Source organism: Streptococcus sp. 2106 (genome assembly GCF_013277315.1).
GTDB classification, from domain to species: domain Bacteria; phylum Bacillota; class Bacilli; order Lactobacillales; family Streptococcaceae; genus Streptococcus; species Streptococcus pseudopneumoniae.
The window spans coordinates 1-41,843 of record NZ_VMMS01000003.1; the positions used below are offsets into that span (position 1 = coordinate 1).

Consider the following 41,843-nt stretch of genomic DNA (forward strand, 5'->3'; position numbering starts at 1 on the left):
CAAAAAGAGATTAGTCGCACTTCTACACGTGATGGTTGCTATTATCTCCTGAAATGCCATGGTTGGCGAACGGTCACTCCTCGACCTGAACATCCCAAGAAGGCAGACGCTCAGACAATTGAGTATGAACAAGAATCACCTCATTTGTCTTAGAGTGCTATATTTTAGAAAAATTGAAATGGCAAAGTTCTTTTGAGATAATTTTGTTAGTTGAAATTGTTTAGCTAGGCTCAGTGATTGAAACTTTTTAAATCGCATTTATTTAAAAAAATTAAAATTACCCTCAAAAATGCTTTTTTTTTTTAGGAAATATAATATAATAGTTGAAAAAGATTAAAGGAGATTTCTTATGGCTAAGAAAATCAAAGATGAAAATGGGAATGTATATGTGAAAAAAACACCTTTTTATAAAAAATGGTGGTTCATATTGATTGTTATTATTGTTGTATTTGGTGTAGTTAAAGGTGGAAGTGGAAGTAACTCCACTAAGCAGGAAGTTGCATCTAGTTCAAGTACGCAAACAGCAGCATCAGAAGAAACTGCTCAAACAAAGGCAACAGAAAAAAATAAAAATAAGGAAGAGGAGACAAAAGCTAAGGCAGAGAATAAAATCGGAGAAGTTGTTAAAGTTGGAGATGTTGAATATATCGTGAATTCAAAATCTCTGTCTCAAAATGTTGGAGGAGAATTTGGCAAAAACGCAAATGGTATTTATTTAATTCTGAATGTGACGGTAAAAAATAATGGTAAAAAATCTATAACTGTTACGGATGATTTCTTTAAGCTTTTAAAAGATGATACAGAGTACTCAACTGATAGTACAGCTGGTATCTATGCAAATCAGGAAGCAAAATTCTTTTTGTCAGAATTAAACCCTGAAAATAGTATCACAGGAAATGTGGTATTTGATGTGAATACGGAGACTGCAGATGCTTCAGGCTTACAGTTACAAGTACAAACAGGTGTTTTTGGAACTCAAAGAGGAAAAATTAGTCTAGATTAGTCTGAATTAAAAATGCAAAATGTCTATTTTTTAGTAGATGTTATGCATTTTTTCTTATTCTTTACATTTGTTTTTATGTTATGGTTTTAAAAAATTAGTAATCTAGGAATTATGTTGAAGTGGAGAAAATGGTGCAAATTGGATTTTGAAGCCTTATCCACCTATAATTGTATAGGGATGACTTGGATCAACAGAGAAAAATAATAAAACTTGTTTTTGCTTAAGCAAAATTTAAGGCTAGTCTAGTATTATATAGTCATTAAATAAAGACCTCCTAACTTTATTTAATAAAATCCTAAACTTTTCTTTTTCATCATAATCTCCCTTAACTCCACCGGAACTGGTGGAGTTTTTTTGCTCTATTTCAGGCTTTTCGGAAGTTTTCTAAATATCATTTTTCAATAGCTTTCTCTAAATCTTATAAACTTTATTGGACAGATTCTAAAGTTGGAGAAGCTGAATGGATGAGGATATAAACCTTTGACAAAATTCGTGAACTATGGGATAATAAAAAGGAATTGAGTACTAGCTCTATATCATAGGCTAGAAAAGACCCCAAGCTCACGACCAAATAAGCTTGAGGTCTTTTTTGACACTATTTGTCCTTGTTTAGCCATTTATCGACTATACGAAGAACGACACTGACCACAATTGGTCCGATGATAGTTTTGAGTACTAATTCCATCATGGGCTATCTCACCTCCTTTCGTAGGCGGTGTAGAAGTTCCGAACAATATTATACCACATAAGTGCTAGACTCGGGAGTCACAATCCAGTGGCTTTTTTGTTTGTGGCTTGGTTTTTTGATATAATAGAGCCATGAGTAGAATTTTAGATAATGAGATAATGGGGGATGAGGAGTTAGTAGAACGCACGCTCCGTCCTCAGTATTTACGTGAATATATCGGACAGGATAAGGTCAAGAACCAGCTCCAAATCTTTATCGAAGCTGCCAAAATGCGGGATGAAGCGCTGGATCATGTGCTCTTATTTGGCCCTCCAGGCTTGGGAAAAACGACCATGGCTTTTGTTATTGCCAACGAACTAGGTGTCAATCTCAAGCAAACGTCTGGGCCTGTCATTGAAAAAGCCGGTGATCTGGTAGCGATTTTGAATGACTTGGAGCCTGGGGATGTCCTTTTTATTGATGAGATTCATCGCTTGCCCATGTCTGTGGAAGAGGTGCTTTATAGTGCCATGGAGGACTTCTACATTGATATCATGATTGGTGCTGGTGAAGGCAGTCGCAGCGTTCATTTGGAGTTGCCACCTTTTACCTTGATTGGGGCGACGACTCGGGCTGGTATGCTCTCAAATCCGCTACGGGCACGTTTTGGGATTACAGGTCATATGGAGTATTATGCTCATGTTGATTTGACGGAAATTGTTGAGCGGACGGCAGATATTTTTGAGATGGAAATCACTCATGAGGCAGCATCTGAGTTGGCCCTACGTAGTCGTGGGACCCCTCGTATTGCCAATCGTCTCCTCAAGCGCGTGCGCGATTTTGCCCAGATAATGGGGGATGGGGTTATCGATGATCTTATTACGGATAAGGCTTTGACCATGCTGGATGTTGACCATGAAGGTCTGGACTATGTGGACCAGAAAATCCTTCGGACCATGATTGAGATGTACGGTGGTGGCCCTGTTGGATTAGGAACTCTTTCTGTTAACATTGCAGAGGAGCGAGAGACGGTGGAAGACATGTATGAGCCTTACTTGATTCAAAAAGGTTTTATCATGCGGACACGTTCTGGACGAGTGGCGACTGCTAAGGCATATGAGCACTTAGGTTATGAATACAGTGAAAAATAAGCAAGAAATTCTGGAAGTTTTCAGAGAAAATCGGGATATGATGGCTATTCTGACTATTATCCGAAACCTTGGTTTGAAAGATTCTTGGTTGGCAGCAGGTTCTGTCAGAAATTTTATCTGGAATCTCTTGTCAGACAAGTCCCCTTTTGACTGTGAAACAGATGTAGATGTAATTTTCTTTGATCCAGATATTTCTTATGAGGAAACCTTGTCTCTAGAGAAAAAGTTGAGAGAGGATTTTCCTCAGTACTAGTGGGAATTGAAAAATCAGGTCTGTATGCATCAGCACAGTCCTCATACTGCTCCCTATAGCAGCTCTTGTGATGCCATGAGTAAGTATCCAGAACGATGTACGGCTGTTGGACTGCGCTTGAATGAAGATTCTACTTTAGAACTCTTTACTCCTTACGGACTCGAGGATATTTTGAATTTTCAAGTTCGTCCAACTCCTCATTTCTTAGAAAATGAAGACCGAATGGAGCTTTATCAAACACGTTTATCCAAGAAAAATTGTCAGGAGAAATGGAAAAATTTGATTTTTAAAACTTCTTAAGGAAACTTTAAGCTAGGGAGTGTATACTGAGTTCATAAGTTAAGAAGACCTTAACTTAAACTCCTAAAACTTTTTCATAATAATCTCCCTATAAAAAATAAAGTCGCCCAATCAGGCGGCTTATTTTTTTGAAAAATGGGCTTGGTGCCTGAGAATAATACTCAATGAAAATCAAAGTGTAAACTAGGAAGCTAACCGCAGGTTGCTCAAAACANNTTTCGAAGAGTATAAATAGCTTAGTGATAGAAGAAAATAGGGAAATATGGTATAATGAAACGATAGATTTTTGAATAGGAATAAGATCATGTTTGGATTTTTTAAGAAAGATAAGGCTGTGGAAGTAGAGGTTCCGACACAGGTCCCTGCTCATATTGGCATCATCATGGATGGCAATGGCCGTTGGGCTAAAAAACGTATGCAACCGCGAGTTTTTGGACATAAGGCGGGCATGGAAGCATTGCAAACTGTGACCAAGGCAGCTAACAAACTAGGCGTTAAGGTTATTACGGTCTATGCTTTTTCTACAGAAAACTGGACCCGTCCAGATCAGGAAGTCAAGTTTATCATGAACTTGCCAGTAGAGTTTTATGATAATTATGTTCCAGAACTACATGCGAATAATGTTAAGATTCAAATGATTGGGGAGACAGACCGCCTGCCTAAGCAGACTTTTGAAGCTTTAACCAAGGCTGAGGAATTGACTAAGAACAACACAGGTTTGATTCTTAATTTTGCCCTCAACTATGGTGGACGTGCTGAGATTACACAGGCGCTTAAGTTGATTTCCCAGGATGTTTTAGATGCCAAAATCAACCCAGGTGACATCACAGAGGAATTGATTGGTAATTATCTTTTTACCCAGCATTTACCTAAGGAGTTACGAGACCCAGACTTGATTATCCGTACTAGTGGAGAATTGCGTTTGAGCAATTTCCTTCCATGGCAGGGAGCCTATAGTGAGCTCTATTTTACGGACACCTTGTGGCCTGATTTTGACGAGGCGGCCTTGCAGGAAGCCATTCTTGCCTATAATCGTCGTCATCGCCGATTTGGAGGAGTTTAGGAGGAAATATGACCCAGGATTTACAGAAAAGAACCTTGTTTGCAGGGATTGCCCTGGCTATTTTCCTACCAATTTTAATGATTGGGGGCCTCTTGCTTCAGATAGCAATCGGAATCATAGCCATGCTAGCCATGCATGAACTTTTGAAGATGAGAGGTCTAGAGACCATGACGATGGAGGGCCTCTTGACCCTCTTTGCAACCTTTGCATTGACCATTCCCTTGGAGAATTACCTGACTTTTTTGCCAGTTGATGGGAATGTGGTTGCCTATAGTGTTTTGATTTCAATCATGTTAGGAACGACCGTTTTTAGCAAGTCTTATACGATTGAGGATGCGGTTTTCCCTCTTGCTATGAGCTTCTACGTGGGCTTTGGATTTAATGCTTTACTAGATGCTCGTGTTGCAGGTTTGGACAAGGCTCTCTTAGCCTTGTGTATCGTCTGGGCGACAGACAGTGGTGCCTATCTTGTTGGGATGAACTATGGGAAACGAAAGTTAGCACCAAGGGTATCGCCTAATAAAACCCTTGAGGGTGCCTTGGGTGGTATTTTAGGAGCAATTTTAGTAACCATTATCTTTATGATAGTTGACAGTACAGTTGCTCTTCCATATGGAATTTACAAGATGTCAGTCTTTGCTATTTTCTTTAGCATTGCTGGACAATTTGGTGATTTACTAGAAAGTTCGATCAAACGTCATTTTGGTGTTAAGGATTCTGGGAAATTTATCCCTGGACATGGTGGTGTTTTGGATCGTTTCGATAGTATGTTGCTTGTATTTCCAATCATGCACTTATTTGGACTCTTTTAATCAAAAGACGGAGGAAACGCTATGCTCGGAATTTTAACCTTTATTCTGGTTTTCGGGATTATTGTAGTGGTGCACGAGTTCGGGCACTTCTACTTTGCCAAGAAATCAGGGATTTTAGTACGTGAATTTGCCATCGGTATGGGACCTAAAATTTTTGCTCACATTGGCAAGGATGGAACGGCCTATACCATTCGAATCTTGCCTCTGGGTGGCTATGTCCGCATGGCCGGTTGGGGTGATGATACAACTGAAATCAAGGCAGGAACGCCTGTTAGTTTGACACTTGCTGATGATGGTAAGGTTAAACGCATCAATCTCTCAGGTAAAAAATTGGATCAAACAGCCCTCCCTATGCAGGTGACCCAGTTTGATTTTGAAGACAAGCTCTTTATCAAAGGATTGGTTCTGGAAGAAGAAAAAACATTTGCAGTGGATCACGATGCAACGGTTGTGGAAGCAGATGGTACTGAGGTTCGGATTGCACCTTTAGATGTTCAATATCAAAATGCGACTATCTGGGGCAAACTGATTACCAATTTTGCAGGTCCTATGAATAACTTTATCTTAGGGGTTGTTGTTTTCTGGATTTTAATCTTCATGCAGGGTGGTGTCAGAGATGTTGATACCAACCAGTTCCATGTCATGCCCCAAGGGGCCTTGGCTAAGGTGGGAGTATCAGAAACGGCACAGATTACCAAGATTGGCTCACATGAGATTAGCAACTGGGAAAGTTTGATTCAGGCTGTGGAAACGGAAACCAAAGGTAAGACGGCCTCGACTTTGGATGTGACTATTTTTGAAAATGGGAGTGACAAACAAGTCACTGTTACTCCGGAAGAAAGTCAAGGCCGTTACCTTCTAGGTGTTCAACCGGGAATTAAGTCGGACTTTCTATCCATGTTTGTAGGTGGTTTTACAACTGCTGCTGACTCGGCCCTACGAATTTTATCAGCACTGAAAAATCTGATTTTCCAACCGGATTTGAACAAGTTGGGTGGACCTGTTGCCATCTTTAAGGCAAGTAGTGATGCTGCTAAAAATGGAATTGAGAATGTCTTGTACTTCTTGGCAATGATTTCCATCAATATCGGGATTTTTAATCTTATTCCGATTCCAGCTCTGGATGGTGGTAAGATTGTGCTCAATATCCTAGAAGCTATCCGCCGCAAACCATTGAAACAAGAAATTGAAACCTATGTCACCTTGGCCGGAGTGGTCATCATGGTTGTCTTGATGATTGCTGTGACCTGGAATGACATTATGCGACTCTTTTTTAGATAATCGAGGAATATTATGAAACAAAGTAAAATGCCTATCCCAACGCTTCGCGAAATGCCAAGCGATGCTCAAGTTATCAGCCATGCTCTTATGTTGCGTGCTGGTTATGTTCGCCAAGTATCTGCAGGTGTTTATTCTTACCTACCACTTGCTAATCGTGTGATTGAAAAAGCTAAAAATATCATGCGCCAAGAATTCGACAAGATTGGTGCCGTTGAGATGTTGGCTCCTGCCCTTCTCAGTGCAGAATTGTGGCGCGAATCAGGTCGTTACGAAACTTACGGTGAAGACCTTTACAAACTAAAAAACCGTGAAAAATCAGACTTTATCCTAGGTCCAACACACGAAGAAACCTTTACAGCTATTGTCCGTGATTCTGTTAAGTCTTACAAGCAATTGCCACTCAACCTTTACCAAATCCAGCCTAAGTATCGTGATGAAAAACGCCCACGTAATGGACTTCTTCGTACACGTGAGTTTATCATGAAGGATGCTTATAGTTTCCACGCTAACTATGATAGTTTGGATAGTGTTTATGATGAGTACAAAGCAGCCTATGAGCGTATTTTCACTCGTAGTGGTTTAGACTTCAAGGCTATTATTGGTGACGGTGGAGCCATGGGTGGTAAGGATAGCCAAGAATTTATGGCCATTACATCTGCTCGTACAGACCTTGACCGCTGGGTTGTCTTGGACAAGTCAGTTGCCTCATTTGACGAAATTCCTGCAGAAGCGCAAGAAGAAATCAAGGCAGAATTGCTCAAATGGATAGTCTCTGGTGAAGATACCATTGCTTACTCAAGTGAGTCTAGCTATGCAGCTAACTTAGAAATGGCAACAAACGAGTACAAACCAAGCAACCGTGTTGTCGCTGAAGAAGAAGTGACTCGTGTTGCAACGCCGGATGTTAAGTCAATCGATGAAGTTGCAGCCTTCCTCAACGTTCCAGAAGAACAAACGATTAAAACCCTCTTCTACATGGCAGATGGTGAGCTTGTTGCAGCCCTTCTAGTTGGAAATGACCAACTCAACGAAGTCAAGTTGAAAAATCACTTGGGAGCAGATTTCTTTGACGTTGCTAGCGAAGAAGAAGTGGCGAATCTTGTTCAAGCAGGATTTGGTTCACTTGGCCCGGTTGGTTTGCCAGAGAATGTTAAAATCATCGCAGACCGTAAGGTGCAAGATGTTCGCAATGCAGTTGTCGGTGCTAACGAAGATGGCTACCACTTGACTGGTGTGAATCCAGGCCGTGATTTTACTGCAGAATATGTGGATATCCGTGAAGTTCGTGAGGGTGAAATTTCCCCAGACGGGCAAGGAGTCCTTAACTTTGCGCGTGGTATCGAAATTGGTCACATCTTTAAACTTGGCACTCGCTATTCAGCAAGCATGGGAGCAGATGTTTTGGATGAAAATGGCCGGGCTGTGCCAATTATCATGGGATGTTACGGTATCGGTGTCAGCCGTCTCCTTTCAGCAGTGATGGAGCAACACGCTCGCCTCTTTGTTAACAAAACGCCAAAAGGTGAATACCGTTACGCTTGGGGAATCAATTTCCCTAAAGAATTGGCACCATTTGATGTGCACTTGATCACTGTCAATGTCAAGGATGAAGAAGCGCAAGTCTTGACAGAAAAGCTTGAAGCAAGCTTGATGGGAGCTGGTTACGAAGTCTTGACAGACGACCGTAATGAACGTGTCGGAGTTAAATTTAGCGACAGTGACTTGATTGGATTGCCAATCCGTATCACTGTTGGGAAGAAAGCGGCCGATGGCATCGTAGAAGTGAAGATTAAAGCGACTGGTGACACTATCGAAGTTCATGCAGATAACGTGCTCGAAACGCTTGAAATCCTCAGCAAGAAATAAAAACTATAATCAGAAGAAAAACAAGGAAAAAATGTAACTAGTTTTTACCTTGTTTTTTCTGTATAATGGGAAAAATGAGTAGATAAAGAGGTAAATGTATGCTAAGATTTCCAAAGGATTTTGTCTGGGGATCCTCTACTTCTGGGCCGCAGACAGAAGGACGTATAGCTGGTGACGGTAAGGGAGATAATCTCTGGGATTACTGGTTCCAAGTGGAGCCAAATCGCTACTATAATGGAATTGGTCCAGATAAAACATCAAGCTTTTATGAAAACTGGGAACAGGATATTGAGCTACTGTTAGAAACTGGTCACACGGCCTTTCGGATTTCTATTCAGTGGTCACGGATTTTTCCACAAGGATGTGGAAAAGTCAATCCTCAAGGTGTGGATTTCTATCGTAAGGTTTTTGAGGCTATTAAGGCTAAGGGGATTCGTCTTTTAGTCAATCTCTACCACTTTGATTTGCCTTTTGCTCTTCAAGAAGCTGGTGATGGTTGGGAAAATAAGGCGACTGTCTCAGCCTATGAAAACTATGCTCGTTTTTGTTTTGAGACTTATGGAGATCTAGTGGATCAATGGATTACCTTTAACGAGCCCATCGTTCCAGTAGAATTTGGCTATTTTTACGATGCCCATTATCCACATAAGGTGGATGCAGAGGCAGCCGTTAAAGTAGCATATCATACACAATTGGCCAGCAGTCGGGCGGTTAAGGCTTGTCATGAACTTTTGCCAGATTCCAAGATTGGGATTGTCCTCAACTTGACACCGGCTTATCCACGTAGCCAGCATCCTGCTGATGTCAAGGCAGCTCGTATTGCGGACCTTTTTCAGGCCCAATCTTTCTTAGATCCATCTGTCTTGGGGACTTATCCACAGGAGTTGGTAGAAATCTTACATGAATACGGTCTCTTGCCTGATGCTACAGAGGAGGAGTTGGAAGTCATTCGTGACAATACGGTAGACTTCCTTGGTGTCAACTACTATCAACCTTTGCGTGTTATGGCACCTCGATTTGCTAAGAATCCAGAGAGTCCTCTTTTGCCAGAACATTTTTATGAGCCTTATGTAATGCCTGGACGTAAAATCAATCCTCATCGTGGCTGGGAGATTTATGAGCAAGGGATTTATGACATCGCCCAAAATATCAAGGAAAATTATGGCAATATTGAGTGGATGTTGACAGAGAATGGTATGGGTGTTGAAGGAGAGGAAAAATTCCGTGAGAATGGAATGATTCAAGATGATTACCGTATTGACTTTGTAAAAGCTCATCTTCGTGAACTTCACCGTGCCATTGAAGACGGAGCCAATTGTAAGGGCTACTTAATTTGGACCTTTATCGATTGTTGGTCATGGCTTAACAGCTATAAAAATCGCTATGGTTTGGTCGAATTAGACTTGGAAACGCAAGAACGTCGTCTGAAAAAATCAGGGTACTGGTTCAAGGAATTAAGCGATAATAATGGATTTTAAAAAGGACTCTGACTGATTATCCAAATTGGTCAGAGTTTTTTACTTATAGGAGTTTAATTTGAACTATACCAATTTTTACTCTTGACAAGTGAAAGAAACAAGTATATACTGTTTTTGCTGATTCTATAAAAGAGGAATTAGACTATACCAATTTTAAGGAGGAAGCACAGCTTGCCTGTGTCGTATATACTATGTGTGGAATTGTTGGTGTTGTTGGAAACACAAATGCAACTGATATTTTGATTCAAGGGCTTGAAAAGCTCGAATACCGTGGCTATGATTCTGCGGGAATTTTTGTCCTAGGTGGTGCTGAAAACCATCTAGTCAAAGCTGTAGGTCGTATTGCAGAATTATCTGCTAAGACAGTTGGTGTTGAGGGAACAACTGGTATCGGACATACTCGTTGGGCAACTCATGGGAAACCAACGGAAGACAATGCTCACCCACACCGCTCTGAGACAGAACGTTTTGTCTTGGTTCACAATGGGGTGATTGAAAACTACCTTGAAATTAAAGAAGAATACCTTGCTGGGCACCACTTCAAAGGGCAAACAGATACGGAAATCGCCGTACATTTGATTGGAAAATTTGCGGAAGAAGACGGTCTCTCAGTTCTTGAAGCCTTTAAAAAAGCTCTTCATATTATCCGTGGTTCATATGCCTTTGCCTTGATTGACTCTGAAAATCCAGATGTCATCTATGTAGCGAAAAACAAATCTCCACTTTTGATTGGTCTTGGGGAAGGCTACAATATGGTCTGCTCAGATGCTATGGCTATGATTCGTGAAACCAACCAATACATGGAAATTCATGACCAAGAGTTGGTAATCGTCAAGGCTGATAGCGTGGAAGTTCAAGACTATGATAGTAACAGTCGTGAACGTGCTAGCTATACTGCGGAACTTGACTTGTCAGATATCGGTAAGGGAACTTACCCTTACTACATGCTCAAGGAAATTGACGAGCAACCAACAGTGATGCGTAAGTTGATCCAAGCCTACACAGATGAGGTTGGTCAAGTAGTCGTAGACCAAGCTATCATCCAGGCTGTTCAAGACGCAGACCGCATCTACATCCTTGCAGCTGGGACATCTTACCACGCAGGATTTGCTTCTAAGAAGATGCTGGAAGAATTGACAGATACACCAGTTGAACTTGGAATTTCATCTGAGTGGGGTTACGGTATGCCACTTCTCAGCAAGAAACCACTCTTCATCTTTATCAGCCAGTCTGGTGAAACAGCAGATAGCCGTCAGGCTTTGGTCAAGGCTAATGAAATGGGAATCCCAAGCTTGACAGTGACAAACGTCCCAGGTTCAACTCTGTCTCGTGAAGCCAACCATACCATGCTCCTTCATGCAGGTCCTGAAATTGCCGTGGCATCAACCAAGGCCTATACAGCGCAAATTGCAGCCCTTGCCTTCCTTGCAAAAGCAGTCGGAGAAGCAAATGGCAATGCCAAAGCGCAAGCCTTTGATTTAGTTCATGAGTTGTCAATCGTAGCTCAGTCTATCGAATCAACTCTTTCAGAGAAAGAAACCATTGAAGTCAAGGTTCGTGAGCTACTTGAAACAACTCGTAACGCCTTTTACATCGGACGTGGTCAAGATTACTACGTAGCCATGGAAGCAAGTCTCAAACTTAAAGAGATTTCTTACATCCAGTGTGAAGGCTTTGCGGCAGGAGAACTTAAGCACGGAACTATTGCCTTGATTGAAGAAGGAACACCTGTTTTGACTCTCTTGTCAGATCCAGTCCTTGCCAACCACACTCGTGGAAATATCCAAGAGGTGGCAGCCCGTGGTGCAAAAGTCCTCACTATCGCAGAAGAAAATGTTGCTAAAGAGACAGACGCTATCGTCCTTACGACTGTACACCCTTACCTCTCACCAATTTCAATGGTCGTACCAACACAATTGGTCGCTTACTTTGCAACCCTCCACCGTGGCCTCGATGTGGACAAACCACGTAACCTTGCCAAGTCAGTAACGGTAGAATAGAATCTATGAATATACGGGCGTAAAGCCATAGGTTTATCCTATAAGGTTTTACAGCCTATTTTTTATGTTACAAATGATGATAAGGGTTTACTTTTCAATAATTATAGCAGATTGAATTTAGAACAGTACACAGGAATACTAAAATATTTCTAGAAATTAATTTGAATTTTCCAATTGATTTGTTCGTATCTTATTTCAAACTACTATAAAAAGAGGAAGCTGGGCAAAAACTCAATTTGAAGAGAAAATTCAGTAAATCTTTCCATGATAAAACGCATCATATTAAGGTTTTGTACACCTGATATGATGCGTTTTATCATTTTTAAGCCTTTTTGCCCAGCCTCGTCAAAAGTAAAGTTTTGGCACAAAATCTGTGACAAAACTTTAGTTTTAAAGGTTTTTAACTTTGTATATACTAGTTTTAAGAAAAGGAGGATGATCCTAATGGAAGAAAAAGTATCATTGAAAGTCAGAGTTCAAAAACTAGGGACATCGCTTTCAAATATGGTTATGCCCAATATTGGAGCATTTATTGCTTGGGGAGTGTTGACTGCCCTCTTTATCGCTGATGGCTATCTGCCAAATGAACAGTTAGCTACTGTTGTTGGTCCTATGTTAACGTATTTATTGCCAATCCTGATTGGTTACACAGGTGGATATATGATCCATGGTCAACGTGGTGCCGTTGTAGGAGCTATTGCTACTGTTGGTGCAATCACAGGTTCTAGTGTTCCTATGTTTATCGGAGCTATGGTAATGGGCTCACTGGGAGGATGGACTATCAAGAAATTTGATGAAAAGTTCCAGGAAAAAATTCGTCCCGGATTTGAAATGTTAGTTAATAATTTCTCAGCTGGTCTCGTTGGTTTTGCATTATTGCTTTTGGCTTTCTACGCAATCGGTCCAGTCGTATCGACTCTTACTGGAGCTGTTGGGAATGGTGTTGAGGCTATTGTTAATGCTCGCCTCCTTCCTATAGCTAATTTTATTATCGAACCGGCTAAAGTCCTTTTCCTCAATAATGCCCTCAATCATGGCATTTTTACTCCTCTGGGAGTAGAACAGGTAGCTCAAGCTGGTAAGTCAATTCTCTTCCTATTGGAAGCTAATCCTGGACCAGGCCTGGGAATTCTATTAGCTTATGCTGTATTCGGTAAAGGTTCTGCTAAATCTTCTTCTTGGGGGGCAATGCTTATTCATTTCTTCGGAGGGATTCATGAAATTTACTTTCCTTATGTTATGATGAAGCCTACTCTATTTTTAGCTGCTATGGCAGGAGGTATCTCTGGAACTTTTACTTTTCAACTCTTAGACGCTGGTCTTAAATCTCCAGCTTCACCAGGTTCTATTATTGCGATTATGGCTACGGCGCCAAAAGGCGTTTGGCCCCATCTAAATGTTCTTCTAGGTGTTTTAGTGGCAGCAGTTGTTTCTTTCCTTGTAGCAGCCCTTATTCTTCATGCAGACAAGTCAACTGAGGATTCGCTCGAAGCTGCTCAGGCGGCTACCCAAGCAGCTAAGGCTCAGTCTAAAGGTCAGTTGGTATCAACTTCTGTTGATGCAGTTGTTTCGACAGACTCAGTGGAAAAAATCATTTTCGCCTGCGATGCTGGTATGGGAAGCTCTGCTATGGGAGCTAGTATTCTTCGAGATAAGGTTAAAAAAGCAGGTCTAGAGATTCCAGTATCTAATCAGGCAATCTCAAATTTGCTTGATACACCAAAAACATTAATTGTTACTCAGGAAGAACTGACACCAAGAGCTAAAGACAAGAGTCCAAGTGCTATTCATGTTTCTGTTGATAATTTCTTAGCGTCCCCTCGTTATGATGAAATTGTAGCTTCATTAACAGGAGCTTCTCCAATAGCAGAAATTGAAGGAGATATATCAACTTCAGCATCAGTAGATAGTCAGGAAATTGACCTTAACCATATTGATGCTGTAGTAGTTGCTTATGGTAAAGCACAGGGATCTGCAACTATGGGCTGTGAAACGATTCGGGCTATCTTTAGAAACAAAAATATTCGTATTCCAGTTTCTACTGCCAAAATTTCAGAATTAGGTGAATTTAATTCTAAAAACATAATGATTGTAACAACTATTTCTTTACAGGCAGAAGTGCAGCAAACAGCACCGAATTCTCAATTTCTTATTGTGGATAGTTTAGTAACAACACCAGAATATGACAAAATGGCTGTTAGAATGTACAAATAGAACTAGAGGTTTCTAAATTACGAATGCTATTAACCAAACGAGAAGAACAATTATTGAAGGCTTTCCTACATGTAGGGAAGCTTTCAATGCAAGACATGACTGAAATCTTACAGGTTTCATCTAGAACAATTTATCGAACTTTATCAGATTTGACAGATAGCATGGAGCAATATGGAATCGAAATAACGAAGCATGGGAAATACTATATTTTGACTGGAGAGTTGGATGATTTGCCGACAGAACTTGAAGTGTTAGTTGAGTATAGTCCCCAAGAAAGACAAGAGTTGATTACCTATCGCCTTCTGACTGAGAGTGGTTTTGTCACCAATGAAGCATTGCAAGAATGCATGAAAGTCAGTAATGTAACTATTATTCAGGATATTTCAGATATTGATAAGCGTCTTTTAGACTTTGATCTGAAAATTGAACGACAAAAAGGTTATCGTATTTCTGGTGATTCAGTTGGTAAGAGAAGATTTTTGGCTATTTTACTGACAAACTGTATCTCAGTAGCAGATTTTTCAATCGGTAATTTTGGGAGCTTTGATATTTTAGAAGCAGATAGAACTAGGCTGGCCAGTCAGATTGTTAATAAGCAACTGTCAGGTTTTCCAGATATGGATGCTAGGATGAAGATGTTTTTTGCGATCTTGTTATCTCTTATAGGTCAGGAGCAAAACATTGAAAATTCACCTAATACTAGTAAGCAGGCTTTGGAAATTTCTCAAAAAATTTTTCAAGCTTACTCTAAGCAGACTGCACAATTTTATAGTATTCAGGAAATTATCTATTTTGCGAGCATCTTGGATGAATTAATCATTAAACGTCAGGACAATCCGCTCTTTACGGAGAAATTTGATGGTGAATTTTTCTACAATATTTCAAATCTGATTGATACGGTTTCCATGTATACCAAGATTGACTTTTTTAAGGACAAGGTTTTATTCAATTTTCTTTTCCATCATATTCGGCTCAGTTTAGGCATCCCTATCCTTTTTCAGGGTGAAAATTTGCCAGAATCTGTCCAGATTTTAGTTGAAAGGAATAAATTTCTTTATACAGTCATCAGTCTTTTAGTGAATGATATTTTTCCGAAATATCTTCATACAGAGTATGAGTATGGCATGATTGCCCTACATTTTATCTCTAGCTTAGGCCGTAGTCCAGAGATTTATCCAGTCCGTGTTTTGCTTTTAACGGATGAACGTCGGGTCACTAGAGATTTATTAGTCAGTAAAATTAAGAGTGTTGCTCCTTTTGTAGAGTTGATAGATATTCAGTCTCTAGTAGATTACCATAGTATTGATCTCAGTCAGTATGATTATATTTTATCTACCAAGCCGCTGACTAATCAGGAAATCGATGTAATTTCTAGTTTTCCAACCGTCAAAGAATTGCTTGAATTACAGGAACGACTTCAGTATGTACAGGCACATCGTACAATTGTCGCGCGTGATGCTATCGCTCCAGAGAAAAGTTATGACTTGCAAGATTATTTAATATCTAGTAGTCAGCTTTTGAGTCAATTCGAGTTGGTTCAATTGGAGAATAATCAATCATTTGAGCACACGGTAGAACAAATCATCCAATATCAGAAGAATGTGAGTGACAGAGATTACCTAACAAGAAAATTGTTATCTCACTTCCAGAATAGTCCTATGGCTATTCCTAATACTGGTCTGGTGCTTTTACATAGTCAGTCTAGCAAAGTAACAACAAATAGTTTTACTATGTTTGAACTCAAACTACCTATCTCCGCATTGTCAATGAAACGAGAGGAAGAAGAGGTCAAAAGGTGTCTGCTAATGCTAATGTCTAAAGAAGCTAGCGAGGAAGCGAGAGATTTAATGACAGCTATCAGTCAGTCGATTATTGAAAATCATCTTTATACAGAGATTTACAAGACGGGAAATCAATCCATTATTTATCAGATGCTAAATACTATTTTTAACGAAAAAATTAAGAAATTGGAGAACTAATATGAAACTTGAAAAACATTTGATTAAGCTTAATAAACAATTTTCTAACAAGGAGGAAGCTATTTGTTATTGTGGGCAAGTTCTTTATGAGGGTGGATATGTTAATGAAGACTATATTGAAGCCATGATTGAGCGAGATAAAGAGCTATCTGTTTACATGGGTAACTTTATCGCCATACCGCATGGAACAGATGCAGCAAAAAATGATGTCCTCAAGTCTGGTATTACAGTCGTTCAAGTCCCTAGAGGGGTTGATTTTGGGAATGTATCTAACCCTCAAGTGGCAACGGTTCTTTTTGGTATTGCTGGTATTGGTAATGAACACTTAGAAATTATTCAGAAAATTTCTATCTTCTGTGCAGATGTAGATAATGTTCTTAAACTAGCAGATGCTCAGTCAAAAGAGGAAGTGTTGCGCTTATTTGATGCTGTTGAATAATTGAATTTCGTCATTTGTCATCTAGTATATATGTCCCTCAAATAGGAAAAGGAGAAATTGAATGAAACATTCTGTTCATTTTGGTGCCGGTAATATCGGTCGTGGTTTTATAGGTGAAATTCTATTTAAAAATGGTTTCCATATTGATTTTGTGGATGTCAATAATCAGATAATTCATGCTCTAAATGAAAAGGGCAAGTATGAAATTGAAATTGCACAGAAAGGACAGTCTCGTATAGAAGTAACTAATGTGGCTGGCATTAATAGCAAAGAAGACCCTGAGCAAGTCATTGAAGCGATTCAAAAGACGGATATTATTACTACTGCAATCGGACCTAATATACTCCCTTTTATCGCTGAACTTCTAGCCAAAGGAATCGAAGCTCGCCGAGTTGCAGGAAATACACAGGCATTGGATGTTATGGCCTGTGAAAATATGATTGGCGGGTCTCAATTTCTTTATCAAGAAGTCAAGAAATATTTAAGTCCGGAAGGTTTGACATTTGCTGATAACTACATAGGTTTTCCAAATGCTGCAGTAGACAGGATTGTTCCAGCACAAAGTCACGAGGATTCCCTTTTTGTTGTGGTCGAGCCCTTTAATGAATGGGTCGTGGAAACCAAGCGTCTTAAAAATCCAGATTTACGTCTAAAAGATGTGCATTATGAAGAAGATTTAGAACCCTTTATTGAGCGAAAACTTTTTTCAGTCAATTCTGGACATGCAACTTCAGCTTACATTGGTGCGCATTATGGTGCCAAGACAATTTTGGAAGCTCTTCAAAATCCTAATATCAAATCTCGGATTGAATCTGTATTAACTGAAATTCGGAGTCTCTTGATTGCCAAATGGAACTTTGATAAAAAAGAATTGGAGAATTATCACAAAGTCATTATAGAACGGTTTGAAAATCCTTTCATAGTGGACGAGGTTAGTCGCGTAGCTCGTACTCCAATCCGAAAATTAGGCTATAATGAACGATTCATCCGGCCGATACGTGAATTGAAAGAACTTGGTTTGTCATATGAAAACCTACTTAAAACAGTTGGCTATGCCTTTGACTATCGCGATGTAAATGATGAAGAAAGTATTCGATTAGGTGAATTGTTGGCTAAACAATCAGTCAAAGATGTTGTTATACAAGTTACAGGTTTAGACGACCCAGAATTGATTGAGCAAATTGTAGAGTATATTTAATATTTTTCGAAAATCTCTTCAAATCAGGTTAGCATCCATCTGCAACCTCAAAACAGTATTTTGAGCTGACTTCATCAGTTCTATCTACCACCTCAAAGCAGTGCTTTGNNTTTTCATTGAGTATTAGAATAATTTTTCAAATTGAAGGACAGAGTAGATAGGGAGAATCACAATGGTAGAATTGGGAATTTCAACATTTGGGGAAACAACGGAGCTTGAAGGGATTGGGCAAACTTACAGTCATGACGAACGCATTCGCCAGTTGCTAGCAGAGGTTGAACTGGCTGACAAGGTTGGTTTGGATGTGTATGGGATTGGTGAGCACCATCGAGAGGATTTTGCAGTATCAGCCCCAGAGATTGTCCTGGCAGCTGGGGCAGTCAATACCAAGAAAATCCGTTTGACCAGTGCAGTCAGCATTCTCTCGAGTATGGATCCGATTCGCTTATTCCAACAATATGCCACTATCGATGCTTTGTCAAATGGACGTGCGGAGATTATGGCTGGAAGGGGTTCTTTCACGGAATCATTTCCTCTGTTTGGCTATGATTTGAAAGACTACGAAGCCCTTTTTGATGAGAAATTAGACTTGCTCCAGTTAGTCAATGAAAAGACAAAGCTAGACTGGAAAGGTCGATTGACCCAAACGATTGCTGGTAAAGAAGTTTATCCTCGTCCAGTTCAGGACAAATTACCCTTGTGGATAGCGACAGGTGGTCATGTCGAATCAACAGTAAAGATTGCTCAGGCAGGCATACCGATTGTCTATGCCATTATTGGTGGTAACCCTCGTTATTTTAAAAAGTTGATTCAGGCTTATCGTGAGATTGGGAGCGAAGCAGACCATGCCAGTCATGAACTAAAGGTTGGGGTCCATTCTTGGGGTTGGATTGCTGAAGATGGCGAGCAGGCTGTGAAAGATTATTTCCATCCTACCAAGCAAGTAGTGGATGCTATCTCTAAAGACCGTCCGCACTGGCAGGAATTGCGTTATGAGCAATATTTGGAGCAAGTTGGGCCAAATGGTGCTATGTTTGTGGGCAATCCAGATCAGGTAGCCGAAAAATTGATTCGCATGATTGAAGATCTAGGTTTGGACCGCTTTATGCTCCATCTACCTCTTGGTTCTATGCCTCATGATCAGGTTCTGAGAGCTATTGAACTATTCGGAACACAAGTAGCACCCAAAGTCCGGGCTTACTTTGCCATGAAAGAGGCTTAATAAAAAATACTAATCAGGCTGATAAAAAATCTATATAACAACTATTTTAAAAAAGCAATAAACAGAAAAAAATCTCTGAAAANNTTTTCAGAGATTTTTTTCTCTATTGATATAAACAATCCCAATCAAGTCGATAGTCAATATATATTGGGAAAAGGTCAAAAGGAGTGGTAAGATGGTTTCAATCCAAATGGAAGGAGAGAAGTATGACAAGTAAAAGAGAGCTAGTTTTTAGAGCTATTCGAGGAGAAGAGGTGGAACGGGTTCCTGTTGGCTTTTGGTTTCATTTTGTAATACTGGAGGAAAAAGGACAAGGTTTAAATAATCCACGTATCTTTCAAAAAAGTGTAGAGGGACATCGGAAGTACGTTGAAAGAATCCATCCTGATTTTGTCAAAATGATGAGTGACGGATTTTTCATTTATCCAAGTAATGTCTACAGTCCTAAGGTTACAAGTCTTCAGGAGTTAGCTTCTATTGAGTCGATTGGTGAAAACCATCCTTGGATTCAGCAACAAGTAGAAGTGGTAGAGGCTATTCGAGCAACCTTCACTGAGGACATTGCATCATTTTACAATATTTTTTCTCCGATCTCCTATTTGAAAAGGTGGTTTCGTACAGAGACTTCTAGAGGTGATAAGGAGGTTTCAGATCTTTTTCTTGAAAATCCAGAGCTATTCAGGGATGTTTTAGACGTGATAGCTGAGGATATCGCTATCCTAACTAAAAAAATCATTCAGGATGGTGGAGCAGATGGAATCTATCTCAGTACACAAGAAATTCAGGATGAGCGCATCACAGCAGAATTGTATCAGACCTATATTGAGCCAAGTAACATAAAGGTTTTAGAAGCTGCCAATCAGGTAGGTGGGGTAAATATCCTGCATATCTGCGGTTTCCAAGGTGCCAGTAACAATGTGACTATTTTCAAAGATTATCCAGCCCAGGTTTTCAATTGGGCAACCCACCATGAAGCAGTCAGTTTACCTCAAGGTCAGGAGCTATTTCATGGCAAAGCGGTCTTGGGTGGTTTTGAAAATGGGAAGCAGAGCCTGCTTTATGGAGGTAGAAAGGCTGCACTACAAGAGGAAACCAAACGATTGTTGGCTGAAGCTGGGACTAGAGGAGTCCTTCTTGGAGCGGATTGCACGGTTCCAGATGACTTTGAATTAGAAAGATTGGACTGGATTCGTCAGGCTGCTATGTTAGAATAGGAGAGCCTTATGAAAAGAAAAAAGTGGCTATTGGTAGGGACGGCCCTCGGCTTTGTCATCTTACTTGCGATCAGTCTTACAAAGGGACTTGCTTGTAAGGAAGGCCCAAGATGTCATGGGATTCAGGATTTTCAGAAGAGAAGTCTTCCCTTTATTCAAACCAATGATATTGCCAGTGTTTTATTAGTTGAAAAAGAAAGAAATGGAAAATAGAGATGTCAGAAAAAAGAGACTGGGTTTTAAAAGCATTTAGAGGAGAAGTGGTTGGCCGTGTACCTGTAGGTTTTTGGCACCACTTTACATCAGAAGAGGAATGGTTAAAGGGATTTTCCAATCCTGTGATTATTGAAAAGAACATACAAGGTCACAAACGTTTTATCCGTGACCTACATCCAGACTTTATCAAGTTGATGAGTGATGGCTATTTTGTTTATCCAAATCCAGTTATTGCCAAAGGGAAGTCACTCCAAGAGCTGTCGGAGATTCAACCTCTGGGTGAAGATCATCTGTGGATTAGAGAGCAGGTAGAATTAGTGAAGAAGATTAAGCAGGAGTTTACGGAAGATATTGTTGCTATTTACAATATTTTTGCGCCTGTGACCTACCTCAAATGGTTACTTGGAGAAGTGTCTGGTGGAGATGATCTCATTGCAGACTTCTTAGTTCAAGATTCTCAGAAATTGAAAAAAGTACTTGATGTGATTGCGCAAGATATCGCTAGCTTGAGTCAAGCTATTATTAAAGATGCAGGAGTAGATGGTATTTATCTCAGTGTGCAAAGTATTCAGGATGCGCGTGTTTCTGCTGAAGCCTATCAGGAGATTATTGCGCCGAGTGAACTGACTGTTTTAAATGCGGCTAAGTCGGTTGGTGGGGTAAATATCCTTCATATCTGTGGCTATGAAGGAGCCCGAAACGATATTCATATCTTTGCCGACTATCCAGCTCATGTTTTTAACTGGGCAGTTGGTCCAGAAGGGATTAGCCTAAAAGAAGGTCGTGAGATTTTCAAGGGTCGTGCTGTTCTGGGAGGATTTGAAAACGGTAAAGATGGCCTTCTCTATCGAGGCAGTAAGGAAGAAATTCAGGCTGAAACCAAACGATTGGTAGAAGAAACAGGGAAAGATGGCCTCATACTTGGAGCAGATTGTACCATTCCAAACGATATTGCAGTGGAGCGTATCCAGTGGGTGAGAGAAGCAGTAGCTAAATAAAGGAGAAGAATATGAGTAAGAAAACATGGATTGTTGGTGGAGTTGCGGTTGTGGCAGTGCTTGGAGCAACGATTATTGGTAGGACTTTGTCGGGAGCATCTGCTAAAGGTGCAGATGCAGCTTCGTCTGGACAAGTAACAACTTTAAAAGTTGCCCATACTCAAAACTATGTCCCTTATGATTTTATTGACGAAAAAGGGGAATCAGATGGTTATGAAGTCGCTGTTTTAAAGGCGGTTGATGAGAAATTAGCAGATTATAAATTTGAGTATACTGGAACTAGTGATGATGATCTCTTGATTGGACTTGAGTCTGGCAAGTACGATATTGGAACTAAAGGTGCTTGGTATACAGATGAACGGGCTAAGAAATTCATTATTCCATCTGAGCCAGTAGGAGCCAGCATTATTGGTTTTACTGTCAGAAAAGGAGATGAAGCTAAATATAAGAATATTGATGATTTCGCCAAAAATAAAGGAAAATTAGTACCCATCTCTCCTCAAAATGCCCAGTGGAATGTGATTAATAGCTATAATGACAAGCACAAGGATACACCAATTGAGTTGACAGCTGCTGAATCTTTCAAGGTGGCAGATGCTTATGCTTGGGTTTTAGAAGGACGTTATGATGCTTTCTTTGACATCAAGTTGTCTTTTGAAAAAGCGGTGACAACAGATGATGGTTCTTACCACCAATATGCGGACAAACTTAGCTGGTTCCCTTATAAAGGAATTCCAACCTATCCCTTGATTCACCGTGATGAAAAGGGTGAGAAGTTTGCTAAAGAGTATGAAAAAGCGATTAAAGAATTAAAAGAAGACAGTACTCTAGCTAAACTTTCTCAAAAATACTTTAAAGAAGATGTCTTTAGCTACGTTGATAAAGATTAGATGAGCAATCAGGCATGTTATGCTCTTCGAAAATCTCTTCAAACCACGTCAACGTCGCCTTGCCGTAGGTATGGTTACTGACTTTGTCAGTNNTTTCATTGAGTATTAGAAAGAGGTTTACATGGTTTCATATGATTTTTCAAGAGTGTTCCAATTTTTACCAACCTTATGGCAGGCTCTTCCTATGACCTTGTCCATTCTCTTTTTTACTACAGTCCTCGGTTCCCTTTTCGGTGGCTTACTGGCTTGGGCTCAAGTGGGAGAAGACAAGACTTTTGCAGGTCTTTCTAAGGGCTATATTTTCACTCTTCGCTGTACTCCCCCTATTGTTTTACTATTCCTTGTCTTTTATGGTTTACCTGAATTTTTAAAATGGTGGCTGAATTTAGATATCAACAACTGGTCTAAGACGGTCTTCGTCTTATTCACCATGGTCTTGCTATTTGCGGCTATCATTGCAGAAGTATTTAAGGCGTCCTATCAGGCAATTCCCAAAGGTCAGATGGAAGCTGGAGTCAGTATTGGTCTGACCCCTAGTCAGACATTTTGGAGAATCATTTTTCCTCAGGCTTTTCAAGTGGCTCTTCCAAATATGACGACCGCTATTCTAAATTTGATGCGGGACGCTTCCCTAGCCTATACGATTGGTTTTGTGGATGTCATGGGAGCTGGGAATCTCTTAATCAGTCGCAATTTGGGGAATTACTCTCTTGAAACCTATACAGCGGTTGCCATTCTTTATTGGGGTGTAGCCTTGGCTGTTTCCTTCTTGAGTCGCTTGTTAGAAAAATCTTTGGAAACGAAAGGGAGATAGGATATGGATTTAGACTATATTGCGAAAACTTTTTTAGAGACCTTAAAAGGGGTGCCAACCACCTTAATCATTATGATTGTAGCCATGGTCTTAAGTTTTGGACCAGCCTTGTTTTTAGCTCTGGGACAAATATATAAAGTCAAAGGTGTTCGAACTTTCTCTCTCGTGTATCTAGCTTTTATAAGAGCAACACCTCCGATTTTGCTGATTCTTTTCTTTTATAGTTTGTTTCCGAGTTTGCTCAATCAATTTCTCAAAAGCATAGGGAGTGATGTTGATATCTTTAAACTCAATCCGATCTATTATGCTTTTATTATCTATAGTTTGATGACAACAGGTAGTTTATCAGAAATCTTACGTTCGGCTATTTTGACTGTGGATAAGGGACAATTAGAAGCTGCACAAGCGATTGGTTTAACCACTAGTCAGGCTTATGTGAGGATTGTTTTTCCACAGACCTTGCAATCAGCCTTGCCCAATCTGGCTAATCTAGTCATAAATATTGTAAAAGGAACCTCTTTGGTCTTTGTGATGACCATTAAGGATATTACAGCCATTGCCCGTGTTGAAGCGTCTTATGGTTATCAGTATTTTGAATCCTATTTTGTGATCTTTTTACAGTACATTCTTATTTGCGGATTGATTCAATGGGGCTTTTCAATCTTAGAGAAACGCTATATTCAAAGAAAAAAGGGACAAGTAGTGCCCAGTACAGGTTTAGCATAGGAGGAGACAATGTTACAAGTAGAACATGTTGCAAAAAAATTTGGAGACAGACAAGTCCTGGGAGATGTTAATCTCAAGGTCAACCAAGGGGATGTGGTTGTAATATTGGGGCCATCTGGATCAGGTAAAACGACTTTTCTCAGATGTCTCAATCATTTAGAAAAAGCCGATAGTGGCTCTTTGAAGCTTGCTGATAAAGAATACGACCTTGGAAAATTGACTAAAAAAGATATTTTAGAAATTCGCAAGAAGACTGCTTTCGTTTTTCAACATTATAATTTATTTGCTAATAAAACGGCCTTGGAAAATATTTTGGAGGGCTTGATTATTGCTCGGAAAATTCCTAAGGAAGAAGCAACAAAACGTGCGGAAGCTGCCTTAGAAAAAGTTGGTTTACTAGCTTATAAAGCTTACTATCCCTCTCAGCTTTCTGGAGGCCAGCAACAACGAATCGGTATTGCGCGTGCCATTGCTGTGAAACCAGAGGTCATTTTATTAGATGAGCCAACATCGGCCTTGGATCCAGAGTTGGTAGGGGATGTTTTAGATGTTTTAAAACAGTTAGCTAAAGAAGGAGTTACTATGGTAGTAGTGACTCATGAGATGGGTTTTGCTAGAGATGTAGCCAATCATGTTATTTTTATGGACGGTGGGAAAATTGTTGAAGAAAATAATGCCCATGATTTCTTTAGTCGTCCAAAAGAAGAACGAACCAAGCAATTTTTGGCACGAATACTCTCGGATGCGACCTATAGTGTAGAATATATGATTTGATAGATAGACTTATCAGGGCAAAAATCAATCCCCCGAGCGTTAAGGCTTGGGGGATAGTTCTATAGGAGGGCTAGTTTAGTTCTCTTTTTTATTTTTTAGTAAGAAACCGAGACCAAGGAGCGTAAGGAGGCTGATTCCTGCAAATAGGAGTTTGTTTTCGTTTTTGATTCCTGTATTTGGAAGTTCAGCTTGTTTATCTGGGGTTGCAGGTATATTTTCCTTGCTAGAGCTTTCTACCGATTCGTTTCGAACCGCTTCTTTTACAGATGATGCTTGTGCTTCTTGTGCTGGTTGTTCAGCTTGTGAATCAGTTGTAGCTTGGCTAGGTTTATTTTCTGAATCAGCTACTGTTGCAGATGGTTTAGTAGAATCAGGTTTAGCTTGTGGAGCTGGGTCTTGATGTTCAGGCTTGGAAGGGGTTGAGTCTGGTTTCTCTTCTGCAGTTGACTCATGGCTAGTTCCATTTTGAGAGACTCGAAGAACAGTAGCTGTAAGGGCATTCAATTTCAAGCCTTTTTCAGTCCATTCAAGTCCTTTCGGGTTGGCAATTCCGACTGGTCCTGCTTGGTTCTCATCTGCCAAAACTTCAGCATTTCTTAGATGGGCAAAGGCAGTTCCCAAATTAAATTCGCGAGCTTTTTCGTCCGCATTGACAAAGACTGCGTAGATATCACCGTTTGGAGCAGTGATTTGGTAGCCAATCACTACATCCTCTTTTTCTACACCATTTTGGCCTGGAACAGTTATGAGGTGTACACGGTCTTTGATATCTTGGAGACTCTTAAGTCGGAAGGCATCTGTAGATTGACGAAGGGCAATCAAACCTTTCATGTAGTCACGGCTCTTGACATTTTCAGGATATGCTTTTCCATCTGTAGCCTTAGTCCAGTCAAACTTGTTGACTGCATCGCTAGAATCGTAAGAGTCATGGATGAAGTAAGGATAGTCAAACGGATTGCCATCCTTATCACGCAACAAGTGAGATTTGTTTGGTTGTTTGTCCTCTGCTACTGGAGTCTTGTAGGCTGGGTCACGGAATTGTTTAGTACGTCCATATTCCTGACCGGAGTGGATAAATGGAGTTCCTTGAGCTGTCAAGACCATGAGATTTCCAAGTCGTAAACGACGGTGGATTTCAGCATAGTTCTCAGCCTTGCTTGGGTCTTTTTTGATAGACTGGGCAATGATGTCAAAGAGGGTCAAGTTATCATGGGCTGCGATGTATTGGATGACATCTCCAGGACTGTCTGCTTCAAAGTTGGTTGGTTGAGCAATGAGATTTTTGAAGACAGTGTTGACATCACGCTTGCCACCTGTGATAAAGGCAGGTTGACCTTCGTTTGGATAACCAGATTTGAGGTTGTTACGGATGTCATCTGAAAAGACAGCGACAGTATCGGTATGTTTCATCCAATCTTGGTCAGCAGCTTTAGTAGGCATATTTTCATCACCAGCATAGGTTCTCCAACCTTCACCAAGCATGATTAGGTTTGGATTGAGGGCGCGTGCAGCCTTGTAAGCTTCTTCGATAGAAGCGGCGTCATGGTCTCCCATCATATCGAAACGGAAGCCATCCACTTTGTAGGTATCAACTAGATATTTGATAGAGTCAACTAGGATCCGTTTGCTCATATGGTGGGTTGTCCCCAAGCGTCCACCACCAAAGCTAGTTCGAGGTGTCCCATCAGCATCCATAAAGTGGTAGTAGTTTGGTTCTAAATCTTCAAAGAGATCGACTTTGGCTGTATGGTTATAAACTACGTCTAGGATAGCTCCCATGCCACGTTTGTGGATTTCGTTGATGAGGTTTTTAAATTCTGCGATTCGTTTTTCTGGATTCTTAGGATCGCTTGAGTACATACCAGTCAATGAGAAGTAGTTTTGAGGGTCATATCCCCAGTTGTAGTTGCTGTTGCTTGAAGCATAGTCAGACAAGCGTTCATGATTTTTCAATTCATTGACAAAGTAGTAAGACAAGACTGGAAGGAGCTGGATGTGGGTCACACCTAAGTCTTTGAGGTAGTCTAGTTTTTCAATAAAGGCTTCAAAGGTACCAAATGGTTTGGTCAAGTCTTTTGCAATGGCAGGATCTGAAGTGAAGTCACGCACATGAGCTTCGTAGATAACGGCATCTTCACGAGTCTTGAAGTTGTGAATCTTACCATAAGTTAAGTCTTGAGGTCCTAGTTTGGCTGGATCTACAAAGGCAGCTTTAGCCACTTTATGGGCATCGTCTGTTTTTGCAAGATCGCTGTTCCAAGCAGCGAGAGATTTAGCGTAAGGATCGAGTGCAAGAACAGTTTTCCCCTGACGCTCGATTTGGTATTGATAGTAGTATCCAGTGAAATCTGTGATTCCGAGTTTGTTTGTGCTATCTAGAGTTTGTTTCCAAGTTCCTCTTTCCCCTTTTTCAAGAGCGACAGTTCCAACCACTTTTTCAGGGTCATTCTTGTCGTAGACAACAACAGAAACCTTATCAGCACTTGGTGACCAAAGGGTCAAATCAACTTGTTTTCCTTCTTCTTTTAAGTCAGCTCCAAGTTTTCCATCATAGCTGTAAGTCTCATCTTTAAGACGCCAGCTTGTTTTGGTAGTGAATTTGTCAGAGTTGTAGCTAACGGTATAAGGATGTTTTGTGTCAGAGAAATCTCCGCTGTAGGTCACTTTCTTACCAGCCTCATCGATTGCAACATCGGTAATAGTTACCTTGTTTCCTAAGTGATTAGTGATGTTGGAGTGTTTGAGGATATCTTCTTTTTTGGCACCGACTAGTGTTGAAAAACTACTTTCAATGCTAGAAGTTCCTACGTGCTGAGCCCCTGTCATGCGGATATCATGGACATAGTATGGATTTGTGTAAATCGTTTCGTCATCATCTTTTAGGAAAATTTGGCTATGATTTTTCAAATCTGTGAACTTATAATCTTCTTTACGGATTTTCACGTCGTCTCCTTGTTTGCTCTCATCTAATAGTAAAAAGCCGAATTCTTTGGCGGCGTCCTTAAGAGGAATGTCGATATAGCGGCCATATTTGCCTGTAGCTGTAAAGTCTGTTCCGTCAGGCCATTGAGCGCTACTTGGATTTTTCACATCTCCCCAGTACCAGAGAGATTTCTTGTCATAGTTGCCATCTGTACGGTAGTAGTTGACACGAACAGTCCCTGCAGGTTGTGGCTCGTAAGAGAAAACCTTGTAATCTTGGTCTAACCAAGCCTCGTTCATTTTTGGAACTAGTTTTTCTACAGATTTATCGCCGGTTAGATTTTTTCCAGCTGTATTGTTGATGAGGAAGCTAATTTTCTTGGCTTCTTCTCCCTTTAATTTGACATCTAGGTAATAGCCGTAGTCATCTTTTTTGGCATCCTTGAAGGACAAGGCTCCGTTAGGCCAGTTTTCAGATGGTTTTTCAACATCGTCCCAAGTCCATAGTCCTTGAGCATCCTTGTTTTCTTCAGGAAGTTTTTTGACATGGATACGGAAGTAGTTGTCTTCGATGGGTTCTTCTGCCTTAGTTTCAGTTGCTACTGGACTAGTAGAAGTAGTTGGCTCATTTGAACGATCTTGTCCAGTTTGTGGTGCTGAATCGGCTGGAGTTGCAGCAGGAGTGGTTGCCTCTGTTGCAGGTTTTTCTTCTGTCTTCTCTAGGGAAGCGTTTGCATTTTCGGGTGAAGAAATATCACTTTCCTTCTTACCAGAGCCAGCTGCTGTATCAGTAAGAGGTTGGGCAAGGATGGTTGTATTTCCGTTGCTGGGTTCGTTAGTGGTTGTTGTACTTTCGTCGGCTGAGATAGTTGGCGTAGCCATAGCAAGTAGGACAAAGCTTGCGCCGATAAGGACAGAACCAGTTCCATTTTTGAGGGAACGGATGCTGTAGACCATTTTTTTCTCAGTTTGAGCTGGTGTTTTTCTCATGATGATTCTCCAATCAATAAATTTCTATACCAGTATAGCATGTAGTAAAACAATATGCAAGCGTTTTCCTTTGTTTGTAAAAGAAATTCTTACTTTTGAGAAGTTTTCCGTACTATTTTGTATATCAGTATAAATGATGGAGATAATACTCAATGAAAANNTTTCGAAGAGTATAAAAATGTCACATAAGACAAGACGTATTATTAGGAAGATGATGTGTTCCCAGCTATTTTTATTCAGAAATTGATCTCTAATATTTCTTTTAAAAAGCTCATCTAGTGAAACTATAAATAGGAAAAGAAAAAAGTTAGTGTTTTTCAAGTGTTATCTAGTTTCCAAACTATAGTATTTACTGGAAATCGAAAGAAAATATCAGAAAAATTCAGCAAACGTTTTCTTCTTATTTTCTTGACTTTTTTGCTGGTTTGTGCTTGACTTTTACTTGAAATTTGATAAACTATAGACAAATAGGAAAACGTATTCATTTAAAAACGGAGGAATAAGGAATGAATCAAGAAAAACGTTTGCATCGCTTTGTCAAAAAGTGTGGACTCGGTGTGTGCAGTGCTGTTGTTGCGGCCTTTTTATTGAACGCTCAGGGAGTAGCTTTGGCTACAGAGCAAGGGAATCGTCCAGTTGAGACAGAAAACATCGCTCGTGGAAAACAAGCTAGTCAAAGTTCTACTGCTTATGGAGGAGCTGCTACACGAGCAGTGGATGGTAATGTTGATAGTGACTATGGGCACCATTCTGTAACGCATACAAACTTTGAAGACAATGCTTGGTGGCAAGTTGATCTTGGAAAAACAGAGAATGTTGGAAAAGTTAAACTTTACAATCGTGGAGATGGGAATGTAGCTAATCGTCTTTCCAATTTTGATGTTGTTTTGTTAAATGAAGCAAAACAAGAAGTTGCTCGTCAACACTTTGATAGTTTGAATGGGAAGGCAGAACTTGAAGTTTTCTTCACCGCCAAAGACGCTCGTTATGTAAAAGTGGAGTTGAAAACTAAAAATACCCCATTGAGCTTGGCAGAAGTGGAAGTATTCCGTTCAGCAACAACTCAAGTTGGACAGGACAGAACCGCACCAGTAGTAAATCAAACATCAGCATTGAAAGACTACCTTTTTGGTTTAACTTATAATCCTTTGGATATTTTAACTCGCAAGGGAGAAACCTTAGAAAATCGCTACAACACAAGTGCTAAGGAACAAAATGGAGAGTTTGTCGTTGTAGAAAAAATCAAGAAAACCCTCTCTACAGGCACAGCAGATGTTTCCATCAATGGAAATCAAAATGTCTTCCTAGGTGGCTTGTATAAAGCCAACCAAAATCTGCTAGAAAATCAGCCAGAATTGATTAGTCTTGCCCGTGCAAAGGGGACAGTCAGCGTCGATTTACCTGGTATGATTCAGTCTGACAGCCGAATTGAAGCAGATCCTACAACTAGTGGTATGCAGTCTGCGATGAATACCTTGGTTGAAAGATGGACAAAGAATTACTCATCTAGCCATTCCGTTCCTGCCCGTGTTCAGTATGAATCAACTACAGCCTATAGCATGAACCAATTGAAAGCAAAATTTGGTGCAGACTTTGAAAAAGCAGGCGCACCGCTCAAGATTGACTTTGAGGCTGTGCAAAAGGGTGAAAAGCAAATTGAAGTTGTAAACTTTAAACAAATCTACTATACAGCGACATTTGATGCACCGACCAATCCAGCAGCTGTATTTGACAAGAGTGTAACACCTGAAGATTTAAAACAAAGAGGCGTTGATTCACAAACTCCACCTGTATATGTATCAAACGTTTCTTACGGACGTCAAATCTATGTTAAGTTTGAGTCAACAAGTAAGTCTACTGAATTAAAAGCAGCTATCAATGCGGTTATCAAAGGCGCAACAATTGCTCCAAATTCTGAATGGAGCCGTCTATTGAAGAATACTTCTGTAACAGCGGTAATTGTAGGAGGTAATGCTAGCGGTGCCGCCAAAGTTGTCACAGGAACAGTCGAAAACTTGAAGGAACTCATCAGAGAAGGAGCTAACTTTAGCGCTCAAAGTCCAGCTGTGCCAATCTCATATAAGACTGCCTTCCTAAAAGATAATGCCCAAGCAACTTTACAAAATAGTACAGACTATATCGAAACGAAAGTTACTTCTTACAAAAATGGCTTCTTGAAACTTCATCATAAGGGTGCTTATGTTGCGCGTTACTACATCTATTGGGATGAAATTACATATGATGAACAAGGAAATCCAGAAATCCGTTCACGTCAATGGGAAGATAACGGAAAAAACAGAACTTCAGGCTTCCAAACAGAGATTCAATTTAAAGGAAATGTCCGTAATCTTCGCATCAAGGTTCAAGAAAAGACGGGTCTTGTATGGGAACCATGGCGTACAGTTTACAACCGCACAGACTTACCACTAGTACAACAGCGTACAATTACACATTGGGGAACAACTCTAAACCCTAAAGTTGATGAAAAAATTGTGAATGAGTAACGATTTGATTTACTTGATTCGATAGTAAATAGTGAAGAGGAGGAACTTCGATTTCTCCTCTTTTATGATTGACTTTTGAGAGAATGAAAAGGGTAACTTCTATAGCAGATTGAAACTAGAATAGTACGTTGTTGCTATTAAAACATTTCTAGAAATTAAGTTGACTTTCCTAATAGATTTGTTCATGTCTTATTTCAATTCAATATAAAACTAACTTCCAGTTTTCCACAACCTAGCCTTTAGTATGAGAAAAACGCGTTGTTACAGACATAAGGAGCTTTTTGAGAAGTGGGCAATCCGTGCAATCAGATTTGACGGATGTTGGATGCATGATGCGATTGTGCTTAATTTCCTTTGAAATCGTTGACGGGCCTTTTCCCATATTCTCAACGATGGAACGGAAAGTCTCATACTTAATTCCACCATAAAAATCCGTTTTAGACTAATTTCCACTTCGGTCAGGCAAGTGGAAGTTACTTTGAGAACTTACGATTAACAATAAAAAAGAAAAATATCTTGACAAGCAAGGGGAAATTTTGTTACAATAATAGACGGTACTTTTTACTTTTGGTCTCTCAAGAGTGTACAGGGACGTGCTGACAAATGTTGCAAAAGTACACACAGATGATAGCTGTCACCAAGTGTATCATCACCAAAAATAAAAAAACACAGGAGAATGTAGATGCCTACAATTAACCAATTGGTTCGCAAACCGCGTAAATCAAAAGTAGAAAAATCTAAATCACCAGCTTTGAACGTTGGTTACAACAGTCATAAAAAAGTTCAAACAAACGTTTCTTCACCACAAAAACGTGGTGTTGCAACTCGTGTTGGAACAATGACACCTAAAAAACCTAACTCAGCCCTTCGTAAATTCGCTCGTGTACGTTTGAGCAATCTTATCGAAGTTACTGCCTACATCCCAGGTATCGGACACAACTTGCAAGAGCACAGCGTGGTTCTTCTTCGTGGTGGACGTGTAAAAGACCTTCCAGGGGTACGTTACCATATCGTCCGTGGTGCACTTGATACTGCAGGTGTTAACGATCGTAAACAAGGCCGTTCTAAATACGGTACTAAACGTCCAAAAGCATAAGGAAAGGGGATAAAGAGAAATGAGTCGTAAAAATAGAGCTCCAAAACGTGACGTATTGCCAGATCCGCTTTACAATTCACAATTAGTTACTCGTCTTATCAACCGCGTTATGCTTGATGGTAAACGTGGTACAGCTGCTTCAATCGTTTACGGTGCCTTTGAGCAAATCAAAGAAGCTACTGGCAACGATGCACTTGAAGTATTTGAAACAGCTATGGAAAACATCATGCCTGTACTTGAAGTACGTGCACGTCGTGTTGGTGGTTCTAACTACCAAGTCCCAGTTGAAGTTCGTCCAGAACGTCGTACAACACTTGGACTTCGTTGGTTGGTAACAATCGCTCGTCTTCGTGGTGAACACACAATGCAAGACCGTCTTGCAAAAGAAATCTTGGATGCTGCTAACAACACTGGTGCAGCTGTTAAGAAACGTGAAGACACTCACCGTATGGCTGAAGCTAACCGTGCATTCGCACACTTCCGTTGGTAAGATTAAGATACTAAGGGCGTTAAAAAAGCGACTGAAAATTAGGAAGCTTGACGAAGAATCGAAGATTCTAGGAGAGCTTATCTATTTTCCGAGCTTTTAGCCCGGGTTCAAATTAGCTAAATCGATTAGTATTAGCTATAACTCAACTTACCAGCTCGTAAGTTGAAACCAACAATAGCATGAAAACATTGAGAACGGGTAGGTCCTGCCTATCCGTTTTTATTAAAATCGTGTTATAATAGAATAGAAATCAAAAATAAATAGGAGAAACAAACCTCATGGCACGCGAATTTTCACTTGAAAAAACTCGTAATATCGGTATCATGGCTCACGTCGATGCTGGTAAAACAACAACTACTGAGCGTATTCTTTACTACACTGGTAAAATCCACAAAATCGGTGAAACTCACGAAGGTGCGTCACAAATGGACTGGATGGAGCAAGAGCAAGAGCGTGGTATCACTATCACATCTGCTGCGACAACAGCTCAATGGAACAACCACCGCGTAAACATCATCGACACACCAGGACACGTGGACTTCACAATCGAAGTACAACGTTCTCTTCGTGTATTGGATGGTGCGGTTACCGTTCTTGACTCACAATCAGGTGTTGAGCCTCAAACTGAAACAGTTTGGCGTCAAGCAACTGAGTATGGAGTTCCACGTATCGTATTTGCCAACAAAATGGACAAAATCGGTGCTGACTTCCTTTACTCTGTAAGCACACTTCACGATCGTCTTCAAGCAAACGCACACCCAATCCAATTGCCAATCGGTTCTGAAGATGACTTCCGTGGTATCATTGACTTGATCAAGATGAAAGCTGAAATCTATACTAACGACCTTGGTACGGATATCCTTGAAGAAGACATCCCAGCTGAATACCTTGACCAAGCTCAAGAATACCGTGAAAAATTGATTGAAGCAGTTGCTGAAACTGACGAAGAATTGATGATGAAATACCTCGAAGGTGAAGAAATCACCAACGAAGAATTGAAAGCTGGTATCCGTAAAGCGACTATCAACGTTGAATTCTTCCCAGTATTGTGTGGTTCAGCCTTCAAAAACAAAGGTGTTCAATTGATGCTTGATGCGGTTATCGACTACCTTCCAAGCCCACTTGACATCCCAGCAATCAAAGGTATTAACCCAGATACAGACGCTGAAGAAACTCGTCCAGCATCTGACGAAGAGCCATTTGCAGCTCTTGCCTTCAAGATCATGACTGACCCATTCGTAGGTCGTTTGACATTCTTCCGTGTTTACTCAGGTGTTCTTCAATCAGGTTCATACGTATTGAATACTTCTAAAGGTAAACGTGAACGTATCGGACGTATCCTTCAAATGCACGCTAACAGCCGTCAAGAAATCGACACTGTTTACTCAGGTGATATCGCTGCTGCCGTTGGTTTGAAAGATACTACAACTGGTGACTCATTGACAGATGAAAAAGCTAAAATCATCCTTGAGTCAATCAACGTTCCAGAACCAGTTATCCAATTGATGGTTGAGCCAAAATCTAAAGCTGACCAAGACAAGATGGGTATCGCCCTTCAAAAATTGGCTGAAGAAGATCCAACATTCCGCGTTGAAACAAACGTTGAAACTGGTGAAACAGTTATCTCAGGTATGGGTGAACTTCACCTTGACGTCCTTGTTGACCGTATGCGTCGTGAGTTCAAAGTTGAAGCGAACGTAGGTGCTCCTCAAGTATCTTACCGTGAAACATTCCGCGCTTCTACTCAAGCACGTGGATTCTTCAAACGTCAGTCTGGTGGTAAAGGTCAATTTGGTGATGTATGGATTGAATTTACTCCAAACGAAGAAGGTAAAGGATTCGAATTCGAAAACGCAATCGTCGGTGGTGTGGTTCCTCGTGAATTTATCCCAGCGGTTGAAAAAGGTTTGGTAGAATCTATGGCTAACGGTGTTCTTGCAGGTTACCCAATGGTTGACGTTAAAGCTAAACTTTACGATGGTTCATACCACGATGTCGACTCATCTGAAACTGCCTTCAAGATCGCGGCTTCACTTGCCCTTAAAGAAGCTGCTAAATCAGCACAACCAGCTATCCTTGAGCCAATGATGCTTGTAACTATCACTGTTCCAGAAGAAAACCTCGGTGATGTTATGGGTCACGTAACTGCTCGTCGTGGACGTGTAGATGGTATGGAAGCACATGGTAACAGCCAAATCGTTCGTGCTTACGTTCCACTTGCTGAAATGTTCGGTTACGCAACAGTTCTTCGTTCTGCATCTCAAGGACGTGGTACATTCATGATGGTATTTGACCACTACGAAGATGTACCTAAGTCAGTACAAGAAGAAATTATTAAGAAAAACAAAGGTGAAGACTAATCTGTCCTCACTCTAGAAGGAAGTCACTTAGTGGCTTCCTTTTGTCTTTAGAAAATACCTCTAAATATGGTAAAATAGTAGGAGAATAATGTGAGGAAAATGAATGTCAAACAGTTTTGAAATTTTGATGAATCAACTGGGGATGTCTGCTGAAATGAGACAGGATCCTGCTTTATTACAGGCTGATATTGAGCGAGTTGTGGTTCATAAAATTAGTAAGGTATGGGAGTTTCATTTCGTATTTTCTAATATTTTACCGATTGAAATCTTTTTAGAATTAAAGAAAGGTTTAAGCGAAGAATTTTCTAAGACAGGCAATAAAGCTGTTTTTGAGATCAAGGCTCTGTCTCAAGAATTTTCAAATCAGCTCTTGCAGGCCTATTATAGAGAAGCTTTTTCTGAAGGGCCATGTGCTAGTCAAGGTTTTAAATCTCTTTATCAGAATTTGCAAGTTCGTGCTGAGGGCAATCAACTCTTTATTGAGGGTTCAGAGGCGATTGATAAGGAACATTTTAAGAAGAATCATCTTCCTAATTTAGCGAAACAACTTGAACAATTTGGCTTTCCAACTTTTAATTGTCAAGTAGAGAAAAATGATGTGCTGACCCAAGAGCAGGAAGAGGCCTTTCATGCTGAAAATGAGCAGATTGTTCAAGCGGCCAATGAGGAAGCGCTCCGTGCTATGGAACAACTGGAACAGATGGCACCTCCTCCAGCGGAAGAGAAACCAGCCTTTGATTTTCAAGCAAAAAAAGCTGCAGCTAAACCGAAGTTAGACAAGGCGGAGATTACTCCTATGATTGAAGTGACGACGGAGGAAAATCGTCTGGTCTTTGAAGGGGTTGTGTTTGATGTAGAGCAAAAAGTGACCAGAACAGGGCGTGTTTTGATCAACTTTAAAATGACGGACTACACTTCAAGTTTTTCTATGCAAAAGTGGGTTAAGAACGAGGAAGAGGCTCAGAAGTTTGATTTAATTAAGAAGAATTCTTGGCTCCGAGTTCGTGGGAATGTGGAGATGAATAACTTCACACGCGATTTGACTATGAACGTGCAGGATGTGCAGGAAGTTGTTCACTATGAGCGGAAGGATTTGATGCCAGAAGGTGAGCGTCGGGTTGAGTTTCATGCTCATACTAATATGTCGACCATGGATGCTTTGCCAGAGGTCGAAGAGATTGTTGCGACAGCTGCTAAGTGGGGACACAAGGCGGTTGCCATCACGGATCATGGAAATGTCCAGTCCTTCCCACATGGCTATAAGGCGGCTAAGAAAGCGGGAATTCAGCTAATCTATGGAATGGAAGCCAATATCGTGGAGGACCGCGTCCCTATCGTCTATAACGAAGTGGAGCTGGACTTGTCAGAAGCGACCTACGTGGTTTTTGACGTGGAAACGACAGGACTTTCAGCTATCTATAATGATTTGATTCAGGTTGCAGCCTCTAAGATGTACAAGGGGAATATCATTGCCGAATTTGATGAATTTATCAATCCCGGGCATCCCTTGTCAGCCTTTACTACTGAGTTGACTGGAATTACAGATGATCATGTCAAAAATGCCAAACCACTAGAACAAGTTCTGCAAGAATTCCAAGAATTCTGCAAGGATACAGTTTTAGTTGCCCATAATGCTACCTTTGACGTTGGCTTTATGAATGCCAACTATGAGCGTCATGGTCTTCCAAGGATTAGCCAACCAGTTATTGATACGCTGGAGTTTGCTAGAAATCTCTATCCTGAGTATAAACGCCATGGTTTGGGGCCTTTGACCAAGCGTTTTGGTGTGGCCCTAGAACATCACCATATGGCTAACTACGATGCGGAAGCGACAGGTCGTCTGCTCTTTATCTTTATCAAAGAGGTAGCAGAAAAATATGGTGTGACCGATTTAGCTAGACTTAACATTGATTTGATTAGTCCAGATTCTTATAAAAAAGCTCGAATCAAGCATGCGACCATCTATGTCAAGAATCAAGTGGGGCTGAAGAATATCTTTAAGCTGGTTTCTTTGTCTAACACTAAGTACTTTGAAGGGGTGCCACGAATTCCGAGAACGGTTTTAGATGCCCATCGAGAGGGCTTGATTTTAGGATCAGCCTGTGCAGAAGGCGAAGTTTTTGATGCGGTCGTTTCTCAAGGTGTGGATGCGGCGGTTGAGGTGGCTAAGTATTATGACTTTATCGAGGTTATGCCACCTGCTATCTATGCTCCCTTGATTGCCAAGGAGCAGGTCAAGGATATGGAGGAACTCCAGACCATTATCAAGAGTTTGATAGAGGTTGGAGACCGCCTTGGCAAGCCTGTTCTGGCTACGGGGAATGTCCACTATATCGAACCAGAAGAAGAGATTTACCGTGAAATTATCGTCCGTAGTTTGGGACAGGGTGCGATGATTAACCGAACTATCGGTCATGGTGAACATGCCCAACCCGCTCCTCTTCCCAAGGCTCATTTTCGAACGACTAATGAGATGTTGGATGAATTTGCCTTCTTGGGAGAGGAACTGGCTCGTAAACTGGTTATTGAAAACACCAATGCCTTGGCAGAAACCTTTGAGCCTGTTGAGGTTGTTAAGGGGGACTTGTACACGCCTTTCATTGACAAGGCGGAAGAAACGGTCGCTGAGCTAACCTACAAGAAAGCTTTTGAGATTTATGGAAATCCGTTGCCTGATATCGTTGATTTGCGAATTGAAAAAGAATTAACATCCATACTGGGGAATGGATTTGCTGTTATCTATCTAGCTTCCCAGATGTTGGTGCAACGCTCCAATGAACGGGGCTATTTGGTGGGTTCTCGTGGATCTGTCGGATCTAGTTTCGTTGCGACTATGATTGGGATTACAGAGGTTAATCCTCTCTCTCCACACTATGTCTGTGGTCAGTGTCAGTATAGCGAGTTTATCACAGACGGTTCTTACGGTTCAGGTTTTGATATGCCCAATAAGAACTGTCCAAACTGTGGTCATAAACTCAGCAAAAATGGGCAGGATATTCCGTTTGAGACCTTCCTAGGTTTTGATGGGGACAAGGTTCCCGATATTGACTTGAACTTCTCGGGAGAAGATCAGCCTAGCGCCCACTTGGATGTGCGTGATATCTTTGGTGAAGAATATGCCTTCCGTGCAGGAACAGTTGGTACAGTAGCTGCCAAGACCGCTTATGGATTTGTCAAGGGCTATGAGAGAGATTATGGCAAGTTTTATCGTGATGCAGAGGTGGAACGTTTAGCCCAGGGAGCTGCTGGTGTCAAGCGGACAACAGGCCAACACCCGGGGGGAATCGTTGTTATTCCGAACTACATGGATGTTTACGACTTTACGCCTGTCCAGTATCCAGCGGATGATGTGACGGCTGAATGGCAAACGACTCACTTTAACTTCCATGATATCGACGAGAACGTCCTCAAACTCGATGTACTGGGACATGATGATCCGACCATGATTCGAAAACTTCAGGATTTGTCTGGTATTGACCCTAATAAAATTCCTATGGATGACGAAGGTGTGATGGCTCTCTTTTCTGGGACTGATGTGCTAGGGGTAACACCTGAACAAATTGGAACGCCTACGGGTATGTTGGGGATTCCAGAATTTGGAACCAACTTTGTCCGAGGGATGGTCGATGAGACGCATCCGACGACTTTTGCGGAGTTGCTACAGCTCTCAGGTCTATCCCACGGTACCGACGTTTGGCTGGGCAATGCTCAAGATCTGATTAAGCAAGGAATAGCAGACCTATCGACTGTTATCGGTTGTCGGGACGACATCATGGTTTACCTCATGCATGCTGGTCTCGAACCTAAGATGGCCTTTACTATCATGGAACGGGTACGCAAGGGCTTGTGGCTGAAGATTTCCGAAGAGGAGCGAAATGGCTACATCGAAGCCATGAAGGCCAATAAGGTACCAGAGTGGTATATCGAGTCCTGTGGGAAAATTAAGTACATGTTCCCTAAAGCCCATGCGGCAGCCTACGTTATGATGGCCTTGCGTGTAGCTTACTTCAAGGTTCATCATCCCATTTATTACTACTGTGCTTACTTCTCAATCCGCGCTAAGGCTTTTGATATCAAGACTATGGGTGCAGGCTTGGATGCTATCAAGCGCAGAATGGAAGAAATCTCTGAAAAACGGAAGAACAACGAAGCCTCTAATGTGGAAATCGATCTCTATACAACTCTTGAGATTGTCAATGAGATGTGGGAACGAGGTTTCAAGTTTGGCAAATTAGATCTCTACCGTAGTCAGGCGACAGAGTTCCTCATCGACGGGGATACCCTTATCCCACCATTTGTAGCAATGGATGGTCTGGGAGAGAACGTTGCTAAGCAGTTGGTGCGAGCGCGTGAAGAGGGAGAATTCCTCTCTAAAACAGAACTCCGCAAACGCGGTGGCCTCTCATCAACCTTGGTTGAAAAGATGGATGAAATGGGCATTCTCGGCAATATGCCAGAGGATAACCAGTTGAGCTTGTTTGATGATTTGTTTTAATAGTTTGAAATGTCTTGTGTAGGTTTGAGGTTGTATCATGATGGAAAAGAAAAAAAGAGCAACACCCTGGAAACCAGGGAAAGTTATTTCCATAAGTTTGCGAAATGGCGTTTACGTATTAGCACAAATGGTGCGTGATCCCTATCTGGTATTTTTCAACCATTTTAACGAGGAAAATAATTGGAAGGGAGTGACCTTGAAAGAGGAGGATATCCTCTTTTGTAAGGCTGTTACTCGCCAGTTTCTACGCTATAGTCCTGTAGCGATTGTCAAAGAAGTTACCCCCCTGTTAAATTATGAACTGCCTAAAGAATGGATTTATAGCCATATTGGAGGGCATCCTATTACTGTTTCGGTAAAGGGAAGGGAGCGCCAACTTGCTGGTTTTGGTAGACGTTGTTCTTTGGTTCTGGCGGATAAAGACAGTGGACTACCAGAAGATAATCCACTTATGGGACTCTTCCAATCCTATATCATATCAGATATCAAAGAACAGGATTGGGATCGGGTAGGTCAGGCTGAACTTATGTCTATTGAAGTATTTCCAACACTCAACGAACGTCTCTATCTTTGCTTTCTTTATGGGAAAAATATAAATCCAGAACAAGATATCTCTTTAGGAAAGCCTCTGCCTGATGACTATGAAACCTATATAGATATCCTCACAAATAGTCCAGAGGCACGACGCCTCTACCTAGGAGAGCATGAAGAATAAGAAAGGACATTTCATAAAACTAAGAATTTTTGCGGAAGATAAGCCGGCTGAGAAGGTCTTTGAATATCAATTAGAGCTTGCTGATCAGACAATTCTTCTATCAACAGCACTCTTGTCAAGTGCTATTGATTTAGCAGGATTATTCTCTGCTTTGAAAGAAAAATAAAAATAGAAAAGAGAAAACAATATGGTTTTACCAAATTTCAAAGAAAATCTAGAAAAATATGCGAAATTGTTGGTTGCGAACGGAATTAACGTGCAGCCTGGGCACACTTTGGCTCTCTCAATCGATGTGGAGCAACGCGAGTTGGCGCATTTGATTGTGAAAGAAGCCTATGCTTTGGGTGCGCATGAGGTTATCGTTCAGTGGACAGATGATGTCATTAACCGTGAGAAATTTCTCCATGCGCCGACGGAGCGTTTGGACAATGTGCCAGAATACAAGATTGCTGAAATGAACTATCTCTTGGAGAACAAGGCTAGCCGTCTTGGAGTTCGTTCATCTGATCCAGGTGCCTTGAACGGAGTGGATGCTGACAAGCTTTCAGCTTCTGCTAAAGCTATGGGACTTGCCATGAAGCCTATGCGTATCGCAACTCAATCTAACAAGGTTAGCTGGACTGTAGCAGCTGCAGCAGGACTTGAGTGGGCTAAGAAAGTCTTCCCAAATGCTGCGAGCGACGAAGAAGCAGTTGATTTCCTTTGGGACCAAATTTTCAAAACTTGTCGTGTCTATGAAGCAGATCCTGTTAAGGCTTGGGAGGAACATGCAGCTATCCTCAAGAGCAAGGCAGATATGCTTAATAAAGAACAATTTTCAGCCCTTCACTACACAGCGCCAGGAACAGATTTAACACTTGGTTTGCCAAAGAACCACGTTTGGGAATCAGCTGGTGCTGTTAATGCGCAGGGCGAAGGATTCTTGCCAAATATGCCGACAGAGGAAGTCTTTACAGCACCTGACTTCCGTCGTGCAGATGGTTATGTAACGTCTACAAAACCGCTTAGTTATAACGGAAATATTATCGAAGGAATTAAAGTAACCTTTAAGGATGGACAAATTGTGGATATCACTGCAGAAAAAGGCGATCAGGTCATGAAAGACCTTGTCTTCGAAAATGCGGGTGCGCGTGCCTTGGGTGAATGTGCCTTGGTACCAGATCCAAGCCCAATTTCTCAGTCAGGCATTACCTTCTTTAATACCCTTTTCGATGAGAATGCCTCAAACCACTTGGCGATTGGTGCAGCCTATGCTACTAGCGTAGTTGGTGGAGCGGAGATGAGCGAAGAGGAGCTTGAAGCTGCGGGGCTTAACCGTTCAGATGTTCACGTAGACTTTATGATTGGATCTAGTCAAATGGATATCGATGGTATCCGTGAGGATGGGACACGTGTACCACTCTTCCGTAAGGGAGATTGGGCAAATTAAGGAGATAATATGTTAGGAAGTATGTTCGTTGGTCTCCTAGTGGGATTTTTAGCAGGTACTCTAACCAATCGTGGAGAGCGAATGGGTTGCTTTGGGAAAATGTTTCTCGGTTGGATTGGTGCCTTTATAGGGCATTTGCTTTTTGGGACTTGGGGACCGATAATAGCAGGAACTGCCATTATTCCGGCAGTACTAGGTTCCATGATTGTCTTAGCGATTTTTTGGAGACGAGGAAGTTAATTTCCTAAATCTGATACTCAATGACAATCAAAGAGCAAACTAGG

Annotated in this window: 31 protein-coding genes and 3 pseudogenes; 31 read left to right on the forward strand and 3 right to left on the reverse strand. The window is 41.0% G+C overall.

Features of this window, described 5'->3' with window-relative positions:
- Positions 1-120, forward strand: a pseudogene (locus tag HT723_RS00085) (IS630 family transposase); the annotation flags it as partial.
- Between the two features lie 229 nt (positions 121-349).
- Positions 350-1,003 (forward strand): DUF4352 domain-containing protein, encoded by a 654-nt coding sequence (locus tag HT723_RS00090; protein ID WP_050207592.1) that lies wholly within the window; start codon positions 350-352, stop codon positions 1,001-1,003.
- Between the two features lie 595 nt (positions 1,004-1,598).
- Here HT723_RS00090 and HT723_RS00095 read toward each other — a convergent pair.
- Positions 1,599-1,691, reverse strand: a complete 93-nt coding sequence (locus tag HT723_RS00095; protein WP_172924754.1) for a type I toxin-antitoxin system Fst family toxin — start codon at positions 1,689-1,691, stop codon at positions 1,599-1,601.
- A gap of 131 nt (positions 1,692-1,822) precedes the next feature.
- On the opposite strand from HT723_RS00095, the gene ruvB reads away from it, so the two are divergent.
- The 20 genes and pseudogenes from ruvB to HT723_RS00195 all read left to right on the forward strand — a co-directional run bounded on the left by ruvB (position 1,823) and on the right by HT723_RS00195 (position 24,558).
- Positions 1,823-2,821, forward strand: coding sequence for a Holliday junction branch migration DNA helicase RuvB (gene ruvB, locus HT723_RS00100; RefSeq protein WP_345890224.1), 999 nt, complete (start codon positions 1,823-1,825; stop codon positions 2,819-2,821).
- Positions 2,802-3,374, forward strand: a pseudogene (locus tag HT723_RS00105) (nucleotidyltransferase family protein). Before ruvB ends, HT723_RS00105 begins: the two are co-directional and overlap by 20 nt.
- A 304-nt stretch (positions 3,375-3,678) precedes the next feature.
- The gene (locus tag HT723_RS00110) at positions 3,679-4,437 is read left to right on the forward strand and encodes an isoprenyl transferase (protein ID WP_000466722.1); all 759 of its coding nucleotides are present in this window, start codon (positions 3,679-3,681) and stop codon (positions 4,435-4,437) included.
- Between the two features lie 8 nt (positions 4,438-4,445).
- On the forward strand, positions 4,446-5,249 hold the full coding sequence (locus HT723_RS00115; RefSeq protein WP_000189857.1) for a phosphatidate cytidylyltransferase: 804 nt from the start codon (positions 4,446-4,448) through the stop codon (positions 5,247-5,249).
- A 21-nt stretch (positions 5,250-5,270) separates the two neighbouring features.
- The gene (rseP, locus tag HT723_RS00120) at positions 5,271-6,530 is read left to right on the forward strand and encodes an RIP metalloprotease RseP (RefSeq protein ID WP_172924756.1); all 1,260 of its coding nucleotides are present in this window, start codon (positions 5,271-5,273) and stop codon (positions 6,528-6,530) included.
- 12 nt (positions 6,531-6,542) lie between these two features.
- A complete protein-coding gene (locus HT723_RS00125) occupies positions 6,543-8,396 on the forward strand; it encodes a proline--tRNA ligase (protein ID WP_172934401.1) in 1,854 nt (617 codons plus the stop codon).
- A 98-nt stretch (positions 8,397-8,494) separates the two neighbouring features.
- Entirely contained in the window at positions 8,495-9,874 is a 1,380-nt protein-coding gene (gene bglA / locus HT723_RS00130; RefSeq protein WP_000943494.1) for a 6-phospho-beta-glucosidase, read from the forward strand.
- A 191-nt stretch (positions 9,875-10,065) separates the two neighbouring features.
- The gene (gene glmS / locus HT723_RS00135) at positions 10,066-11,874 is read left to right on the forward strand and encodes a glutamine--fructose-6-phosphate transaminase (isomerizing) (RefSeq protein WP_172934402.1); all 1,809 of its coding nucleotides are present in this window, start codon (positions 10,066-10,068) and stop codon (positions 11,872-11,874) included.
- A 444-nt stretch (positions 11,875-12,318) separates the two neighbouring features.
- The gene (locus HT723_RS00140) at positions 12,319-14,088 is read left to right on the forward strand and encodes a PTS mannitol-specific transporter subunit IIBC (RefSeq protein ID WP_000391682.1); all 1,770 of its coding nucleotides are present in this window, start codon (positions 12,319-12,321) and stop codon (positions 14,086-14,088) included.
- A gap of 23 nt (positions 14,089-14,111) precedes the next feature.
- Positions 14,112-16,067 carry a transcription antiterminator gene (locus HT723_RS00145; RefSeq protein ID WP_172934403.1) on the forward strand — a complete coding sequence of 652 codons (1,956 nt, stop codon included), beginning with the start codon at positions 14,112-14,114 and terminating at the stop codon, positions 16,065-16,067.
- A gap of 1 nt (position 16,068) precedes the next feature.
- Entirely contained in the window at positions 16,069-16,506 is a 438-nt protein-coding gene (locus HT723_RS00150) for a PTS sugar transporter subunit IIA (RefSeq protein WP_000764149.1), read from the forward strand.
- A gap of 61 nt (positions 16,507-16,567) precedes the next feature.
- Positions 16,568-17,704 carry a mannitol-1-phosphate 5-dehydrogenase gene (locus HT723_RS00155; protein WP_138700356.1) on the forward strand — a complete coding sequence of 379 codons (1,137 nt, stop codon included), beginning with the start codon at positions 16,568-16,570 and terminating at the stop codon, positions 17,702-17,704.
- Between the two features lie 172 nt (positions 17,705-17,876).
- A complete protein-coding gene (locus tag HT723_RS00160; RefSeq protein WP_172934404.1) occupies positions 17,877-18,926 on the forward strand; it encodes an LLM class flavin-dependent oxidoreductase in 1,050 nt (349 codons plus the stop codon).
- 206 nt (positions 18,927-19,132) lie between these two features.
- Positions 19,133-20,140 (forward strand): uroporphyrinogen decarboxylase family protein, encoded by a 1,008-nt coding sequence (locus HT723_RS00165; RefSeq protein ID WP_000202170.1) that lies wholly within the window; start codon positions 19,133-19,135, stop codon positions 20,138-20,140.
- A 9-nt stretch (positions 20,141-20,149) separates the two neighbouring features.
- Positions 20,150-20,353, forward strand: coding sequence for a hypothetical protein (locus HT723_RS00170; protein WP_000823549.1), 204 nt, complete (start codon positions 20,150-20,152; stop codon positions 20,351-20,353).
- A 2-nt stretch (positions 20,354-20,355) separates the two neighbouring features.
- The gene (locus HT723_RS00175) at positions 20,356-21,354 is read left to right on the forward strand and encodes a uroporphyrinogen decarboxylase family protein (protein WP_172934405.1); all 999 of its coding nucleotides are present in this window, start codon (positions 20,356-20,358) and stop codon (positions 21,352-21,354) included.
- 11 nt (positions 21,355-21,365) lie between these two features.
- Entirely contained in the window at positions 21,366-22,244 is an 879-nt protein-coding gene (locus HT723_RS00180) for a transporter substrate-binding domain-containing protein (RefSeq protein WP_000039543.1), read from the forward strand.
- 121 nt (positions 22,245-22,365) lie between these two features.
- Positions 22,366-23,058 carry an amino acid ABC transporter permease gene (locus HT723_RS00185; RefSeq protein ID WP_023935606.1) on the forward strand — a complete coding sequence of 231 codons (693 nt, stop codon included), beginning with the start codon at positions 22,366-22,368 and terminating at the stop codon, positions 23,056-23,058.
- A gap of 3 nt (positions 23,059-23,061) precedes the next feature.
- A complete protein-coding gene (locus HT723_RS00190) occupies positions 23,062-23,784 on the forward strand; it encodes an amino acid ABC transporter permease (protein WP_172934406.1) in 723 nt (240 codons plus the stop codon).
- A gap of 9 nt (positions 23,785-23,793) precedes the next feature.
- A complete protein-coding gene (locus HT723_RS00195; protein ID WP_000942261.1) occupies positions 23,794-24,558 on the forward strand; it encodes an amino acid ABC transporter ATP-binding protein in 765 nt (254 codons plus the stop codon).
- A gap of 75 nt (positions 24,559-24,633) precedes the next feature.
- On the opposite strand, the gene spuA is transcribed toward HT723_RS00195, so the two are convergent.
- Positions 24,634-28,470 (reverse strand): LPXTG-anchored pullulanase SpuA, encoded by a 3,837-nt coding sequence (gene spuA, locus HT723_RS00200; protein ID WP_172934407.1) that lies wholly within the window; start codon positions 28,468-28,470, stop codon positions 24,634-24,636.
- 506 nt (positions 28,471-28,976) lie between these two features.
- Between spuA and HT723_RS00205 the strand changes: the two genes are divergently transcribed.
- Positions 28,977-30,974 (forward strand): thiol-activated cytolysin family protein, encoded by a 1,998-nt coding sequence (locus tag HT723_RS00205; RefSeq protein ID WP_166730957.1) that lies wholly within the window; start codon positions 28,977-28,979, stop codon positions 30,972-30,974.
- Between the two features lie 257 nt (positions 30,975-31,231).
- On the opposite strand, the pseudogene HT723_RS00210 reads toward HT723_RS00205, so the two are convergent.
- A pseudogene (locus tag HT723_RS00210) lies at positions 31,232-31,392 on the reverse strand (helix-turn-helix domain-containing protein); the annotation flags it as partial.
- A gap of 264 nt (positions 31,393-31,656) precedes the next feature.
- Between HT723_RS00210 and rpsL the strand changes: the two are divergent.
- The 8 genes from rpsL (at position 31,657) to HT723_RS00250 (ending at position 41,799) form a co-directional block, all read left to right on the forward strand.
- On the forward strand, positions 31,657-32,070 hold the full coding sequence (gene rpsL, locus HT723_RS00215) for a 30S ribosomal protein S12 (RefSeq protein ID WP_001142332.1): 414 nt from the start codon (positions 31,657-31,659) through the stop codon (positions 32,068-32,070).
- A 19-nt stretch (positions 32,071-32,089) separates the two neighbouring features.
- Positions 32,090-32,560: a 30S ribosomal protein S7 gene (gene rpsG / locus HT723_RS00220; RefSeq protein ID WP_000087873.1), complete on the forward strand. Its 471-nt coding sequence runs from the start codon at positions 32,090-32,092 to the stop codon at positions 32,558-32,560.
- A 278-nt stretch (positions 32,561-32,838) separates the two neighbouring features.
- A complete protein-coding gene (gene fusA / locus HT723_RS00225) occupies positions 32,839-34,920 on the forward strand; it encodes an elongation factor G (RefSeq protein ID WP_000090345.1) in 2,082 nt (693 codons plus the stop codon).
- 103 nt (positions 34,921-35,023) lie between these two features.
- On the forward strand, positions 35,024-39,415 hold the full coding sequence (locus HT723_RS00230; protein WP_172934408.1) for a PolC-type DNA polymerase III: 4,392 nt from the start codon (positions 35,024-35,026) through the stop codon (positions 39,413-39,415).
- A 37-nt stretch (positions 39,416-39,452) separates the two neighbouring features.
- Positions 39,453-40,130: a hypothetical protein gene (locus HT723_RS00235; protein ID WP_138705684.1), complete on the forward strand. Its 678-nt coding sequence runs from the start codon at positions 39,453-39,455 to the stop codon at positions 40,128-40,130.
- Complete coding sequence (locus tag HT723_RS00240) at positions 40,120-40,296, forward strand: hypothetical protein (RefSeq protein ID WP_172934400.1); 177 nt, start codon at positions 40,120-40,122, stop codon at positions 40,294-40,296. Before HT723_RS00235 ends, HT723_RS00240 begins: the two co-directional genes overlap by 11 nt.
- A 21-nt stretch (positions 40,297-40,317) precedes the next feature.
- Positions 40,318-41,559, forward strand: coding sequence for an aminopeptidase (locus tag HT723_RS00245; protein ID WP_172934409.1), 1,242 nt, complete (start codon positions 40,318-40,320; stop codon positions 41,557-41,559).
- A 9-nt stretch (positions 41,560-41,568) separates the two neighbouring features.
- A complete protein-coding gene (locus HT723_RS00250) occupies positions 41,569-41,799 on the forward strand; it encodes a GlsB/YeaQ/YmgE family stress response membrane protein (protein WP_000901572.1) in 231 nt (76 codons plus the stop codon).
- Positions 41,800-41,843: the final 44 nt, after the last annotated feature.

Coding starts and splice junctions, on each gene's coding strand:
- HT723_RS00170 (WP_000823549.1), top strand. CDS start 20,150: ATGAAAAGAAAAAAGTGGCTATTGGTAGGGACGGCCCTCGGCTTTGTC.
- HT723_RS00115 (WP_000189857.1), top strand. CDS start 4,446: ATGACCCAGGATTTACAGAAAAGAACCTTGTTTGCAGGGATTGCCCTG.
- rseP (WP_172924756.1), top strand. CDS start 5,271: ATGCTCGGAATTTTAACCTTTATTCTGGTTTTCGGGATTATTGTAGTG.
- HT723_RS00145 (WP_172934403.1), top strand. CDS start 14,112: ATGCTATTAACCAAACGAGAAGAACAATTATTGAAGGCTTTCCTACAT.
- HT723_RS00175 (WP_172934405.1), top strand. CDS start 20,356: ATGTCAGAAAAAAGAGACTGGGTTTTAAAAGCATTTAGAGGAGAAGTG.
- HT723_RS00160 (WP_172934404.1), top strand. CDS start 17,877: ATGGTAGAATTGGGAATTTCAACATTTGGGGAAACAACGGAGCTTGAA.
- HT723_RS00165 (WP_000202170.1), top strand. CDS start 19,133: ATGACAAGTAAAAGAGAGCTAGTTTTTAGAGCTATTCGAGGAGAAGAG.
- HT723_RS00180 (WP_000039543.1), top strand. CDS start 21,366: ATGAGTAAGAAAACATGGATTGTTGGTGGAGTTGCGGTTGTGGCAGTG.
- ruvB (WP_345890224.1), top strand. CDS start 1,823: ATGAGTAGAATTTTAGATAATGAGATAATGGGGGATGAGGAGTTAGTA.
- HT723_RS00155 (WP_138700356.1), top strand. CDS start 16,568: ATGAAACATTCTGTTCATTTTGGTGCCGGTAATATCGGTCGTGGTTTT.
- HT723_RS00125 (WP_172934401.1), top strand. CDS start 6,543: ATGAAACAAAGTAAAATGCCTATCCCAACGCTTCGCGAAATGCCAAGC.
- fusA (WP_000090345.1), top strand. CDS start 32,839: ATGGCACGCGAATTTTCACTTGAAAAAACTCGTAATATCGGTATCATG.
- HT723_RS00185 (WP_023935606.1), top strand. CDS start 22,366: ATGGTTTCATATGATTTTTCAAGAGTGTTCCAATTTTTACCAACCTTA.
- HT723_RS00090 (WP_050207592.1), top strand. CDS start 350: ATGGCTAAGAAAATCAAAGATGAAAATGGGAATGTATATGTGAAAAAA.
- HT723_RS00190 (WP_172934406.1), top strand. CDS start 23,062: ATGGATTTAGACTATATTGCGAAAACTTTTTTAGAGACCTTAAAAGGG.
- HT723_RS00230 (WP_172934408.1), top strand. CDS start 35,024: ATGTCAAACAGTTTTGAAATTTTGATGAATCAACTGGGGATGTCTGCT.
- bglA (WP_000943494.1), top strand. CDS start 8,495: ATGCTAAGATTTCCAAAGGATTTTGTCTGGGGATCCTCTACTTCTGGG.
- HT723_RS00150 (WP_000764149.1), top strand. CDS start 16,069: ATGAAACTTGAAAAACATTTGATTAAGCTTAATAAACAATTTTCTAAC.
- HT723_RS00250 (WP_000901572.1), top strand. CDS start 41,569: ATGTTAGGAAGTATGTTCGTTGGTCTCCTAGTGGGATTTTTAGCAGGT.
- HT723_RS00205 (WP_166730957.1), top strand. CDS start 28,977: ATGAATCAAGAAAAACGTTTGCATCGCTTTGTCAAAAAGTGTGGACTC.
- spuA (WP_172934407.1), bottom strand. CDS start 28,470: ATGAGAAAAACACCAGCTCAAACTGAGAAAAAAATGGTCTACAGCATC.
- HT723_RS00245 (WP_172934409.1), top strand. CDS start 40,318: ATGGTTTTACCAAATTTCAAAGAAAATCTAGAAAAATATGCGAAATTG.
- HT723_RS00240 (WP_172934400.1), top strand. CDS start 40,120: ATGAAGAATAAGAAAGGACATTTCATAAAACTAAGAATTTTTGCGGAA.
- rpsG (WP_000087873.1), top strand. CDS start 32,090: ATGAGTCGTAAAAATAGAGCTCCAAAACGTGACGTATTGCCAGATCCG.
- HT723_RS00110 (WP_000466722.1), top strand. CDS start 3,679: ATGTTTGGATTTTTTAAGAAAGATAAGGCTGTGGAAGTAGAGGTTCCG.
- HT723_RS00195 (WP_000942261.1), top strand. CDS start 23,794: ATGTTACAAGTAGAACATGTTGCAAAAAAATTTGGAGACAGACAAGTC.
- glmS (WP_172934402.1), top strand. CDS start 10,066: ATGTGTGGAATTGTTGGTGTTGTTGGAAACACAAATGCAACTGATATT.
- HT723_RS00095 (WP_172924754.1), bottom strand. CDS start 1,691: ATGATGGAATTAGTACTCAAAACTATCATCGGACCAATTGTGGTCAGT.
- HT723_RS00140 (WP_000391682.1), top strand. CDS start 12,319: ATGGAAGAAAAAGTATCATTGAAAGTCAGAGTTCAAAAACTAGGGACA.
- HT723_RS00235 (WP_138705684.1), top strand. CDS start 39,453: ATGATGGAAAAGAAAAAAAGAGCAACACCCTGGAAACCAGGGAAAGTT.
- rpsL (WP_001142332.1), top strand. CDS start 31,657: ATGCCTACAATTAACCAATTGGTTCGCAAACCGCGTAAATCAAAAGTA.